Genomic DNA, 55,135 nt, shown 5'->3' with positions numbered 1-55,135 from the left:
ACCGAGTGGGACTACAGCGACCGCAGCGGCTTTCCGCAGGATCCGCAGGCGATGCGTGGAAAGGTCGAGGCGAAGTTCGCGGCGGGGCGGGCGGAGCCGAATGGCTACAGTCCATCGACGATGCTGCATTAGGGGAACATCTCGGCGGTGACCGAGGGGATGCGTTAATTGGTTTTGAGGCCTAGGTGATTACCGAGCTGTTTGATGGATTGGTTTCGCCCTGCTGGGCGAGTCTCTTATGGCAGTCGCCCGAATGGACGGTCTGCCAAAGGAGCCAAAAAACGCCTTGGTCCTGCGTATAACTGTGTTGTGGGAGCGGGCTTGGCTGCGAAGCTTCTGGGCTACTGAGCTTAGGGCCAGATGGCGGAGCTGGCTGAGGCATTGGTTTCGCCCTGCTGGGCGAGTCACTTTTTCCAGACGCGGAAAAAGTAACCAAAAACGCTTGCCCCGACATCCGGGTCTCGCTTCGCTCGACTTCCCTCATTCCATCGCTGCTCCGAGGGTCGCCGCGCAAGGGCCATCCATGGCCCTTCGCGGCTCTCGCGGCATCCATGCCGCTCGCCCCTCTACGCAGCGATTCCATTCGGCCTTCTGAAGGGGCGGCCGGTGGCGCTGACAGTTGAGTTGCCAGTCAGTCGGATGGGCGAAGCTCATCGTTCCGATTGATCAGCTGCACTACGCGGTCGCCCCATCCTGAAAGGCTCTTTCGCTCTTTCGCTCTTTCGCTCTTTCGCTCTTTCGCTCTTTCGCTCTTTCGCTGTTGGCGTTTGTGCGCGTGCCCTTCAGACGACGCAGAACGCCCCATCAGGAGGGTGAGCGGTATCGTTGCGTAAGGGAGTGAGCCGCATGGATGCGGCGAGAGGCTTAAAGGGCCATGGATGGCCCTTGTAAGCCGGCCCCTGGAGCGGCGATGGAGCGAGCGAACCCCGGCGAAGCCGGGGCCGGATGCAGGGGCTAGCGTTTTTGCTTACTTTTTTGGGGCCGGCCATCCGGGCAACTGAAAAAAGTAAGTCGTCCAGCAGGGCGAAACAATGCGTCGGCTAGCTCCGCCATCAGGCCCCTAGGCTCAGTGGTCCAAGCCCACAGCTTCGCGGCCAAGGCTGCTCCAACCGGCGACAAGCCGGAGAATGCGATAAGCCATTTTTTGCTAAGGTCTGTTGCCGCCCGTCTCGGGCTGCCCCGTACCGCCATCCCTGGCGGTCGCCACCCGATGAGATTCCATGTCCGCTGTCGTCAATGTCGTCCTTCCTGTCTTCGCCCTGATTTTCCTGGGGTACCTGTGCCGTCGCACCGGCCGCATGGGTCCGACGGGCGCCTCCGAGCTGAACCGGTTCGTGGTCTGGCTGGGATTGCCGGCGCTGCTGTTCAGCGTCGTCGCCAATTCAACCTGGGAGCAGCTCTGGCAGCCGGGCTTCATCACGGCCTTCTCGGTGGGCTGTCTTGGCGTGTTCGGCTTTACCCTCGGTTATCGCCTGTTGCAGAAACAGCCGCTGGCCGACGCCAGTCTCGATGCGCTCGGTGCGTCCTATGCCAACACCGGCTACATCGGCATTCCGCTGTGCATGCTGGTGCTGGGCGATGAAGCCCTGCAGCCGGCCATGGTCGCGTGCATCGTGGTCGTCTGCGTGCTGTTCGCCATTGCGCTGGCGTGTGTGGAAACCGGCTTGCATGCCGGGCAGGGCTTCCAGCAGACGCTGCGAAAGGTGAGCCTCGCGCTGCTGCGCAACCCGCTGGTGGTGGCGCCCATGCTGGGTGGGATATGGGCTACGAGCGGGTTGGACCTGCCGGTGCCGGTGGCGACGCTGCTGAAGTTGCTGGGTGCAGCGGCGGCACCCTGTGCGCTGGTTTCGCTGGGCTTGTTCCTGGCGCAACCGCAGCCGGGGGGCAAGGTCAGTGGCGTATGGCCGTTGGTCACGCTGAAGCTCGTGGTCCAGCCGCTGATCACTTGGTATCTGGCTTTTCAGGTTTTCGAGCTGCCGCCGCTATGGGCGTATTCGGCGCTGTTGCTCAGCGCGCTGCCTACCGGCACCGGGCCTTACATGCTCGCCGAGTTCTATGGCCGCGAGGCGTCGCGGGTGTCGCGCGTGGTGCTGCTATCCACACTCGGCTCGCTTGTCACCTTGTCGGCCTGTCTGATGCTGCTGCCCATATAAAGGTCCTGGTACGCGTGGATAAGCCTGCGGCGTTATCCACCCTACGCCTGGCCGGTCGTAGGGTGGATGGCCACCCCGTGGAAAACCGCGAAGCGTTTTCCACGCGGTCACGTCAGCCCGCCGGGCGCGTCACTTCCAGCACCACGGCTGCGATCCGGTCGCACTCGGTATAGGCGCCGTCGAGCAGCTCCTCGCCGAACACGTCGGGGTCCACTTCCCGGTATCGCCATTCAAGGCCACGACCTTCGAGGCGTTGCTCGATTTCGCGGCGGAAGGGGTCCTGATTGCCCGTCATCGCCACGCCGGTATAGAGCAGCAAGGTGCCGCATGGGGCGAGGCGCTGCAGTGCGCTGTCGAAGATGGCCAGGGACAGTCCTGCCCCCAGGGGGCCGCCACCGTGGCGGTAGGCACGTTCGTCCGGGTCGACCAGATAGGGCGGGTTGGCCAGGATCAGGTCGAATTCGCCGTCGACGTCACTGAGCAGGTCGCTGTGGCGGGCTTTGAGGTTGTCGACCCCGGCCAGCGCCGCGTTGATGCGGGTCAGGCGCAGTGCGGAAGGGTTGATGTCCACTGCCAGCACCTCTGCCTGTGGCCGTGCCAGCGCCGTCAGAATCGCGCCGGCACCCGAGCCGCAACCGATGTCTACGGCACGTCCAATGTGGCCCTGATGAGTGTTGAGGTGACACTGAATGGCGTTGGCGAACCGGTAGGTATCGGGTCCGAAGAACACGGCATCCGCCGCATCGGTGGGGTAGGCCGAATGCACGAACAACTGGCCATCCAGGCTCGACATCCGCACCCGGCTGCGCCAGCGGGAATCACAGGGGGCCAACACACCGGCCTGGTCCATGAGGCTGAAGATCGCTGGTGGCAGCAGCTCATGCTGGAAAGGCCGGCTCCAGCCAAACACCCCAGTGATGTCGTTCGCCAGTTGGTTCTCTACCCGGCTGTTGACCCGTTCATGGGTCAGCGGTGTTGGCGTGATGAAGTGATAGCCGCGCTCGCGCAGCGCCTGAGCCAGGTGCAACAGTGCGCGGTCCTGGGCAGTTTCCGTAGTCATGTCAGATTCCATGGCGCATTCGCCTCAGTTGAACAATCCGGTGAAGATGCGGGTGGCAAGCAGTCCAGCCGCACTGTGGTGACGGGTTGGGGCCAATAGCGGCAGGAGGTGCCGCATGCGTGCCTCGCGTGTCGGCAGCTGCGCCAGTTGTTGTTCCAGCAGCAAGGTTTCCTGATCGAAGTCGCTGGCCGATTGGCCTTGCTGCACCAGCGCCGGCTTTGCTGGCCGCTCGGCGGGCGTCCGCCGACGGTTGCTGAACGGCACCTGACGTTGAGCGAGCGAGGGGTGTGGCTTGCCACGGGTGGGCGGCTGCTCGGCCAGCCAGTCGCCAGCAATCCAGTCGTGGATCAGCTGCTGCTCATGTGCGCTGAAAACGCCGAACATCGGGGCCTGTTCGCCGGTAATAAGCTGCCAGAAGCGGCTGTTCTGTGGATCTTCGTGACGCCTGATCCAGCTGCGGCGTTGCAGCGTCTCGATGAATTGTGGAATCTGCTCGGGCTCGGCCAGCCACTGGTTCACGGTACGGCCGTCGAAGCGGCAATAGTCCGAATGCACGAACTGGCCAACGCCGGCCTTCTTTTCCAGCACGCGCAGCACTTCCTGCTCGGGCTCGAAACCGCTTATCACCGAAAGCGTGCTCGCACCGAGATCGTTGAGGCGATAGCCGTTCATGACCCGGCGATAGAAATCGTCGCTGTCGCCCACCTGTGGCCAGGCCGCGAGCAAGCCCTGGATGGCCTTCTTCGCATGGCCGTTGTCGGCGTTATCGACCGTCACATGCAGGGTGAAATAGTAGGGATCGATGCCCAGCTCGGTGAGCTCGTAGGAGCTGATCAGCAGATGCAGCGGAAGCTGTTCGTAGCCGAGATTGAAGCCGATCACTTCAGGCAAAAACTGCTCGGCGTGCTCGGCCAGCGCCAGCTGGATGGCGCCCTGGACGAAGTTGTCGTCATCCAGGTTCTGCCAGTCATCACAGCCCTGGCTGGCGAGCAGCTTGCGGTAGAGCACCACGTGGTTTTTTTCCGGCTGACCTTCGCCCAGCTCTTCGAGATAGGTCTGGATCAGCGAGGTGAAGCGCGCGTCGTCCCAGCGTTGCAGCAGGCCGTACAGCCAGGCCCCGTCGACCAGTTTGGTCGGCGCCACGCCGCGCAGAAAGTGCAGCGCATGGGCCTTGCTGGTGAAGTAGCGGCGTGGCCCGCCGGCGCGGCGTTCGTCGAGATAGGCCTGGTATTGCCCACCGACCTTCGCAGTGTGTGCGTCCAGCCAATCCGCGAGCCCGGCCGGACCTTCTGGCAGGTCGCAGGGGAGCGCGGAGGCGCCATTCAGCTGGCTGCACAGGTATTCGGCGGCACGTTCGCGCACGGCTTCATTGGCCGGTGCATCGAGCAGGGCGAAATACAGCTCCTTGGACGGCGCTGTCTCGGCGACAACGGGCGTGGAATCGACGGGCAGGCTTCGAGTCAGTTGCATAACTTCACACGGTGGCAGTTGGGGAATCCCCAGATGGTTTTTTGGCCTGCACCTGGCTGGATTAGTTCAGCGCGCCTGCCGAATGGCCAAGTCATCGCTGCGAGGCGATCCTGCGTGCAACTTCTTCGATCGGCCGCCTTCCTAACCAGAGGGATGCCGAGCGGTGTCCGAATGAGCAACCAGACGGAGGTCCCATGAATCAATCCGAACGCGGCAAGGAAAACCTGGAAACGATCAACGATCGCAACGATGAGCGCATCGACCAGGCAGGCACGACCACCAACGGCGAGGCTGCCGGAGGCGATCGTGACGACGTGCCAGGCGGCGCCTACGACGTGCCGCCGGACATGGCGGATAAGGTCAGCGACGAAGACGCGCTGAAGCGCGACAAGCAGGATCGCCCGGAGCGCTAGCCATAGGGCGGGCTGAGGCTCGGACGCTCCCCCGTCTCGAAAATAATTTGGCGAGCCCTTAATTCGCGTCGCGTTTCGGTCGCTTGCAGCCTTTAAGTAAACCGCCACGGCTATACCCGGGAGGACACGACCGGGTGCCGCGTGACGGAATAGAGGACTGCCAGGGCTTCGCCATGCGTCAACACAGCCGACTCACCTTTCGCCATCTCAGCCGTATCCAGGTCACCAATCGCCTCAGCGGCGACCCCATGGGCTACGTGGCCGACCTGTCGATGGGTGGACTGCGACTGGTCGCCAAGCAGCCATTGAGCATCAGCGGCTGCTACGAAATGTGCCTGCATGTCCCGACCGTAGGCGATCGAACCCGTGAAGTGATGGTGGTGGTGCTCTGCGAGTGGGTACGAAGGGATTCCGAGCGGGACAGTTTTGAAATGGGCTTCTCCCTGGACCGGCCAAGTGATGACTACACCCGCCTGATCGGCGAATTGCTCCCCAAGCGGGGTGATTAACGATTCACCACCCTGGCCGGCAGCGCGATCACCAGCAGCGAGCCGAGCAGCAGACACGCCGCGAAGAACCACAGCGCCGCACCGCTTTCTCCGGTGATATCGAGCGTGACGCCAATCACCGTATTGCTGACCAGCCCGGCGATGTTCGCCAACGAGCAGGCCAGGGCGAAGCCGGTTGCAGCCGCGGTGCCGGTGAGAAAGGTCGCCGGCAGGCTGAAGAACACCGGAACCGCGCCGATGATTGCCGCCTGGGCAATGGAAAAGAGCAGCACGGTCATGACCACGTTGTCGGTGAATGCGGTACTGGTTGCCATCGCTGCGGCGCCGATCCAGAACGGCAGGATGATGTGCCAGCGCCGCTCGCGGAAACGGTCGGAGCTGGCGCCGAGGGCCAGCATGCCGAGCACCGCGGCGATGCTGGGTACGGCGGTCAGCAGGCCGATTTCCGACACATCACTGACACCGGCATTGCGGATAAAGGTTGGCATCCAGAAGCCCAGGGCATAGGCGCTCAGCAAGATCGCGAAGTCGATGCCGCCCAGCATCCACACCTTGAGGTTGAAGAAGCCCTGGCGAAAGGTCTCGCCACTGGCAGGGCTCTGCGCCTCGTCGAGTGTGAGGTCGCGCAGCACCTGGCCCTGTTCTTTGATGTCCAGCCAGTCGGCGCGCTTCGGGCCGTCGGGCAGCATGCGCAAGGCCAGCAGCCCGAGCAGCACGCTGGGAATCCCTTCGAGCAAAAACAGCCATTGCCAGCCACGCAGCCCTTGCACCTGATCGAAGGCGCCGAGAATCCAGCCGGACAAGGGCGCGCCGATTACGCTCGACAGCGGCAGTCCGATCATGAACAGCGCGATGATCCGCCCACGGCGGTAGGTCGGAAACCACAGGGTCAGGTAGTAGAGCACGCCCGGCAGAAAGCCCGCCTCGGCGACGCCCAGCAGCAGGCGCACCACGTAGAACTGCGCCGGCGTGGTGACCAGCATGGTGCAGGCCGACAACACGCCCCAGGTGATCATGATTCGTGCGATCCAGACCCGCGCACCGACGCGCTTGAGAATCAGGTTGCTGGGTACTTCGAAGAGGATGTAGCCCACGAAAAACAGGCCTGCACCCAGGCCGAACGCCGCTTCGCTGAGCTGCAGCTGTTCTGCCATCTGCAACTTGGCGAAGCCGACGTTGATGCGGTCCAGGTAAGCCGCCAGGTAGCAGAAGCAGAGAAACGGGATCAGCCGCCAGGCTATCTTGCGATAGAGGCGCTGGCCGTCTGCTTCATCGCGCGGAGTCAGGGCGTCGGTCGCCTGGGGCATGTTGGGTCTCCCTGTGGATGGATCGGTTACGGTAAGCCGGCACGGCCCGACATGGTAGCGGACGGCCTGCCCCTGGTGCGTGTGACCCTGGTGGGAAGCGCCATTGTTCCGCCCGTTTGCCATTTCCAACCGGTGAACTGCCGGATGCTCAGCGTGCACCTCGCGAACTCCCGCGCCCTTGGCCGGTCGCACCTGTTCAACGGCGCGTTGCGCCTCGTGATGGTATTCAGCAGCAAACCAGACGGAGACAGGCATGACTTCACAGTGGATCGACATCCCCGCGAAAGACGGCAAGACCTTCAAGGGCTACCTGGCACTCCCTCCGGCCGGCCACGGCCCGGGCATCGTACTGATTCAGGAAATCTTCGGCGTGAACGAGCACATCCAGTCGGTCGCCGATCAGTATGCATCCGATGGCTACGTGGTCTTGGCCCCGGACCTGTTCTGGCGCAGCGAGCCAGGCGTCAAGCTCGGTTACGACGGCGGTGACTGGGAGCGGGCCTTTGCCCTGATGAAGGAGCTGGACTTCAACCTCACCATCGACGATCTGCGCCGCAGCGCCGACCTGCTGCGCGACCGCGATGACTGCAATGGGCGCGTGGCGTCGGTGGGCTACTGCATGGGCGGCGTGCTGTCCTACCTCCTGGCGGCCAACTCGGGCGTCGATGCCGCCGTCTGCTACTACCCCGGAAGCATCGAGAAGCGTCTGGATCAGGCTGAAAAGATCACATGTCCCACGCTGTTCCACTTTGCCGAGGAAGACGACCACATCGACAGCGACGCGGTGGCCGCCGTGCAGGAAAAGATGGCTCAGGTCGGCCAGGCGCAGATCGAGACCTACCCGGGCGTCGATCACGGCTTCAACTGCTGGGCACGGCCGGCCTACAACCAGAACGCCGCGGCGCTGTCACACGGGCGGACGTTGGTGTTCCTGGCGAACAACCTGTAGTTCGGCGTGGCTTCACGGGGCGAATGAATCGCCCGCGCTTGGCCCGGTGCGATGGCTTGGACGAATAAATTCGCCCCTACGGGGCTGTGGAGAGTTTTCGAGCGTGGTGTGGCCGGAAGGTGTTGGGCGACTTTCATTCGCCCGCGGCGTTGGCGTCAATGGTCCGCGGCGCTGATGTTAACCCAGCGTCCCGAGAATGTTCACCCCGACCCGATCTGGAATCTCGTTCTGCGACAGCACGTGCAGCCCTGGGCTGAACACCCGTGCGTAGCGCGACAGCAGCGGGCGCAGCTGCGGCATCACGGTAAGGATTGGTGGGTGGCCGTCCTTGCGCAGCTTTTCCTTCACCACCGGCATGCTGTTCTGCAGCTGGTTGAGCAGGCTCGGCTCCACCGGGATGTTGTCCAAACTGACCTGACCGGCTTGCTGAGCGATGGCCAAGGCGTTGAGTAGCGTATTTTCCAGCGCGTTTTCCAACACGAACACCGCCAGCTCGCGGCGATCTCCCGCGATCATCGAAACGATGCTGCGACGCAGGGCATAGCGCACATCGGCCGCCAGCAGCACCGGGTCCTTGGTGGTTTCGCTGCATTCGAGCAGGGTGCTGGCGATGGTTTCGATGTCGCGCAGCGGCACCTCCTCCTGCAGCAGCTGACGGTACACGCGCATCTGCTGGGTGTAGCTCAGCGCGCCTTTCAGGCTTTCAGCCAGCTTTGGCGCCTGCAGCGTCAGCCGTTGCATCAGGTGCTCGACGTCATCGTGCTTGAACAGGTCCGGCAGGTGCTCGCGCACCACTTTGTTCAGGTGGGTGGCGACCACGCTGGCGCAGTCGATCACCTGATAGCCGAGGTTCAGCGCCCGCGACTTGTCCGTCGGCTGAATCCACACCACCTGCATGCGGTACGCCGGATCGATGCCGAGGATGCCATCGATCTCGCCGTACAGCTCCGGCGAGGGGATCGCCATCAGGCGGTCGGCATGCAGCTCGGCGCCGTCGATCTTCTCGCCATTGATGTAGATGTCATATTGCGAAGCCTTGAGCCGCAAGCTGTCGCGAATCTGCACTTCCGGCAGCAGGAAGCCCAGGTGCTCGGAAAGCGTCTGGCGCACGCCGCGCACCCGCGCCGGCAGCGGCGCGCCCGAGGCTTCGTTGACCAGCCCGACCAGCTTGTAGCCCAGCGAAATCGACAAACGCTCGACCAGCGGAATGTCTTCCCAGGCCAGCGTCTGGGCCTTTTCCTTGTCCATCGCCTGGCCGAGCTGCTGGATCTCCTTGAGATCCGCTCCAGCCGCCGGCGGCTCGTGCAGCGACACCCGCCAGCCGATGAAACCGATCAGCGCGGCAAAGCCGATAAAGGCCAGGTGCGGCATGCCCGGCACCAGGCCGAGCACGAAGAGGATACCGGCCACGGTGTACAGCGAGGCCGGGTTGGCCAGCAGCTGGCGCTGCACCTGGCTGGTGATGTCGCTGGATTCGTTGATCCGCGTGACGATGATCGCCGCCGCGGTGGACAAGAGCAGCGCCGGAATCTGCGCCACGAGGCCGTCGCCGATGGTGAGCAGAGCGTACTGCTTGAAGGCTTCGCCAGCCGCCAGGTCGTGAGCGAACACGCCGATGGCGAAACCGCCGAACAGGTTGATCAGGAGGATCAGGATGCCGGCGATGGCGTCGCCGCGGACGAACTTGGACGCGCCGTCCATTGCGCCGTAGAAGTCCGCTTCCTTGGCCACTTCCTGGCGCCGCGCCTTGGCTTCTTCCTGCGTGACGAGGCCGGCGTTGAGGTCGGCATCGATGGCCATCTGCTTGCCCGGCAGGGCGTCCAGGGTGAAGCGCGCGGTCACTTCCGAAATCCGCTCACCGCCCTTGGTGATGACGATGAAGTTGATGATCATCAGGATCACGAACACCACCAGGCCGACGATGAAGTTGCCGCCGATGACCACTTCACCGAAGGCCTCGATCACCTTGCCCGCCGCGCCGGTACCGGTATGACCTTCGAGCAGCACCACGCGCGTCGAGGCGACGTTGAGCGTCAGGCGCATCAGCGTGGTGATCAGGATCACCGTCGGGAACAGCGAGAAATCCAGCGGACTTTTCGACGACACGCTGACCAGCAGCACCAGGATCGACATGGCGATGTTGAAGGTGAACAGCACGTCCAGCAGCTGCGGCGGCAGCGGCAGGATGATCATCGCGAGGATCGACAGGATGATCAGCGGAATCCCAATCCGTCCGCTGCTGAAGGTCGGCGTCAGTTTCTGAATCAGGCTCATGATCGGGCTCGGTTGAACAGTTCTTCGGGAATATGGATGTCGCTGGCCAGCCTGGGCTTCGCGCGCCGGCCTTGCTTCCAGGCCTTGAGCTGGAGGATGTAGGTCAGCACATGGGCTACGGCGGTATAGAGCGGCGCCGGAATCTGCTGGTTGACCTGGGTACTGAAGTAGATCGCCCGCGCCAGCGGCGGCAGCTCGACCACTTCCAGCCCGTTGGCCTGCGCCAGCTTGCGGATGTAAAGCGCGGTTTCATCGACGCCACGCGCGATGACGAAGGGTGTTTCGGCCTTCCTCGGGTCGTACTTGAGCGCCACGGCGTAGTGGGTCGGGTTGACGATCACCACGTCTGCATCCTTGATCACCCGGCTGATCTGGCGCTGGGCCAGTTGGCGCTGCAGCTGCTTGATCCGCGCCTTCACCTCCGGCCGGCCCTCCTGGTTCTTGTGTTCTTCTTTGCGCTCCTGCTTGGTCATGCGCATTTTTTTCAGGAAGAAGAAGCGCTGCAGCGGGATGTCGATCAGCGAGAACAGCACGAACACCAGCAGCAACGTGATCGCCAGGTCGAAGGTCAGCGAGAAGGCGCTGCCGATGGCGTTGCTGATGTCGCTGCGCTGCAGGGCGATGAGCTGGGGCGCGGCGTAATAGAGCTGGCCGACGGCCACGGCGAGCAGCGTGGCGATCTTCAGCAGCGATTTGAGCAGCTCGGTCCAGTTCTGCGCGCCCACCATCCGCCCAAGGCCGGTGATGGGGTTGAGCTTGCTGAAGGTCGGCGTGAAGTTCTTCGAGGCGAAGACCCAGCCACCCGGCACCAGGGCGAAGGCGATGACCAGGATCGGCGTGACCAGCAACGGCAGCAACACGCTGATGAACACCAGCAGGTTGTGGGTGAGGATCAGCTGCAGGTCGTCGACTGTCATTTCGCTCTTGTAGAAGTCGATGTACGAGTAGCTGAACGCCTGCTGCATGCCATCGAAGAAAAAGGCGATGCTGAACTTCAGCACCAGCAGGGTCACCAGCAGCGAGACCGTGGTGGCGACATCCTTGGAGCGGGTGACCTGGCCTTCGTCGCGACTCTTCTTGAGTTTCTGCTCGGAGGCCTCTTCGGTCTTGTCCTGGGTGCTGTTCTGCTCAGCCATCGCGACCGCTCCGCAGGATCTCGCAGATGTTGCCCAGCAGCTCCCGGGTCAGGTGCAGGTAGGCTTCCGAGAGGTTCGGCAGGGTCAGGTAGATCAGCACCAGCCCGGCGATGATCGCCATGGGAAAGCCCAGGGAAAACAGGTTCATCGCCGGCGATATGCGGTTGAGCAGGCCGAAGCAGAACTGCACCAGCGTCATGCAGAACACGATCGGCAGGGCGATCAGCAGCGCAGCGGAAATCACCCAGCTCAGCGACATGGCGATGGTCTGCAGGCCATCGAAGTGAATGCCGCTGCCGACCGGCCAGAGCACGAAGCTCTGGTAGATGATGGTGACGATCACCAGGTGCCCATCGGTGGCGAAGAACAGCAGCGCCAGCAGGATGAAATACAGCTGGTAGATGATCGAGGCCGAGGACACGCCGTTCATGGGGTCGTTGAACACCGCCATGGACAGGCCCAGCTGGGTCGAGACGATATCGCCGATCAGCGTGAACACCGTGAACACCAGCATCAGCGCCACGCCCAGCAGCAGGCCCATGGCGATCTGTTCCAGCGCCGTGAGAAGGCCCTTCAGGGACAGCGGGTCGATGGGCGCCGTTGCCGGTAGTGCGGCGGTGAGCACCACGGTCAGCGCAATGGCCAGCAGCACCCGCACGCGCACGCTGAGCGATTTGTGGCTGAACATCGGCGCCAGGCTGAACACGGCCATGATGCGGCAGAACGGCCACCAGTAACCGAGCAGCGACTGCAGGTACTGACCGACCTGCATGATGGGTTCGTTGCCCACGGCTAACCGACCAGCCGTCCGGCTTGGGTGAAGGTTTCGATGAACAGGTCGCTGAAGGTGCGCAGGATCCAGTGCCCGGCGAATACCAGCATGCCCAGGGTGATCAGCAGGCGCGGCAGGAAGCTGAGCATCTGTTCGTTGATCTGGGTGGCGGCCTGGAAAATGCTGATCAGCAGACCGCCGAGCAGGCTCGGCACCACCAGCACGCAGACCACCAGGACGATGACGTGGATGGCGTTGGAGATGATGTTGACGGCGGTGTCGGGGGTCAGCATAGGGGCACCTGGGAGGTGAGGGTGGTTGTGCCGGTTAGCGAGGCAGTAAGCCCATGTAAGAGCGAGCTTGCTCGCGAAGCTTTTAGGTTTGCGCTTCGGGAGGTACGGCCTATTTGCAGGCTTGGCTGAGGCATTGGTTTCGCCCTGCTGGGCGAGTCCCTTTTGGCAATTGCCCCAAAAGGAACCAAAAGGTCTTGCCCCTGCATCCGGGTCTCGCTGCGCTCGACTTCCCTCACTCCGGTGACGTTCCAGGGGCTCGCGGCGACGGGCCATCCATGCCGATGGCGGCCCCGACCCAACGCGGCTCTTGCGGCATCCATGCCGCTCAACCCCTTACACGCCACCTGCGCTCGGCCTTCTGAAAGGGGCGATTCGGTGACGTCTGTTGGGCAGTGCAACGAAGCGGAAGTAGGAGCTAAACGTAGGAACGCGAAGCTTACCCACCGGTTTTCGGAAAGGTTGTGTGCAGACGACTCAAGCGCCGATCTCGGTGGAAAATGCTCCGCAGTTTTCCACCCTACGAGATTTTCGTTTCTGCTCGGGACGTAAACACAGCGTTGTTGGGTCGAGACGCTTTTCCGATTTTTCCGCGAACGAACTATCAGACGACGCCGAACGCCCCTTTCAGGAGGCCGAATGAAATCCGCGCGGAGGGGAGCGAGCGGCATGGATGCCGCGAGAGGCGTAAAGGGCCAGGGATGGCCCTTGTACGCCGGCCCCCGGAGCGTGGATGGAATGAGGGAAGTCGAGCACAGCGAGACCCGGATGCAGGGGCAAGCGTTTTTGCTTACTTTTTTGGCAACTGAAAAAAGTGAGTCGCCCAGCAGGGCGAAACCAATGCGTCGGGTTGCCAGGGCAATGGGCCTAGGGCACCGAACCCAAAAAGCTTCGCGAGCAAGGACTAGGCGTTCCCCTGCGCTCCTACAGGAGGGTCCGATGAGTGGGTTCAGGCGCGCATGAACAGCATTCATCCCCATCACCTAAAACGGCTGAATACTGGTGGTCAGCGTACCCATCAACAACGCCCACCCATCCACCAACACAAACACCATCAACTTGAACGGCAACGAAATCATCATCGGCGACAGCATCATCATGCCCATCGCCATCAGCACGCTGGCGACCACCAAGTCGATTACCAGAAACGGCACGAAGATCATGAAGCCGAGCTGAAAGGCTGTTTTCAGCTCGCTGAGCACGAACGCCGGCAACAGCAGGGAGAAGTCCAGATCATCGAGATTCTCCGGCACTTCCTCGCCGGCCAGCGACACCATGGTTTCCAGCGAGGTCTTGTTGGTCTGCGCCAGCATGAACGCCGAGAGGCTGGTTTTGGACACGTCCAGCGCCTGCTCCAGGCTGATCTCGTCGTTCTGGAAGGGCTCGAAGGCCGCGCTGTGGATTTCCTGCCAGACCGGGCGCATCACCAGCAGGGTGACGATCAGCGCGATGCCGATCAGCACCTGGTTCGGTGGGCTCTGCTGCAGACCAATGGCCTGACGGAGGATGGCCAGCACGATGATGAAGCGTGTGAAGCAGGTCATCATCATCAGCATCGCCGGCAGGAAGCCCAGCAGCGTCATGATGATCAGGATCTGCAGCTTGATGCTGAATTCCTGGCCGTTCTCCGTATCGTTCAGGTTGAACAGCGTGATTTCGCCGTTAGCGGCCTGGGCTGCCAGCGGGAACAGGCTGATCAGCAACAGGCACAGCAGCGACAGCCCGCGGCGCAGTTTCATTGCGTCAGCGCATCCAGGCCGACACCGGACAGCTCGACGATACGCAGCCCGTAGCTGCCGTTCATCACCACCACCTCGGCCTTCGCGAACAGGGTGCCATTGACCTTAACGTCCAGCGGCTCGCCGGCCACTTTGTCGAGCACGATGACGCTGCTGGTGTCGCACTCCATCAGTTCCTTCAGCGAGATTTCCGCCGAGGCCACTTCGAGGGTCACGTTCACCGGGATCTTGCCGAAGAAGCTCAGGTCCTGACGGGGCGCCTGAGGCTGCGGGGCGGGCGCGACGGCCGGCTCATCGGCGGCGTCGAGGCTCAGGTCGCCCTCATTGATGAGGTTCTCGAATTCGTTGTCGGACAGTTGACCGGTCATTGGGATTTCACGCTTTCAAGTGAAGTGAGGAACAAGGCGCCGTCTTCTTCGAAGACAGTCCCCCGATAGAGCTTCTGCTGGTTAATGCGCACCTCGTAACGGTCCAGCGGGCGCACCATGAGAATGTCGTTGAGCTGCAGGCCGAGCACCTGCGACAGCGGCATCTGCACCGAGGCGACTACACAATCCAGGCGTACCGGCAGGTGCTGGATGTGATCCACCGGGTTGCCGGTCAGCCGGGCGGGCACCGGGCCGGCCAGGCGACTGGTCAGTTCATCGACCAGATCGGTGTCCAGATGAATGAAGATCGATGAACGGCTATCCGTCAGATGGCTGATGTATTCGAACTCAGCAACATATTCCCAAGTAGTTTCTTCGTAATCGTTTTCATAGCGCTCAAGTTCGCCAAACGTATCGCCGGATAATATTGAACGCGCAAAGATATAAGTCAGATCAAGGCCCAGTCGATCACGCATTCGTTGTTCGGAGGTGCTGATCGGTGGTGCTTCCTGGCTGGGCACGATAGTTCCGCCGTAGTAGCACTCGAGTGCCTCGGTGAGCAGTGCCCGGTCAATTGAAAAACCAACCTTGCCCATCGGTGAACGATAGATGCATTCCGGTGCTTTATTTGAAGGCTCTTGCACATCGACTTTGCTCAGCTCGAGGCTGATCCGGTAATTACGCAAGAAGTAATCGCCCATCAAGCGGGGGTTCTTGTTGGTGGTTTCCTTAATGAACTGAGGAATCTTGTGATGATGCCGGCCAAGCTTCTGCGGTTTCAAAACAGTCAGGCTTTGGGCGGGCACGCCATGGTGGACTTTTGAATTGCCAGACATGTTGTGAACGGTATTTCCTGGTTCTTGCGCGGAGGGCTGGGGCCAGTCGCGCGGGAATAAGCAGAAGAATGTTTGGCCAGGGCGGGATTTCGATGCCTGAGGTTACGGGCACGGCTCTAGCGTGCCGCCAGTCTAGGCTTGGGCGCGAGAAGGAATTAAATCAATAGGTATCAATTGATCTTTTTTGAGATCACTGATGAGCATTTGATTTTAATTTAGCGGAACTGATTGGGCGGTTCCGGGCGGGCTTGTTAGCGTGCGCGCAATTGTTTCGAGGACAGTCGGGGGTCGAATTCATCTCGTACGGCGAGTTGGACAGACAGGGCGACGAAAGTTCCAGAAGACTTAAATAAATTTTTCAGCGAATCCGGCGTTGTGCTCGCACAACAGGCGTAACGGCGCCAAGGTGGTCACATTGAACAGTGTCAGTCATGCAATGAACTACACCCGCGATGAGCTATTTGCTCCAGCGCCGGCGCGCAAGAAAATACTTATTGTCGGAAATTCCGCAGAGGCGGGTTGCGAGTTCCTTGAAGCGGGTCTGCGCAAGGAAGGTTGTGCGGTCTTTTCCTATGCCGGCCTGAATGATCTGGATAACGCCGCGTTGAAGGGCGCGTCGCTGGTTTTTATCCTGATCAGCGGCATGCAACAGCCAACTCTCTATACGCAGGTCGATTCACTGATTCGTCGTGGACGCGCCATCAGCGTTATTCCCGTCGTGCAATACGCAGATCAGGCAAAGGCCGCCGCCTTACTTGAACTGGGTTGTGTTGATTATTTGTTGTCGCCGTTCAGCGAAAGTCAGTTAAGCGCATTGTTGCGTCGCCAGGAATTCGCCGACGCGGCCCAGGAAAGTTTCGTCTCCTGCTCCCAGGCTGGCCGCCGTTTGCTGGCCATGGCGCAGCGTGTATCACTGACGCGGGCGCCGATCCTGATCACCGGTGAAACCGGAACCGGCAAGGAGCTGATGGCGCGTTACATCCATCGTTTCTCTGCCAGCGCCGACGCACCCTTCATTGCAGTCAACTGCGCGGCGATACCCGAGCAGATGCTCGAATCAATTCTGTTCGGCCATGAAAAGGGCGCCTTCACCGGCGCAGTGACGGCCCAGCCGGGCAAGTTCGAACTGGCCAACGGCGGCACCCTGCTGCTCGATGAAATCGGCGAGCTACCGTTGGGGCTGCAAGCCAAGCTGCTTCGCGTTCTGCAGGAGCAGCGCGTGGAGCGCCTCGGCGGGCGCAAGGAAATCGAGCTCAACGTACGCATCATCGCCGCGACCAACCGCGATCTGCAGGCGGAAGTGGCGCAGGGGCGTTTCCGCGCTGACCTGATGTTCCGCCTCGACGTGCTGCCGCTGCACATCAGCCCGCTGCGTGAGCGCAAGGAAGACGTACTGCCTCTCGCTCGCCGCTTCGTGGCCAAGTACGCGCCGCAGGAAGCCGACGAAGAACTGTTCACCAGCGATGCCTGCCGCGCCCTGCTTCAGCATGACTGGCCGGGCAATGCCCGCGAACTTGAAAACACCGTGCAGCGGGCCTTGGTGTTGCGCAATGGGCTGTTCATCCAGCCACAAGACCTCGGGCTGGCAGCACCGCCGCAAGCCGAAGCGCGTGTCGAGCGGCTGCCGCAGCCCGCGATTGAAACCGGCAAGGCTGCCCTGCGCGCCAGTGGCAAGTGGGCCGAGTACCAGCATGTGATCGACACCATCCGCAAGTTCGACGGGCACAAGACCAAGGCTGCTGCCAGCCTCGGGATGACCTCCCGAGCTTTGCGCTACCGCCTCAATGCCATGCGCGAGCAGGGCATTGAGCTGAATTTCTGATTTCTACTAGGGAGAGCCAGCGATGAGTTCAATCACTCAGGTGCAGCAGGATCTGCTGGGCCGGATGCAGCAGCTTCAGGATGTCGCCACTGGCACGGCCATCAAGCCGGCTGACCAGGCGGCGCCCGATGCGGGCGGGATGTTCATGGCGGCGATGCGTTCGGTCGATGCCCAGCAACACCAGGCCGGCGCAGCCATGGCCGCGGTGGACAGCGGCAAGAGCGATGACCTGGTGGGCGCAATGATCGACAGCCAGAAGGCCAGCGTGTCGTTCTCCGCGTTGCTGCAAGTGCGCAACAAACTGACCACGGCGTTCGATGACGTCATGAGAATGCCGCTGTGATCGAGCGTGAGAGCTAAGCCGTGTTTGAAAAACTGAAAAGCAGGATGCCAGCAGGTGGCTTCCAACTCGACCCGCGGGTAACGCTCGCCGGCATGGCGGTGATCGCTGCCGCGCTGGCGGTGGCCGTGGCCTTCTACCTGTGGCGCGACAACGGCTCGTTCCGGCCGCTGCATGGGGCCGGTGAAGCCTTTCCGGTCGCCGAGGTGATGCAGGTTCTCGATGCCGAAGCCGTGCAATACCGCATCCATCCGCAGAGCGGGCAGATTCTGGTGCGTGAGGACCAGCTGTCCCGTGCACGCATGCTGCTCGCCGCCAAGGGTGTGAAGGTCGCACTGCCGGCCGGCTACGAGCTGTTCGACAAGGAAGAGCCGCTGGGCACCAGCCAGTTCGTTCAGGACGTGCGCCTCAAGCGCAGCCTGGAAGGCGAGCTGGCGCGCACCGTGATGTCGCTCAAGGGTATCCAGCATGCCCGTGTGCACCTGGCGCAGGAGGAGAACAGCTCCTTCGTGGTCAGCAAGCGCGCGCCGACCAAGGCCTCGGTGATGGTACAGCTCGAACCCGGCTACAAGCTGAGCGCGGATCAGGTTGGCGCGATCGTCAATCTGGTGGCCGGCAGCGTGCCCAACCTCAAGGGCGAAGATGTTGGCGTGGTCGATCAATACGGCGCACTGCTGTCTCGCGGTCTGAATGTCGGTGGTGGCCCATCGCAGAGCTGGGGTGCGGTGGAGGAGTACCAGCAGAAGGCCGTGGCCAATATCGAGGAAGTGCTGGCGCCGGTGCTGGGCAGCGGTAACTACCGCATCAGCGTCGCGGCCGATATCGACTTCAGCCAGAAGGAAGAGACGCTCCAGTCCTACGGCGATACCCCGCGTCTGCGTCGTGAAGTGCTGAGCAATGAGAGCGCGCTGGATCAACTGGCGCTGGGCGTGCCCGGCTCGCTGGCCAACCGACCTGTTGCCCCGCCGAAGGAAGGCGAGGAGCCCAAGCCGGCCCCAGGCGAGACCAAGGGCGCGACCTCCCTGCGCGAAGAATCTACCCGTCAACTTGACTACGACCAGAGCGTGATCCACGTGAAACACGCCGGTTTCGCCCTGCGCCAGCAGAGTGTGGCGGTGGTGCTTAACGCCGCCGCCGCGCCGGAGGGCGGCTGGAGCGAGGAGGCCCGGGCGGAACTCGAGGCCATGGTCCGCAGCGCCGTCGGTTTCAAGGAAGCGCGTGGCGACCTGCTGACCCTCAGCGTGCTGCCCTTCGCCGCTGTTGAAACCGTCACTGAAGAAGTGCCGTGGTGGGAAAACAGCCAGGTGCATGCCCTGGCCAAGCTCGGCGTGGCTGGCCTGATCGCACTGCTGCTGCTGTTGATCGTGGTACGTCCGGCTGTTCGCAGCCTGACCCTGCGCAACGCGCCAGGCGAAGCTGATCCGGTTGCACTGGAAGGCACTCTGGCGGCTGCGCCCGGGCCGCTGCCCATCGAGGCCGAGACCCGCGCGGCATTGGCCAGCCCACGGCCCAGTGGCGACGGCATCCATGTATTCGGCGAACTCAATCCGCTCTCGGAAATTCGCCTGCCAGCGCCCGGTTCGGGGCTGGAGCTACAGATCGAGCATTTGCAGATGCTCGCCAAGAACGACCCGGAGCGCGTTTCGGAAGTCATCAAGCATTGGATAGGCCGCAATGAAAGAGACCTCAACCCAGCCAGCTGAGTCGGTGACCGGCTCGAGCAAGGAAATCAAGGCGCGCCCGGTGCAGTTGCGCTCGGTGAGCTCGCTGGATCAGGCGGCGATCCTCATGCTGAGCATGGGCGACGACATTTCCGCGGGCATCCTGCGCAACTTTTCCCGTGAGGAAATCATCAGCATCAGCCAGGCGATGGCGCGTCTGTCCAACGTCAAGCAGCCGATGGTTTCCGATGTGATCAGCCGCTTCTTCGACGATTACAAGGAGCAGAGCAGCATCAAGGGCGCCTCGCGGACTTACCTGTCCGGCATGCTTGGCAAGGCGCTGGGCGGCGACATCACCCGTTCGCTGCTCGACTCCATCTATGGCGAGGAGATCCGCGCCAAGATGGCCAAGATGGAGTGGCTCGATCCCAAGCAGTTCGCTGCGCTGATCGCCAAGGAGCATGCGCAGATGCAGGCGGTGTTCCTCGCTTTCCTGCCGCCGGGCATGGCCACCGACGTGCTCGAGTGTATGCCGGCCGAGCGTCAGGACGAGCTGCTCTACCGCATCGCCAACCTCAGCGAGGTCAACAGTGACGTCATCGCCGAGCTGGAGCAGCTCATAGATCGCAGCCTGCAGGTGCTCACGAACCAGGGTTCGCAGGTGCGTGGCGTCAAGCAGGCGGCGGACATCATGAATCGCTTCAAGGGCAACCGTGACCAGATGTTCGAGCTGTTGCGCGCCCACAACGAAGAACTGGTGGGCAAGATCGAGGATGAGATGTATGACTTCTTCATCCTCTCGCGGCAGAACCAGGACGTGCTGCAGACCCTGCTGGAAGTGATTCCGCTGGAAGAGTGGGTGGTTGCGCTCAAGGGCGCCGAGCCGGCGCTGGTCAATGCCATTCAAGGCGCGCTGCCCAAGCGTCAGGCGCAGCAGATGGAGTCGATCAACCGTCGCCAGGGCCCAGTGCCCCTGTCGCGGGTGGAGCAGGTGCGCAAGGACATCATGGCCGTGGTCCGGGACATGTCCAACGAAGGCGACCTGCAGGTTCAGCTGTTCCGCGAACAGACGGTCGAGTAAACGCCGATGAGCATCAAGATCATCAAGGGTGAAGGCCGCTCCTGGCGCCCATTCCGCTTCCCGCCTCGCGTGCGTACCGCAGCTGAGCTGGCCGACAGCGTTGCCGGCGACCCGGCGGCGCTGCAGCGCGCCGTGGCCGATGGGTTTCAGGAAGGCATCGACAAAGGCTACGAGCAGGGACTGGAGCAGGGCCGTGAAGCCGGGCATCGCGAAGGTTTCGAGCGTGGCGTCGAGGATGGTAAAGCGATCGGGCGTGAAGAAGGTCGTGTCATGGGGCGCCGCGTATTCGACGAGGCGGCGCGGCCAATGGATGAGCTGGTCATGCGCTTCGAGCAATTCCGGCAGGAATTCGAACAGGCGCGTCGTGACCAGTTGCTGGAGCTGGTGCAGAAAGTCTCCAAGCAGGTGATCCGCTGCGAACTGACCCTCCATCCGACGCAGTTGTTGACCCTGGCCGAGGAAGCCCTGTCGGCCATGCCAGGTGATCAGGAAGACGTCCGTATCCTGCTCAACCCCGAGGAATGCACCCGGATCAAGGAGCTGGCACCCGAGCGTGCGGCGGCTTGGCGTCTGGTCCCGGATGAGAAGCTGGCGCTTGGAGAATGTCGCGTAGTCACGGCTCAGGCCGAAGCCGATATCGGCTGCCAGCAGCGTCTCGATTCATGCATGGACACGCTGGCCGAACACATCAAGGCGGAAGCCTGAAATGTCCCTGCGTGAGAGCTTCCGGCTCGACGAAGCGTTGCGCTCGCTGGATACGGTACAGCTGGCGAAGGTCAGCGGCCGGCTGGTGCGCGTCTCCGGCATGCTGCTGGAGAGCCTCGGCTGCCAGCGCATGACCGGTCAGCGCTGCTTCGTCGAACAGGGCGACGGCAGCATGCTCGAAGCGCAGGTGGTGGGCTTCAACCGCGATATCACCTACCTGATGCCGTTCAAGAAGCCGGTGGGGCTGACCTCCGGCTCGCGCGTGTTTCCCGCGCCGGACGACGCCAAGCTGCATATTGATGAGTCCTGGTTGGGGCGCGTGGTCAATGGTCTCGGCGAGCCGCTGGACGAAATGGGCAAGCTCAGCGGGCGCGATCCACTGCCCACCGAGCTGCCATCGGTCAATCCACTCAAGCGCAAGCCGGTCAGCGAACCGCTGGACGTCGGCGTGCGGGCCATCAATTCCATGCTCACGCTCGGCAAGGGCCAGCGCGTCGGCCTGTTCGCCGGTTCCGGTGTGGGCAAGAGCGTGCTGCTTGGGATGATTACCCGGCAGACCAAGGCCGATGTGGTGGTGGTCGGGCTGATTGGCGAGCGAGGGCGCGAAGTGCAGGAGTTTCTGCTGCACTCGCTGGGTGAAGAAGGGCTGAAGAAGGCCGTGGTGGTGGTGGCGCCGGCCAACGAGTCGCCGCTGATGCGCCTCAAGGCCACCGAGCTGTGCCACAGCATCGCCGCTTATTTCCGCGACCAGGGCAACGATGTGTTGTTGCTGGTCGATTCCTTGACCCGCTACGCCATGGCCCAGCGCGAGATCGCCCTGGCGCTCGGTGAACCGCCGGCGACCAAGGGCTATCCGCCGTCGGTATTCGGCATGCTGCCGGAGCTGGTGGAGAGCGCCGGCAATGGTGCCAACGATAAGGGCAGCCTCAGCGCGCTCTACACAGTGCTGGCCGAGGGCGACGACCAGCAGGACCCGATCGTCGATTGCGCGCGGGCGATTCTCGACGGGCACATCGTGCTGTCGCGGCGCCTGGCCGATGCCGGGCACTACCCGGCCATCGACGTCTGCGCTTCGGTCAGCCGCTGCATGAGCCAGGTCGGCCAGCCGCCGCATCTCGGCGCGGCGCGCCAGCTCAAGGAGTTCTACAGCACCTACGAGAAGATCAAGGAATTGATCCCGCTGGGCGGCTACAGCCCGGGCGCGGACCTGAAAACCGACCGCGCCGTGAAGCTGGCACCCACCATCGAGCGCTTCCTGCGCCAGGAAGTGGGCGAGGCCGCGGAGCTGGAAACTAGTCTCACCATCCTGCAGAGCATCATCAAACAACCATGAAGCAGCAGATCGAAACGCTCACGCGCCTGGCCAGCCTGCGTGGCAACCGGGTCAAGCAGATGCTCGGTCAGGTTCAGTACCAGCAGAACCTCTGCCAGCGCTATCGCAACAACATCACGGGCCTGAGCCGCCTGTGTGGTTTCTCCGTGCCGATGAATACACCGCTGCAGCGCGACAACCAGCAGCGCTACAAGGCCACGCTGTACAAGATGGTCGAGCTGCAGCGGCGTGAGCTGGTTGTCGCTGAACAGGCGCTGGTGCGTATCCAGCAGGAGCTGCTGCAGGCCATGCGCAGCGAGAAGGTGGTCGAGCATGTGATCGACGCCAAGATGCAGCAGTGGCAGCAGCTGTTGATGGCGCAGGAGCAGAAGATTCAGGACGGTCTGGCGGCGCAGACCTGGTGGCGCAATCAGATAGCCTAGGCTGCTTTGGCTCGGTAGTGCATCGTAGGAGCCAGCTTGCGAGCGATCATGGTGGCCCGGGCGCCGCACGGCGCTAACGGCGCCACTCGTCCGTCCGATTGCAAAAAAGATTTAAGTAAACCGCCCGAGCGGTCGCTTGTTAGGCAGTAACCACTGAGTTGGAACGAAATCATGGAAATCAGCCGGCAGTTCAAGCCCGCCATTGCAATGCCCTCCGAGACCGCCGCGGCGCGTCCGGCCAGCGCTCGTCCCACCGCCCAACCTGCCGCGCGCCCGGCCGCTAGCCTGCCGCTGGAGCAGATGCATGATGCCCTGCGCGCCATGCCCGAGGTCGATCTGGACCGCGTCGCGGCCATCAAGCAAGCCCTGCAGCGCGGCGAGATCTCCACTGACGTGGGTGAGCTGGCCAGCAGCATGCTCAGCTATCACCGCGGGAACGATGCGTGAGCCAGCGCGAAAAGCTGCTGGCCGTCGTCGATGACGACCTGCAGCAGGATTACGGTGACTACCTCGCCTTGCGCGAGCTGATGCAGGAGCTTTACGGTCGTCTGCTCGAACGCGATGTGCCGGAAATCGACCGCATCAACCTGCAGATTACCGTTCGTGTCGAAGCCATTGCCTCACGCGCCCAGCGCCGCAGCAAGGTGCTGGCGGCGTTCCGTCTGGAAACCTCGGGCGTGGGCATGCGCCGCCTGCTGTCCAGCTGCACGGGTGAGCGCGGTGAATCCCTTCAGCGACATTGGGAGCAGGTCGGAGATCTTGCTGTGCAGTGCCAGCAGTTCAACGAGCACAACGGCAAGCTGCTCGCCATGCACCACGACATCCTTCAGCAACTGCTCGCCGGTGGGCAGGACGCCCGGCTTTACTCGCCGCAGGCCTACTGAGGCGCAACGTGACATCTCAGCGCCTTCCCGTGAGCAGAGCACGTCGCGCTGGCCCCATAGCGGGATAAATCATGCAGCGTGTTTTAAAGCGAAACGTTGGATGGAAAAGCTAACCCGTCTTACGTCCAGTGGCGGTCGAGGTTTCCTCTAGTCCGCTGATCGCCATCAAGCTGGCTCCTACAGGAGCGCGCTATCGCGGCGGCGGCTGTCTGTCGTGACGCACCCAACCTGCACGTATCGCCTTTCGTAGGAGCCAGCTTGCTGGCTATCAAAGTCTGCGAGCGCCATCAGGTCAAAAGGCTCGCCTCGAGCCCAAGCCTTCCACAGCTCAATCCACTGCAGGGCGCTTTTGGGCGCGACCCACGATCGTCAAGCCGCTCGCTCTGATAAGGATTAATCCTTTTCGGTTGCCGCTTTCACTCCCTCGCCTTTCACGTCGCCTTTATAGACAGATGTTCCGCCACCGACCGAGGCGGAAACGGTACTTCCCCGTTTCCTCGTCTTGTCGCGTTGCGGAAGCCTTTTTTCTGCATGGCCGGCTCTGAAACGCCCGCAATACGGGTATTCGAGAACTGGCATCCAACTTGCTCTACCTGTTTCAAGAGGGGATGGTGATGGCTATAAATTCCGATTACGTACAGCAGATGTCGACGCAGTTGGCGACCTACGAGGTTCAGTCTTCGTTGGATCGGCTTAACCGCAACGAAGCCCGCTACAAGGCGCAGCGCGATGCGTTGAGCGCGTTGCGCACGTCGATGAGTACCTTCAAGTCGGCCATGACCAAGCTCAACAGCAGCACATCGAGCATGCTGACCAACAGCGCGACCTTCAGTCAGGAGGGTTACGCCACCGCTACCGTGGGCACCACCGCAAAAGCCGGCACCTATGACTTCTTCGTTGAGCGTCTGGCGAGCAAACAGCAGGTCGCTGTACAAGGCTTGGCGGATGGCAGTCTGAGCGGCACCCTGACGCTGAACGCCCAGGCCTTCGACCTGAGCAAGTACGCCACGCTGAGCGATGCCGCCACAGCGATCAACGATGCGGGTCTTGGCGTGCAAGCGACGCTGGTACGCAGCGACGGTGCGGTCAGCCTGGTGGTGACGAGCGAGCAATCCGGCGCGGCCAATGCCTTCAGTCTTTCCATGACGGGAAATGCCGCTGCGACCACGACTGAGCTATCCACCGCGCAGGACGCCTTGATTCGTCTGGGTGGTAGCTACGGCGCTGGCGGCATCGAGCTGACCAGCGCCAGCAACACGTTCACCGATGTCATCGATGGCGTCAGCCTGACCGTGAGCAAGACCCATACGGCGACTGACACACCCTTGACTGTCACGGTGGGTCAGGACAAGGCCGGGACCCAGGCCAAGGCGCAGACCTTCATCGATGCCTTCAATGCCCTGATGACCAGTTTCGATTCGCTGACCGCCAGCGGCAGCGACAGTGACAAGCGTGGCGCCCTGGCGGGCGACTCCAGCGTGCGCTCCATCGAGAGCCGCCTCAACAGCCTGCTGCGTTCCGACTTTGGTGGCAAAAGCCTGATCGAGTTCGGTATCAGTGCAGACCGTAACGGCAAGCTGACGATCGACGCCAAGCGCTTCGAAGCCGCTGTCGCCAACGATCCTGCGGGATTCGAGGAGCTGTTCACCGGTACGGACAAGCTGCTCGACAGCATGGACAAGACCGTCGCGAGCTACACCAGCAGCACCAACGGCCTGCTGAAAAACCGCATGGACACGCTGGACATGAGCCTGCGCCGCATCGACGAGCAGTTCGAGACGCTCCAGCAGCAGTACGACACCCATTACAGCCGCTACCTCCGGCAGTTCACCACCATGATGCAGACCATGCAGAGCATGGAGCAGACCAGCGGGATGTTCTCGATGCCAACCCCATCGCAAGCTAACGGATTGTTCTCATGAACAGCTATCACCCTAACGACAGCTATGACAGCTACCGCTCGGTAGACCTCGAAGCGCGTGCAGCGTCGGCTTCGCCATACGAACTGGTGCTGTTGCTGATGGACGGCCTGCTGGACGAGCTGGCCCGTGCCCGCGGCCACATCGAACACAAGCGTTACCAGCAGAAAGGCATATCGCTGGAAAAGTGCATGAACATCCTCAACGGCCTTAATGGTGCCCTCGATGAAGAGGGCGGTGGTGAGGTGGTTCAGGGGCTGGCGCGTCTCTACGAATACTGCATCTACCGGCTTTCGGACGTCAGCGTGTCGCTGTCGCTGGAAGGGCTGGACGAAGTGATCAACCTGCTCGGGATTCTCCGCGAGGGCTGGGAGGGCGTCAGTGCCGCCCGTAAGTGACAGCGAGCGCCTGATGGCGCTGCACGGCGAATTGCAGGCTGCGTTGCAGAGCGATGACTGGACCGCTGTCGCCACGGTTGACGCGGCGATCCGTCAGTGCCTCGAGACACTGGCCGGGCGGCTTGAACTGGACGAGCCGACGCAGGCCGCTAAGAACCGCCTCAAGCAGCTTCACGGGGAAGGGCTGCAAGCTTGCGCCGACGAGTGCGAACGCCTGCGCCTGCTGTTGTTGAACCACCTCGAGTACGCCGAAGGGCGTGCCGCCTACCAGCGCATTGACATGTTCCAAGCCGGAGACAGGGGATGATGATCCAGTCGATTTCAGCAACGCGTGCCGCTGCGGCAAGTGGGGAATCCGCGCTGCCGGTGGCCGCTCGTGCGAGCCAGGGTGGGCAGCCCACAGCCGGCCGGGCTATGGCAGGCGATGCCATGCGCGGCTTTGGTGAGCGCATGCTGCTGGCGTCGACCGCGGACAAGGATCTGCCTTCGGAACTTACCGACCCATCGCTGCAAGGTGCTCTGCCCGTGTTGGTTGTTGAGCCGGGCCAGCCGATCCCGGCTGGCGGTAATGACAGTCAGGGCAGCGAAACACCCCAGGAGTTGACGCCTGAACAATGGCTGCTGGGCATGCTGGATCAGCAACTTGCAGCGATCCAGGCGCGCGACGCTGCACAAGTGGGCAACGCGCCCGCCCCGGTGCCGCAGGCGTTGCCGGACTCCGTCACGTCCGCCGCCGATGATGTGTTGATCGTATTGCCGGGTCAGGCTCAGGTTACCCAGGCCGTGGTAGAGGCCGCTCCGGCCGATCCGCTGGTCACCTTGATGAGCACCAGGAGCCAGCGCGGCCCTGTTGAAGTCAGCCAACTGGTGGCGGCCATGTCCAAGCTCGCGGGAGATATGGGCACTGCTCAACCTGCTGGCGTCGCGGCCACGCCGCTGGACCCCATGCAAAACGCCGCGCTGGATTCGGTTCTGGACGCTGTTGAGTCACTTGAACCCGGCGAGCCGCTGAACATAGCGGCCGAGCGCGCGCAAGCCGCACCGCTGCAGTCGGCTGATCGCGCGCTGAAATTGCAGGCGCCAGAAGCCAAATGGGGCGAGCAGATGTTGCACGTCCTGCGCGAGAACGTGGATCTGCAAATCCAGCAAAAGATTCAGAGCGCCACCATCCGCCTCGACCCGCCGGAGCTGGGCAGCATGGAAATCCTGCTCAGCCACGAGTCGGGACGGCTCAATGTGCATCTGTCTGCCGCGAACACCGATGTGGCGCGCCTGCTGCAGCAGACCAGCGACCGTCTGCGCCAGGAACTGGTGGGCCAGCACTTCGTCCAGGTCAACGTGCAGGTCGGCGCCGACGGCGGCGGTCAGCAGGGCCAGCCGCGTCAACGGCCTGTGCTTGCAGGGGAAGAGGCACCTCTGGCGGCCCGGCCGCAGGAGCAGGAACAGCAACGTGAAAGCGGCCGCGCCCGGGACGTCCTGGTAACGGTTTGACCCGTTTCAATTCAATCAGTCATTTGTGAGTGAGTTATGTCAACGTCCCGTATTGTCCTGCTGATGCTGTTGCTCAACGTCCTGACGGTTGCCGGTGGCGTTGGCGCCAGTTACTGGCTGCTCAAGCCCGGCCTGGAAGGCGCCAACTCGGAAGAAGTGGCAGAGGCCGAACCGGTCGAGCCATCGGAATACGTGTTCTTCCCGGTGCAGAAAGTCATCGTCAGCGTGCGCGGCGACGGCCAAGAGCACTACTTCGTGCTCGATCTGGCGCTGCAGGCGGACGCATCGGACGAGCCGCCGAAATTCGAGCAGGCCGAACCCATCGTGCGTAATTCGGTGGTGGGCTACCTGTCGTCCCTCCCGTTCGATGAATTGCGTGGGCTGAAGATCGGTGAGTTGCAGGAGCGTCTGGAAACGGCCCTGTTCGCCGATTTTGCCGCCAAGAATGCAGCAGTGCCCTTCAAGCACGTGCTGGTCAACAAGCTGATCGTGCAGTAAAGGCCGCGCCATGAGTGCCACTTGCCCCATCGTCTACTACGGCGCCACGCCGGCCGGCCCCTCGGTGTTCGCACCGGCGGTCGAACAGCGCTGGCTGATGCAGTACCTGCCGCTGGTCAAGCGCATCGTCCGGCAGCTGTCCCTGCAGGCCAACCAGGTGCTCGACCGTGAGGACATGGAACAGATCGGCATGATGGGGCTGCTTGAAGGCTTGCGTCGTTACGGCGAGCCGGACGAAGGCTTCGGTAAGTTTGCGTCCCTGCGTATTCGCGGCGCGATTCTCGATGAGCTCCGTCGTCAGGACTGGCGCCCTCGCCAGGTCCGGCAGCAGGCACACAAGGTGCGGGATGCGATTCGCGACCTGTCACGTCAGCTGGGCCATGAACCCAGCGATGAGGAAATCAAGGCCCACACCGGCCTCGATGAAAAGGAATACCAGGCATTTCTCTGTGCTGATTCATCAGAGGCCATCGAAAGCCTTGATGAGCTGTTGCAGAGCGGTCACGAATATTTTCCGGATACCACCGAGTTGTTCGAGGAACGTCTGATCAAGGAGCGAGTGCTGGCCCAGGCCCTGGCACGGCTGGATGAGCGTGAGCGGCTGGTACTGACGCTGTACTACCAGCACGAACTGAGCCTGAAGGAAATTGCCCTGGTGCTGGAAGTCAGCGATGCCCGGGTCTGTCAGCTGAGCAAACAGGCGATCGGCAAGGCCTGTCGCTTTTTAACCGAGAGAAGTCAGTAGTCATGCAGAAAGTATTAGGCGCCTTCATCATTATCGGCTGCGTCCTTGGCGGCTACGCCATGGCGCATGGCGACATGCGCATGCTCTGGCAGCCGGCCGAGGTGGTCATCATCCTCGGTGCCGCGCTTGGCAGTCTGGTCGTGGGCAATCCCAAGGAAGTGCTTATCGAGATGCTGCATCAGATCAAGGACGTTTTTGCCTACAAGCGCCGCGGTGAAGAATTTCAGCGACAATTGCTGATGCTGCTCTATGAACTGCTGGAAATGGTCGACGTAGGCGGTCTCAAGGTGCTCGATTCGCACATCGAGGAGCCGGAGCAGAGCGATCTATTCGTTCGCTACCCGCTGATCCTTCAGGAAAAGAACCTGATGGCCTTTATTGCTGACAACTTCCGTCTGATGGCGATGGGCAAGATCACCGCGCACGAGCTGGAAGGCTTCCTCGAGCAGGAGCTCGAAGCCATGGAGCACGCGCTGCTGCAGCCGGCGCGTTCCCTGCACAAAATCGGTGAAGCCATGCCCGGCTTCGGCATTCTTGCGGCGATCATGGGCATCATCATCACAATGGGCAGCATCGGTGGCAGCGTCGCAGAAATCGGTGCACACGTGGCCGCAGCGCTGGTGGGAACCTTCCTCGGCATCTTCTTCTGTTACTGCCTGATGGACCCGCTCTCCAATGCCATGAGCCAGCGGATCAAGACCGAGCTCTCCGCGCTCGAATGCGTTCGTACTACCCTTGTCGCTCACGTGGCCGGCAAGCCCACATTGCTGGCGGTCGACGCTGGCCGCAAGCTGATTGAGCAGGATGTGAAGCCTGCTTTCCGCCAGCTGGAAAAATGGGTGACCCAGTATGAGGAAGAAAGGGACGCCGCATGAGGAGCCGGGACAAGAACAAAGGCGGCGGCGACCACGAGATCATCATCAAGCGTCGTGGCAAAAAGGGTCACGGCGACGAGCATGGTGGTGCCTGGAAGGTGGCCTTTGCCGACTTCACCCTGGCGATGATGGCGCTGTTCATGGTGCTGTGGATCATCCAGCCGCAGATGAATCAGACCAACCCGTCCTTTGGCGAGATGGAAAGCAACCCGCTGGTCGACGGTGGTGCCGGTATCTTCGACGGCACCAGCACCTCGCCGCTGGAACTCGACGGGGTGCCGGTGCGGCCCCCGCGGGCCGATGAAGCCGACCATAAGGATGTGAAAAGCGATCGGGATGGCAGCCGTAGCTATGGCTCGACCGAAGAGCTGAAAAAACTTGCCGAGCTGATGCGTGAGGTCGCCAGCGAAGTCGATGCCCTGGCTAACCTGGAGGTCGACGTGGTCCCGCAGGGGCTGCGCATCCTCATCAAGGACGACCAGCAGCGCTTCATGTTCCAACGCGGTAGTGCGACGCTCAATCCGCATTTCCAGAAGCTACTGGGTGTGTTGGCGGGCGTGCTGGCGAAGGTGGATAACAAACTGATCATCAGCGGCCATACCGACGCCACGCCGTATCGGCAGAACAACGGCTACAACAACTGGAACCTGTCCGGTGATCGCGCCTTGCGCGCGCGCAATGCACTGGTTGACTCAGGTCTGGGCGAAGGCTCGGTGCTGCAGGTAACGGCCCAGGCGGACGTCATGCCGTTGCACCCCGAGGACCCACAGAGCGGCGCTAACCGCCGCGTGGAGATCCTCTTGCTCACCGCCTCAGCCGAAGCGCTGTACAAGGAACTGTTCGGCGACAGCTACGGCAAGGTGCGCTTCTCTGAAAGCGGGGCGAGCTATAGCGGAGCGGCCGCTAACTAAGGATCTGGTGGCCAGCTTGGTAGGTGTGACATCTGAGCGCAAGCGATGATGTCGCGCTTCCAGGGCGTCGAGAGCCCACCGCTTGCGCAGAAGTCAGCTTGCTCCCTTAAGGGAGCCGCGCAGAAGGGAGGAAGCGGCTGCAACAGGTAAGGCGTTGTCTTGAATGGGATAGGAAGCCAGCCTGGCTGATTCATGCGACATATGCCCGAAAGGGCGCCCGGTAATTCCGGCATGGCGCCTAGCTGCGGTCAAGGTGGTTGTCGGCGCAATAAACCTGGCGAGTCTCGACACCGTATAAGCAGGCCCCAACCCGCTCCAGGGTGATGCGCGCACCCTTGTGGGAGCCGTAAAACATGTTGAACATCAGTTCTTCGTCCAACTGGCTCTGCGGCCCGAGGCCATGCACCTGACCATCTTCCACAACGAGGGTCGCCCGTCCCATTAAATCTGTTTCCAGCCGACCGGAAGTCTCTACGATGGCTGGTGCGTTGTGGGTCATCGAATAGAAACGACCCTTTCTGAAAACCAAACTCTGGCTGACTTTTATCGATGATCCGTCACTGAGAAGCACATGGCCGCTAGAGCTGTAGCGACCGTCGTATCGCAATGATGCATCTGTAGATGTACCCATCGCTACAAAGGCCCAAAGCAGCAAAGCAGCAGGTGCCATGACCAGTAGCACGCTTTTGCCAATTGCGCCTGTTTCGTTCTGGTTGTTCATTGCAGACATTCTTCCAAGTGGTCGCTGGGTATAGTCTGGATTTGCGATTTATGGACTTTGAGCCAATTGACCTGGCCATCATTCTGCAAACAACGGACTTCGTAGAACCCTGGAGACATATTGACAATCAGGCGGGCCGGTTCAGCACTCATATCGGCCATGGTATCGACCAGATGCCGTGTTTCATTAATGAGCGTGTCGAGCAGCCGCTGGCTTTCTTCCACATAGAGCACATCAAGCACACCGACATCTACCGTATGAGTAAACGACGGCATTGATGGGCTGACCAACCTAAAACCAAGCGCTGCCAGGCCTAGCAACATCATCATGCCTGATCCGGCCAGCCCCAACGTTTGCCAAGACGGTCGGCGACGCGCTGAGATTGGCTGCTCCTTCATCGTCAAGACGCTGGGGCGGAGCTCGAATAGCAAAGGCTCGGCTAGTTCTGGCGCAGAAGCATCCGTTGCGTTGTTTGTAGGCTCGGCCTGTTCACCTATCAGGTACTGCGGGTTAAACAAATAACCGCGACGCGGGAGTGTCTGGATGATCTGATTGCGACTATCGAATAGAGCCTGGCGCAGCATGTAGATTTGCTGGTTCAGACTACCCTGGCCTACGACCCTGCCCTCCCATGCGTGGGCCATAAGCTCTTCGCGAGAAACGACTTTGCCCGGTATTTCTAGCAGGCGCTCCAGCACGCGGCTGCCGGAGAAGCCGAGATCGAGCGTTTCCTCGTTTCCGTCTTGGCGAATGGCAAGCTGGTACAGCTTGCGATCGAAGCGTGCCGTGCAACTCTCTCGACCCGTGTCCAGCATGCGACAGGAAGGGAGTTCAGTGTCAGGAGTCTGAAGTTGTGTCATGAGCGCCAGAAGTTGTATTGCGACAGAGGTAATCAGCAGACCATCTGGTAAAACTGAGCGGCGGCATATTGGCGCCGTTTTTTTGTTGATACAAGCCGGTCAGATCAAGAAACCGCTGAACGGACGTCCCTAAGTCGTGCTTCTGATTTCACTTTGTCCCACATATAGCTCTTGCTGCGGCCCGAAGCCGTCTGGCATCGCAATATCTAGTGAAGGGGCCGATCGGACGGGAAGGGTACCGTTTGTCGGTTAAGTCATTTCCCCAAGTTGAGAAACGCAAAAGCCCCGACGGGTCGGGGCTTTTAAGTCGCTAATGGCGAACGGCTGTGGAGTGAGTCGCCGCTTAGCCCAGCAGACCCATGACCATGCCAGGCATCTGACCAGCTTGCTTGAGCATGGAGATGCCCGACTGCATGAGCATGGAGTTCTTGCTCATGTTGGCGCTTTCAATGGCGAAGTCGGCATCCATGATCCGGCCTTTGGCCATTTCGGTGTTGTCTTTCATGTTAGCCAGGTTGTTGTTGACGTGGTTCAGGCGATTGATGCTCGAACCGAACTGCGCGCGCACCTCACCGAGCGAATTGAGCACAGTGTCTAGCTTGGTGATGGTGCCGTTAGCGTTATTGACCGCAGTGTCGGGTGTTCCAGCGGTAATGGCTGCGATGTCATCCCCGACCAGCGTCGCGTCAGCGCCGTTGCCCGTGAAGATGTCCGATGCCAGACCTAGATTCGTCGCGAGCGTTCCGAGTTTGGTCGAGACATTAACGACCATTGTTTCGCTGGCGCTGGAACCGATCTGGAAGGTTACGCCAGCGGTCAGACCGAACTTGCCTGTGGCGCCGGTATTGGTTGCGCCATCACTAAACAAGCCTTCACCGGCGTACTTGGTGTTCTTAAAGATATTCAGCAATTCCTTGCCGAGCTCATCGTATTCGGACTGGATCGACTTGAGGTCAGCGACGCCGTTAGTGCCGTTGGCGGCCTGAGTCGCCAGGTCTTTCATGCGCTGGGTAATGTCGGTCATTTCGCTGAAGGCGCCTTCAGCAGTTTGCAGCATTGAAGTGGCATCGCCAGTGTTGCGCATCGCGACACCCATGCCGCGACTCTGGGCGTTCAGCCGGGTCGCGATCTGCAAACCAGCAGCATCATCGGCTGCCGAGTTGATCCGCAGGCCGGTGCCCAGGCGCTGCTGGTTGGTAGCTAACGAACTGTTCGACTTATTTAGAGCAGTGTTGGTGGTCAGGGCAGAGTAGTTGGTGTGAATGGACAGTGCCATGGTCTAAATCCTTCTGATTAGCAAGCGTTCAGCTCGTAAAAGCGCGGTGTGGCGAGCCATTCGAAGGCTCGCCACGAGGGCGGATGGCTTAGCCCAGCAGGCCCATAACCATGCCTGGCATCTGGCCGGCTTGCTTGAGCATGGAAATTCCCGACTGCATCAGCATGGAGTTCTTGCTCATGTTGGCGCTTTCGATGGCGAAGTCGGCGTCCATGATTCGGCCCTTGGCCATTTCAGTGTTGTCCTTCATGTTCGCTAGGTTGTTGCTGGTGTGGTTCAGACGGTTAATGTTGGCGCCGAACTTGGCACGCATCGTACCGACGTTGTTCAGCGCGGTTTCCACGGTGGTTATCGTGGTGCCGGCGTTTGCCGCCGTGTCCATGGTGCCTGCTTGAACGGTAGCGGTCAGCTCAGTGCGCAGCAGGCCCATCGCAGCCGATACGTCCATCGTCAGCTTCTCGGCGGCGGAGGCGCCGATCTGGAAGTTGACCGCTGCGGAGAATTTGCCACCCGCTGCGAACAGCGCTTCACCGGCGTACTTGGTGTTGCTGACGATGTTGACCAGTTCTTTGCCCAGCTCGTCGTACTCGGATTTTAGCGAGGTACGGTCGGAGGTGCCGTTGGTGTCGTTCGCGGCCTGGGTCGACAGATCCTTCATGCGCTGCAGGATGTCGGTGACTTCGCTGAACGCGCCTTCTGCGGTCTGCAGCATGGAGGTGGCATCGCCCACGTTACGCATGGCGACGCTCATACCGCGGCTTTGAGCGTTCAGGCGGGTCGCGATCTGCAGGCCGGCGGCGTCATCGGCGGCGGAGTTGATGCGCAGGCCGGTGCCCAGGCGCTGCTGGTTGGTAGCCAGGGAGCTGTTCGACTTGTTCAGGGCCGTGTTGGTGGTCAGCGCGGAGTAGTTAGTGTGAATGGACAGTGCCATGAAAATGATCCTTTTTGCGTTGGGCTGTTAGGAGCTGGCTTGACTGCCTGCTAAAAGGGAAGGGCGACAGCACTGCGCAAAGGTTTAAATCCTGGCGTCAAATTTTTTCTCAGGTGTATGTGGCGCCGGGCGTGGTGTCGGTTTGGTCGGTAGGTCTGTTGGATTAGCCCCATCGCCACCGCGTCGTTTCGCCCGGATTGCGGGTATGCACCCACTGCCGCGGCAGGCTGCGGCGGAGACTAAAACGTACTGGTCACCACACCCTGCTCAAGCACCTTCGCGTCGATCACCTTGCCGCTGCCCACGTTGCGCACGCGGATGACGTCGCCGGGCTGGCCGTCGGCCAGGGCTTCGCCGGAGGTGGAGGCTTCTATGCCCTCGTTGTTGGCGACGATTTTCACCGGCTGGCCGCGTTTGACCGCCATGGCTTGTTCAAGCAGGACCGGGGTGATGGTCTGGCCGGCGCGGATGCGGCGTTTGGCCGCCAGGCCGACCACATCTTCGATGCGGTTGTAGTAGCCGCGCCGGGCCTTGGCGATGTTGATGCGCAGCAGCTTGAGGTCCTTGGCCGTGAGGGTCTGGCCGCGGTCGATGATGCCTTCGGCGTGGACGGCTGGAAGGAAGACATGGGCCTGACCCGTGGCGTCCGTCGACCAGCCGGGTGTGTCGACGCAGCGAAGCTGCAGGTTCTGCCGCTCCATGGCCGATGGCGCCTCGCCAGTCGCCCGGACCTGGAGTGCTTCGGAGCAGCGCGGCAGATTGGCCGCGCTGGCCGGCACGCTGATGTCGTAGCGCAGTTGCATGCCTTGCCAGCCCTGACGCGTGGCCTGCTGTTCAAGCATCAGCCGCAGGTGGTTTTCCACGGCCTGCTGAACCTGCGTTGTGGCGTCCGCCTGCGCCTGGGGCATGACACCCATCAGGAGAAAGGTGACGAGCCACCATGCGGAAGGCGCTTTTCCGCTTCCGCATGGCCGCTTCTCGCCAAGCGGAAAAAGATGCTCGCTGCGCTCTGCTCTGTTCTCTTTTTTTGCCATGAAAATCAATGGGTTATCCGTATCTGTAGGTTCGGCACGCTTTCTGCAAAACGACTGCAAAGCGGCGGGCTGGGTTCTGCCTGCACAGGCTGCAAAGGGTATCGGCAAATGAGTATACGGATTGATGAAGCGCTGGGCGTTCACGAGCGCGCCCTCGGTCTGCGCATGCAGCGCAGCGAAATTCTCGCGGCGAACCTGGCCAACGAAGACACCCCAGGCTTTCAGGCACGGGACATCGATTTCAGCAAGGAAATGCAGCGGCTCGATAGCGGCACCTCGCCACGCACCAGCATGGCCGGGACCGATCCGCGTTTGCTGTTCCGTGTGCCCGGGCAGGCCTCGCAGGACGGCAACACCGTCGAGCTGTCGACCGAGCAGGCGCAGTTCTCGCGCAACTCCATGGATTTTCAGACCAGCCTGACCTTCGTAACGATGAAATTTCGTGGCTTGAAGCAAGCCATCGAGGGCCGTTAAGCCATGTCATTCGATTCTATCTACCGCATCGCCGGCTCGGCGATGAATGCCCAGACCGTGCGTCTGAATACCGTGGCGAGCAACCTGGCCAACACCGACTCGGCTGCCAACAACGCTGCCGACGTGTACCAGGCGCGCAAGCCGATGTTCGCCGCTGTATACGAGAACAACTCCCTGACCCGTGGCGTCGGCCTTGGCGGTGCTCATGTGCAGGTGTTGGATGTGGTGACCTCCGGCGCGGAACCCAAGCGCCGTTACGAGCCGGGCAACCCTCTGGCGGATGGCGATGGCTACGTCTTTTACCCCGACATCAACGAGATCGAAGAGATGACCGACATGATGTCGGCCACCCGCAGCTTCGAGACCGGCGTCGAGGTGCTCAACCGCGTCAAAAGCATGCAGCAAAGCCTGTTGCGGTTGGGAGAATCCTGATGGCGGTGACCAATAATCTCCAGGGCAGCGGTCTCTCCGGCAGCAATGCCAGCGACTTGCCAAAGCAGGCCGTGAACGTCAGCGATGCCACGCAGATGGAGAATAACTTCATCAGCCTGATGGTCGCGCAGATCAAGTATCAGGACCCGACCAAGCCGGTCGACAGCACCGAATTTCTCAACCAGTTCTCGGCCATGTCTCAGGTAAAGAGCATGGAGAACCTGGCGACGCTGGCGCAGAACAACCTGGTGCTGACCGACAACCTGCAAACCCTGACCGCCGCTGGCCTGGTTGGCCAACAGGTGAGTGTGGCGGTGGAGTCGTTGGATCTCAGTGGACAGGCCGTCAGTGGCGGCTTCGATCTGAGCCATGCATCGCCCCGCACCGCCGTGGTGCTGACTGATTCCAACGGCACCCAGACCCGCATCGAGCTGGGCGCGCAGTCCGCTGGCAAGGTGCCCTTCGTGATCGATCCGGCCAAGCACGGCCTGCGCGACGGCAAATACAGCGTCAGCATCGAATCGGAAAACGGCGAGTTCCCACAGGTGGAAGTCGCCGGTCAGGTCTCCAACGTGCGCGTCAGTGCCGAAGGCCCGGTGCTCCAGGTCAATGGCGTCGGTTCGGTGCCGTTCTACAACATCCTTGAATTTGCCCAGGTCGACGCCGGGCTGCTCGGCGGCTGAGCCCCAGGGCTCGCCAGTCTTCATTTCCCTTTAAGTATCGAGATCAGCCCATGAGCTTCAACATTGCCCTGACCGGCCTGTCCGCCGTCAATGAACAACTCAATACCATCGGCAACAACATCGCCAACGCCGGCACCGTGGGCTTCAAGTCCTCGCGCGCGAACTTCGGCAGCCTCTATGCCGAGAGCCAGGCGATGGGTGTCGAAGTCACTGGCAGCAGCCAGAGCATCAGTCAGGGTGGTGCGCTGGCCACCACCAACCGCAGCATGGACCTGGCCATTTCCGGAGGCGGCTTCTTCGTCACCCGCGCCAGCAACGGCGACGTGTCCTACACCCGAGCGGGCGTGTTCGGCACCGATAAGGACAGCTACCTGACCAACAACGTTGGCCAGCGCTTGCAAGGCTATCCGGCCGATGCCACGGGCAACCTGCAGACCGGCACCGTCGGCGATCTGCAACTCAAGGCTGGCGGACTGCCCGCCAAGGCGACCGACGCACTGAGCTTCGTCGCCAACCTCGACGCCAATAAAGACGTACCAGCGGTGGCGTTCGATCCGCTGGTCGCCGACAGCTACAACTCTACCTACACCACCAAGCTGTACGACTCCCAGGGCAAGGAGCACACCCTGACCCAGTATTTCGTCAAGACGGCGGACAACAGCTGGAACGCCCACTACTACATCGACGGCACAGCCAGCGGTACGCAGGCGCTGACCTTCGACGGCGCGGGTACGCTTTCCGCGCCCATTGGCAAGGTCGCGATCAATGCTGCCCTGGCAGGTGGCGTCGACCCGCTGGCCATCGAACTGGACTACAGCGGCACCAGCCAGTACGGCTCCGAGTTCAGCGTGACCAGCAACCGCGCCACCGGCTATTCGGCTGGCGAGCAGACCGGCATGAGCGTCGAGAAGGACGGCAAGGTCTACGCCAGCTACTCCAACGGTGAGCGACTGCTCCAGGGGCAAGTGGTGCTGGCCACTTTCGTCAATGCCGAGGGTTTGAAGAACATCAGCGGCACCGCCTGGACCGAAACCGCCGCATCCGGCGCGGCCATCCTCGGTGCGCCGGGCGTCGGTCAGTACGGCAACCTGGCCAGCGGCGCGCTGGAAAGCTCCAACGTCGACCTTACCCAGCAGCTGGTGGGCTTGATGGAAGGCCAGCGTAACTACCAGGCCAACACCAAGGTCATTTCCACCAACAAGGAGCTGACCCAGACCTTGTTCAACGCGCTCTGAGGCTGATCCATGGATCGTTTGGGATACACGGCAATGACCGCCGCCAGCCGCACGATGATGTCGCTGCAGGTGCGCTCCAACAACCTCGCCAACGTCAATACTCCGGGCTTTCGTGCAGACCTCGAACGCGCTCAGGCCGTCGCGGTAGAAGGTTACGGCTACGACAGCCGGCACATGGCGGTGGTCGAGAACAACGGCGTCAGTCTGGCCGCCGGCCCGATGGTCGCCACTGGCCGGGCGCTGGATTTTGCCGTCAAGGGCACCGGCCTGATCGTCCTGCAGGACGGCGAAGGCGAGGCCTATACACGCCAGGGCAGCATGCAGATCGATGCAGAAGGGCGCCTGACCCTCAACGGTCGCGCTGTGATGGGCGAGGGCGGGCCGATCGAGCTTCCCGAGCACGACCGCGTCGAGATAGGCAACGATGGCACCGTCTCGATCATGGCGCCGGGCGACTGGATGATGGCCGAGGTCGACCGTATTCGTCTGGTCGACGTACCGGCTGCGGACCTGATGAAGAACGAGGCCGGCCTCTTGGTTACGCGCAACGGCCAGCCCGCTGCGCCCAGCGAGAACGTGCGTCTGGCCAGCGGCTTTCTCGAGTCGAGCAACGTCTCGGCGATCGACGAGCTGGCTTCGACCATGAGCCTCAACCGCCTGTTCGAAACCCAGGTAAAGATGATGAAAGCCGCCGAGGACCTCTCCGACGCCGGCAACCGAATGATCCGCGGCAGCTGATCGGGAGATAACGCATGAATTCCGCACTTTGGGTCAGCAAGACCGGCCTGGCTGCACAAGACACCGCCATGGCGACCGTCGCCAACAACCTGGCCAACGTCAACACCAACGGCTTCAAGAGCGACCGCGCAGTCTTCGAGGATCTGTTCTACAGCATCGAAAAGCAGCCGGGTGCTCAGGCCGACGAGATCAACACCGTGCCGTCGGGCATCCAGCTGGGCAGCGGCGTTCGTGTTGCTGGCACGCAGAAGGTGTTCACCGAGGGCAGCATCCAGACCACCGGCCAGCCGATGGACCTGGCGATCGTCGGCCGCGGTTTCTTCCAAGTCGAGGCGCCCAACGGTGACATCCTCTACACCGAGAACGGCCAGTTCCAGCTCAACGCCGAAGGGGTGATGGTTAACGCTCAAGGCCTGCCGCTCGCGCCGGCCATCGAAGTACCGCAGGGCAGCACCGGGTTCACCGTCGGCGCAGACGGCATCGTTACCGCCGTCCTGCCAGGCGACACCCTGCCGTCCGAGCTGGGTCAGATCACGCTGGTCAACTTCACCAACCCCGGCGGCCTGGAAGCCCTGGGCGGCAACCTCTATCGCGAAAGCGTTGCCAGCGGCGAAGCGGTGGAAGGTGTACCGGGCGAAGAAGGCCTCGGACAGCTCAAGCAGGGCGTACTGGAAGGGTCCAACGTGCAAGTGGTCGAGGCCATGGTGGCGATGATCGCCATTCAGCGTGCGTACGAGGCCAACGCCAAGGTGCTCGATGCCGCCAGCGGCATGCAGCAGTTCCTCAACCAGACCGTTTGAGAATCATGATGCGTACGCCCATTCTGCTCGCCGCGCTGCTGCTTCTCGGTGGCTGCGCCAGCTTCAACGAAATGCTGCCGGAAGAGTCCTCGACCGAGTACGAGCCGCTGGAGTTGGATTACAGCCTCCCGCCGACCACTGGCGGCGGTCTGTTTCGCTCCGGCTTTACCGGTTCGCTGATCAGCGACAGGCGTGCCGTGCGGGTGGGCGACATCCTCACAGTGGTGCTCGATGAATCGACTCAGTCGAGCAAGAGCGCCGGAACCAGTTTCGGCAAGGAATCGAGCATCGGCATCGATGTGCCCACGGTACTCGGCAAGGCCTATCCGGACGTTGCCACCTCGGCCGGTGCCGAACGCGACTTCAAAGGCTCGGCCAAGAGCTCGCAGCAGAACACCTTGCGCGGCTCCATTGCCGTCAGCGTCCACCGTGTATTGCCCAACGGCACCCTGCTGGTCAAGGGCGAAAAGGCCCTGCGGCTGAATCAGGGCGATGAATACATCCGCCTGACCGGGCTGGTGCGTATCGACGACATCAACCGCTACAACCAGGTGTCCTCGCAGAGCGTCGCCAACGCAAAGATTTCCTATGCAGGGCGCGGCGTGCTCAACGACAGCAACTCGGCCGGCTGGCTGACGCGCTTCTTCACCTCGCCGCTGTTCCCTCTTTAAGTGGTAACCCTTCAGATGATTAGCTCGATACGATCCCTCAAACTGTTCCTCGCCGCCGTCGCGTTGTGGCAGCTGCCAGCGCAGGCCGTGCCGTTGATGGATCTGGTGGATGTCGAAGGCATCCGCGGCAACCAGCTGATCGGCTACGGTCTGGTCGTCGGCCTCGACGGCACGGGTGACAAGAACGGGGTCAAGTTCACCAGCCAATCGGTGGCGAACATGATCAAGCAGTTCGGCGTAAACCTGCCCCCTAACGTCGACCCGAAATTGAAGAACGTCGCTGCGGTGACCATCACGGCGACGGTGCCGCCGTCCTATAGTGCTGGCCAGACGGTAGACGTCACGGTCGCTTCCCTGGGGGACGCCAAAAGCCTGCGCGGCGGTCAGCTGCTGATGACGCCGCTGCAGGGCGTCGACGGTGAAATCTACGCGCTGGCTCAAGGCGCGGTCATCGTCGGTGGTGTCACTGCCGAAGGCGCCGACGGCTCGAAGGTCGCCATCAACGTCTCCAATAGCGGCTTGATACCCAACGGTGCGACAGTCGAGCGGATGATCCCCAGCGACTTCACCGAACGCCCGGAGGTAATGCTCAACGTCCGCCAGCCAAGCTTTCAGACCGTCACCCGCGTGGTCGATGCCGTAGATGCTTACTTTGGTCCCGGCACCGCCACGGCGCTCAATGCCACCAAGGTGTCGATCCGTGCGCCGCTCACCAGCACTCAGCGCATGAGCTTCATGGCCATGCTCGAACGGCTGGAAGTTGAAGAGGGCCGCACCCGGCCGAAAGTGGTCTTCAACAGCCGCACCGGCACTGTGGTGGTCGGCGAGGGTGTACGGGTTAAAGCCGCAGCGGTCGCACACGGCAGCCTGACGGTAACCATCAGCGAGAATCCGCAGGTCAGCCAGCCCAACGCGTTTGCTGGTGGCGAAACCGTTGTCACGCCGCAATCTGACGTGGCGGTCAGCCAGGAAAGCAACGCCATGTTCAAGTGGCCCGAAGGCGCAAGCCTGGAAAGCATCATCAGCACCATCAACAGTCTCGGCGCCACGCCCGACGATGTGATGAGCATTCTGCAGTCGCTTGAGCGTGCTGGTGCGCTGAACGCTGAATTGATCGTGATGTAACAAGCGCCTGCTTCTGATGAAGCAGGCCTGACGCGCAGCAGATTTGAATAGGTTTTTGTCGGATGAGCATCGTATCCCTGCCCCAGCATCTCAACACCTTGCGCAGCCGAGCCGAAGGTCCGACTGCGGCGCGGCGCCAGCAGCTGGAAGTCGTCGCCGAGCAGTTCGAGGCGATGTTCCTCCAGCAGATCCTCAAGCAGATGCGCAAGGCCGGCGACGTGCTCGGTGCTGGCAACCCCATGCGCAGCCGCGAACTGGACACCATGCGCGACTTCTATGATGAAGTCCTCGCTGACACTCTGGCTGGCAAACGCCAGACAGGGATCGCCGACATGCTCGTGCAGCAGTTGGGCGGTGAAGCTGGCGGCGCACCGGCGCCAACATCATTGGCCGGCCACGCTGGCAGTGGTTTGCAAAGCGGCGGCCTGCATGCGCTGCGTGGCACCTGGCAGCGCGGCGTCGATGTGCTCGACAGCGCCTGGGAAAGCGGCAAGGCTGGCTTCAAGTCGCTGGTAGACAGCGTGATCAAGCACGAGTCCAGCGGCAACATCGCCGCCGTCTCGCCCAAGGGCGCGCGCGGCCTGATGCAGCTGATGCCCGGCACCGCACGGGACATGGCAGCCGAGCTCGGTTTGCCCTTCAGTGAAGCGCGGCTGACCACCGATGCGGAGTACAACAAGCGCCTCGGCAGTGCCTACCTGAACAAGATGCTCGACCGCTACGACGGCCATCAGGCCCTGGCGCTGGCTGCTTATAACGCCGGCCCCGGCCGGGTAGACGAGTGGCTGAAGAGCCATGGCGATCCGCGCAAGGGCGAGATCGGCACCGGCGCCTGGGTGCAGAAAATCCCCTTTGCGGAGACTCGCAACTACACCCGCAACATCCTCAATGATCTGAGCGCCGCCTCGCCACAGCAGGCCGAACCGCGTGCTCAGCTGCAGGCCGTTCCACCGGTTGCGCCATCGTCGCTTAATTCCGTCAGCGATTCGGTCGCTCTTTCTACTGGGCGCAGTGTTACCGCGGGCGCCCGCCTTTCCGTGGCGTTCGCGCAACCGATCCGGATCGAGTCGAAGGAAGTCGTGTCGTGAGTATTCTTGGTCAAATTGGCTACAGCGGCGTTCGCGCCTCGCAGATCGCCCTGTCGGCGACCGGGCAGAACATCGCCAACGTCAACACGCCTGGCTTCAGCCGCCTGCGGCCTGACCTGCAATCGCTGGGTGGGCAGACGTCGGTCAGCATCGGCGGTGGGGTGCAGGTCGGCAGCATTCGACGCCTGTCCAATGACTTCCAGAATCAGCAGCTCTGGCGCGCCAGGACTGACCAGAACTACTTCGATACCAGCCAGCAGTACCTCACCGCGCTCGAAGGCCTGATCGACAGCGAAGGTTCGAGCGTCAGTGTGGGCCTGGACAACTTCTTCGCCGCCCTCAGCGAAGCCAGTTCGACCCCCGAATCCATAGCCCTGCGCCAGCAGATCATCGGCGAGTCGAAGCAGTTGGCGCAGCGCTTCAACGGGCTGAACAGCAACATCGGCACCCAGCTTAACGCCCTGCAGGGCCAGCGCGTGGCCATGACCAGCGAAATCAACGGGCTGTCCGGCAACATCGCCGAGTTGAACGCACAGATCCGCGAGATGGAATCCTCGGGCCGTGATACCGCGACCCTGCGCGATTACCGCGACAACTTGGTCAAGGACCTTAGCCAATACGCCGGCATCCGCGTGCAGGAAGCCGCTGATGGTACCCTGGACGTCTCGCTGGCCAACGGTCAGCCGCTGGTCGCCGGTGCGACGGCGGGGCAGTTGAAGATCGACACCAACCTGGCCGGTGAGCAGGAGATGACTCTGGTCTTCGCCAAGACCACCTTTCCGCTCAACCAGCAGGGTATCGGCGGCTCGCTCGGCGGCCTCTACGACATGGAATACGGCGCGCTGCGCCCGGCCCAGCAGGATTTGCACGACATGGCCTCGGCCGTGGCGACCATGGTCAACGACGCCCTTGCCGGTGGCTTCGATTTGAACGGTAATCCCGGCCAGCCCCTGTTCAGCTACAACGCCGGCAGCACCAGCGGGATGCTGGCGATCAACACGCTGGGCGCCTCGGAACTGGCGTTTTCCGGCACGGCAGGCGAGGTGGGTAACAACAAGACCCTGCTCACCCTGCTTGAACTCAAATCAGCGGGTGTCACGGTCGCCGGCAACACCGTACCGCTCAACGACGCCTACGCCGGCCTGGTTGGCCGCGTTGCCAGTGCCAGCCGGCAGAACCAGGCGGATCTGCGCGCCGCGACCACGGTAGCCGAGCAGGCTCAGGCCCAGCGCGACAGCGTCAGTGCGGTCAACCTGGACGAGGAGGCCGTCAACCTCATGGCCTACGAGCAGGCCTACCAAGCCAACATGAAAGTCATCAGCACATCCAACGATCTGTTCAACGCCGTACTGGCGATGTTTTGAGCCGCCGGTTCGACTGACGAGAAAGACACCATGCGCATCTCCAACGCCCAGATCACCGCCATGATGCACGGCTCGATGAACACCAGCTCCGAGAAGCTCGGCAAGCTGATGCAGCAGATGGCCGCCGGCGAGCGCATGCTGATGCCCTCGGATGACCCAATCTCCGCCGTGCGCGTGCTGCGCATCCAGCGCGAGGAAGCGACACTGACCCAGTACCGCACCAACATCGCCAACGTGTCCGGCAACCTGTCCAAGCAGGAGGCCAACCTCAAGGCGGCGTCGGACACCATGCTCAACGTGCGCGACCTGCTGTTGTGGGCCGCCAACGGCAGCAACACCAGTGAAGACCTGGCGGCCATTGCCAATGAGATGGGCAATCTGGAACGGACCATCCTCAGCTTCGCCAACGTGCGCGACGAAGAAGGCCGTTACCTGTTCTCCGGCACCCTCAGCGACCGGCCGGCCATCGCCTTCGATGCCGCCACCCAGAGCTACGGGCTGACGGGCAACGATCAATACCGCCAGGCGGCAGTCGCCAATGGCGTACTGGTCGAGGAGAATGTCACCGCCGCGCAGGTCTTCGGTGGCGGCGTCGGCATGCTCAACGACCTCAACTCGCTGGGCAAAATGCTTGCCGACCCGGCGCTGGACGCCAATGATCCTGCGGTACAGGCATCAATCACCGCTACGCTCAACAGCCTCGACAAGACTCACGGCGACCTGCTCGGTGCGGTCTCGGAGTTGGGCGGGCGGCAGAACACCCTGACCCTGCTGTCGAGCAGCAACGAGGATGTCTCGCTGGTGAACCAGAAAATCGACGGCGAGCTGTCGCAACTCGATTACGCCACGGCCAGCATCGACCTGAACAACTATCAGCTGTCGCTGCAGGCGACTCAGAAAACCTATTTGAAGATCAACGGGCTGTCGCTGTTCGGCATGCTCTGACCGAGGTAGCGTGAATGAAGATTGGCAAGCAGCTCCCCGCTGTTTCCGCAATCAACCCACAGGAGCGTCGTGAGGCGCTGCTGCGGGATGCGCCTGCGTCGCTGCGTGCCGGTGCGCCGGTTGACACGCCGCACACCGAGACGGCCCCCAGCAAGAACACCAGCTTCAGCCTGCAGCTCAATCAGCAACTGTCCTTGATGCAGTCGGCTGACAGCTACCTGGGCGACCTGCAGACGCGTCTGTCGCAGCTCAAGCTCAACCTCAGTCGCCAGATCAGCTCGCCGCAGCCCAACGGCGAGGAAAGCATTCGCCAGACCGTGCAGCAGGTGGGTGAGTTGCTCAAAGAGCGCAGCAAACGCTCCGGCAATTCTCTGGACGCCAACCTCAAACTGCGACTGACCGAGCCGGTCCGCAGCCGCTTCAGCCTGCAAGGGCTGGAGTCGCTGGAAAAGATTCGCCAATCAGGCCGCGAGACACTGCTGTTCAGCGGCGGTCGCCAACTGGCCGAGCCGGTGGCCGTGGTGCTCGACGACGAGATGAGCGACGAGCAAATCCTGCGCCGTTTCAATGGCAGTCTGGGCCAGGCAGGGATTCGGGCCGAACTGGATCAGAACGGCGAGCTGAAATTCTCCGCCCGCGAAGGCGATTGGCAGAAGCTCAAGGATCAGCTGGCGGTGCAGGGCGAGGGCAAGCTGTTCGACAAGGGCCGATATGTTCGGGTCCAGAGCGAGGACGAGCAGCTGCTGAGCTTCCCCGAAGAGCTGCAGCTCGATTCCTTCCGTGAACTGCGCCGCCTGCTTGACTCGGTGGTGGCCGGGCTCGACAAGGTCACCTCTCTGCGCGAGCAGCTGAGCAATCGCCAGCAGGAGATCCGCGAGTTCCTTGCCCGCCAGGCCCACGCCGATGAGAAACAGTGGGCCATGGACTTCTCCCGCTCGGTGTTCAACCTGATGCAGCGCAGCCCCTCCAGCTACGCGGCGGTCACCCAGACCGTCGTGGCCCAGGCGACCATCAGCCGCTTCGCGGTGGTCAGTCTGCTCTCCTGATCGATCCTGCGCCGGGCCTGCTTAAGGCCCGCTGCGATCGATGAATTTCACATCCGACGGTCGCCCCATCGGCAGCGTTTGCACGGTATCGCCCAGCTTGCCGCTGTCAGGGTCACGCATCAGTACCACCAGGGCATCGCTCTTCTGGTTGGCGATGATCATGAACTGGCCGCTCGGGTCGATGGCGAACTCGCGGGGCTCGCGGCCCTCGCTGTCGCGCTGCTGGATCTCGCGCAGATTGGCGTTTTCCTCGATGGCGTATACCAGGATGCGGTTCGTCTCCGCGCGATCGCTGACGTAGAGAAAGCGACCATCCGGGGATGGATGGATCGCGCCCGGTGAATGCTGGCTGGCATCGCCGCCCGCCGCCAGGTCCACCAGCTGGCGCTGCACCAGGGTGCCGTCGACATGATCGAAGCGCGCCACCTGGGCGCTCAGTTCCAGGGTGGCGTAGGCCTGCAGACCGTCCGGGCTGAACACCAGATGACGTGGGCCGCTGCCGGCCGGCAGGCTGATGAAGGCGGGATCGGCCGGAGTCAATGGACGCTCGGCGTTGGACGGGTCGTAGCGATAGACGAATATCTTGTCGGCGCCCAGGTCGCTGACGAACAGGGTCTTCCCGTTAGGTGATAAGACTGCCGAGTGCACATGGGACGATTGCTGGCGCTCCGGGTGCACTTCGCTGGCTTTGTGGGTCGCGATCTGGGTGACCGGCAGAAGGGTCCCGTCCCTGGCCAGCGGGACCACCGCGAGGCTTCCGCCCGGGTTGGCGTGCGACCCGTAGTTGGAGACGAACAGATAGCGCCCGTCGCGGCTCTGGCTCAGGTGCGTGGGTTCATCACCGAGGGTGATCTGCTGCTCCAGGACCGATAACTTGCCGCTGGTTGGCGACATGATGAAGGCGCTGACCCGGCCTACCGGATCGGGATGGCCCGGTCCGTTCTCGTTCACTGCATAGAGCCGGTTACGGTTCAGGTCCGGCAGCAACCAGGACGGGTTGGGGGTCCGCACCACCTGCAGCGGTTGCGGTTCGATCTGGCCATTTTCGGCATCGAACTGCATGCGATAAATGCCGTTGCTGTTGTCTTCGCTGGTGTAGCTACCGATCAGAACTTGATACATGGGTGCTGCTGCTCCCGAGGTGCTGAAGGCCAGTGACCCGATCAGGGCGCAGTGGCGCAGGGCGTTGATGAGGTGGCGCATGGCGCATCTCCAGACAGACGTGAGCATGTGACCGCGTTCAGGCGGCAATGCTCCGGTCGAAGATCGTGGCGCCGCCACTCAGCCCCGGACGCGCACGCTCAGCCTGCGCGGGCCCTGCGGCTTGCAGCGGCGCAGGCCATGCAACGAAATCACCACGGGTACGGCGAGGGCCAGCCAGCTTAGCCAGTCGCCGGCGCCTTCGGAGACCAGGCCGGCGATCAGCCCGATCGCCGATACCACGGCGATGACCACCGGCCACAACCAGATGCGCATCATGCCCGACCCTCCGTCGCGCCGCGCTTGAGCCACAGGTACAGGCCGCTGCCGAGCACCACGATGGTGAGAATGTCCAACAGCCCCCAGAGGATCTTCAGCGGCAGCCCGCCGTAATCGCCGAAGTGCAGCGGTTCGGACAGTTGCAGCGCGGTGACGTACCAGGGCCGCGCGCCGGCTTCCAGGACCTCGCCATTGGCCGGATCGACCAGCAGCGCCTGGGTCAGGCGCGACGTCAGCGGCGTGTCGCCGCGCAGGATTACCGCGACGTGCTCCGGCGTGGCGCGCAGGGTGCCGGGGTAGGCAATCATCGAAACGGCCATGTCGGGTGCCGCGGCCAGCACCCGGTCGACGGCGGTCTGCAGCGAGCCGTCCGCGGCCGGGGCATCACTGGCATTGTCCGCGAGCAGCACACGGGTCTTGCCGGCCTGCAGCGCGGCGACCTGTTCGGCCTGCCAGGCCTGGAAGATCAGGTCCGCCCAGGTGTTGATCACGCCGGTGAAGCCCACCGCCAGCGCCCACACCAGGGTGACGATACCGAGCAGGTTGTGCAGGTCCAACCAGCGGGTACGGGCCGTGCGCTCCTGGCGCACCTCGCCGAAGCGCAGCTTGCGCATGAAGGGGGCGTAGAGCACCACGCCGGAGACGATCGCCACCATCAGCAGCAGGCCCATGAAACCGAGAAACAGCTTGCCCGCCAGCCCCGCGTAGAGGTCCACGTGCAGGCGGTACATGACGCTCATGAAGCCTTCGTCGAAGTTCGGCGCGCCCAGCACCTCGGCCGTGCGGGCGTCGGACAGGATCAGGGTCGACTCGCTCTCGTCGGTGTCGACGCGGGTGTCGAGCTTGACGTACCAGACGTCCGGCTCGTCTTCCTCGGCGAAGAAATACAGCGGGACCAGCCCCGGATAGGCCTCGACCGCCTTTGCCGCGACCTGATCGACCGGAGCGCGTGGCGCGCCCTCGGGCATCGCCGGCGCCTCGATCTCGTTGCCGGTGAGGTGATCGATCTCATGCGAGAAGACCAGCGGCAGGCCGGTCAGGCACAGCATCAGGATGAACAGCGTAGAGACGAGGCTGGACCACTTGTGAACCCAGCCCCAGCGACGCAGCGTGACTGCCTGCATCAGAAGTCGACCGTGGCGCTGACCGTGAGGGTGCACGGAGCGCCGAGGACGAGGTAGTTCTCGTTAGCGTAGCCGCCAGTGGATGCCCAATAGTCGCGTCCGGTGACGTTGTCCAGGCGAGCGCGCAAAGTAACGTCGCGCTCCTGGAGTTTCATGCCGTAGCGAGCGCCAACATCCAGACGGGTCCAGGAGGGAATTTCCCGACTGTTGTCGAGATCGGTGTATTGGCTGCTGGTGTAAACGACGCGGCTGGTCAGGGTCAGCCCATCAAGACCCGGTACGTCCCATTCACCGCCAAGATTGGCCTGTGTCTTGGGGACTCCAATTGCGTGATTGCCGTTATACGCGCCGTTGTCCGTATCTTTCATCTTCGTATCGATCAACGTGACGCCGCCCAGTAGGCGGACGCCGAGCGCTGGCTCGCCAAAGACCGACAGCTCGACACCCTGGTTCTGTTGATCGCCGCCTTCGCGGAAGACGCCGTCGGATACAGCGCCTACGGCACGCTCGGTACGGAAGGCTGCCAGGCTGCCGCCGATGCCCATGCCGTCATACTTCACACCGACTTCGGTCTGCTTGGCGACGTGGGGCTCCAGCCGTACACCGGGGTTCGAAACGCCAAAGAACGGAGCGCTATCCCCCCTTGCCAGTCCCTCGATGTGGTTGGCGTAAACCGAAACGTCGTCGCTCAACTTATAGAGCACGCCCGCTACCGGCGTGGTTTCATACGTTTTGATGTCCGAGTCCGAACTGCGAGCGCCGGTGAAACTGTCGTAGTCGGTGGTATGGATGCCCTGACGGCGGACGCCCAGTGTGACCAGTAAACGGTCATCCATGAAGCCGAGCGTATCGGCGATCGCCAAGCTCTGGGTGCGGGTGCGACCGATTACCCGAGGGTCGGAAAAGGGGCTGCTGATGTTTCCGGGCAAAAGATCCGGCATGGGGGCATCGAACGGATTGTCCAGTCCGCCTGAGATAAGGTTTGAATAATCCGACCCCCCAAAAGCGTTGCGCTCTTCAGCGCGGAATGTCGCCGCAGACATAACCCATTGGTGCGACACACTCCCCGTCAATGCGTAGCCCCGCAAGCCAAGCTCGCCTGTAGAAATGTCTTCCTTGCGGCGATTGTCGAAGCGGTACGCCGTCGTGCTATCCGCGCCAACATATGTCGGGTTGGCCAGTCGGTTCTCTTCTTCGCCACGACGTGCACCAACGGCGACCCATCCGGTGATTGAATCGGAAAAGTCGTATTCACCCCTGACGGTGCCGAACGTTTGCTTTTCCTTCGAGAATGTCCAAGGTTGGGCGAAGTTGTCTTCGGCGTCGGGTGCGCTTGGAAGTGGTATGCCGCTGGCAATGTAGGCACTGGGACGTGGCGCATCAATGAAGTGGTATTGGTGGCCGATATCCGCAGACAAACGGTAGTTGTCGCCTTGGTAGTCCAAGCCTATGGCAAACATGTCCAACGTACGGCTTTCGTTGTCGACCGGAGTTTCGCCGTCATGTTTGGCGGCATTGAGGCGCACGCCAAAGCGCTCGTCTTCCCCAAAGCGGCGCCCCAGATCGACGGCTGCCGAACCTTGACCGCCGCTTTCGGCGCCCAATGTCAGGCGGGTCAACGGTTCGTTGGGCGCGCGTTTGGGCACGAGGTTGATCATGCCACCCACACCTGAGCCGCCAGGTGCTGCGCCATTGAGGAAAGCACTGGCGCCGCGGAAGACTTCGGCGCGTTCGATGAACTCAGCGGCTACATATTGGCGCGGTAACAAGCCGTACAAGCCGTTGTAGGAGATGTCGTCCGAGAACAGACGGAACCCCCGGACCATGTACAGCTCCTGCATGTTGCCGTAACCCCGCGCCACGCGTACCGAAGGATCGTTTTGCACGATGTCCGACACGCTACGCGCCTGCTGATCCTGGATCAGCTTGGAGGTATAGGACGTCGAGGTAAACGGCGTCTCCATATAGTCCCGATTACCCAGGATGCCTACCCGGCCGCCACGCGCGACTTGCTCGCCCGCGTAGGGTTCGGTCAGGCCCTCGGCCGAGGCGTCGGCGCTGGCGGTGATCTCGACCGATTGCAGTTCCACCGGCTCGGTGGTCGCCGCCTGGGGCTGGCGCTCGGTTTGTTGCTGCGCCATCAGCGGCGTGCCAGTGAAGCTGGCCGCAAGGCAAACAGGCAGCAGAGCGGTTTTGCGTGCAAAGCGAAGAGTGGGCATGGGAGACCTGACCGGCATGTGAGGCAGTGGGTGGGATCGGGAGCAGAGACCGACGAAGCGGTGTGCTATCTGAAGGCCATTATCATATTTCAATGCGAATAATTCGCAACCTAAGTTGCAACAACATGTGCTGAACGGTCGCGCTAGTGCCGTTTGTCGTCATACCCAGAAATAATCAAATGCGGTTGTCGATCCTGTGAAACGCCGGACGACCAGTTCATGCGAAACCCACATGACAGGAGAAGCCGCCATGCCAAACGCCACCCACCCGGACGAAGCCCGCATCCGTCAGCTGCACGACGAATTCGAAGTTGCCCTCAAGGCCAAGGATCTGGACCGGATCATGACCCAGTACGCGCCGGACGTTGTCGCCTTCGACGCCGTCGGTGCGCTGCAATTCGTCGGCGTACCGGACTACCACGCGCACTGGAAGCGCTGTTTCGAGTTCTGTCAGGGCGAGGGCTTCTTCGAGACCCACGAGTTGCATGTCGAGGTCGGCGGCGACCTGGCGTACAGCCGCATGCTCTCGCATTGCGGCGGCCCCAACGAAAAGGGCGAGATGCAGACCGCCTGGATGCGTGGCAGCCGGGTCTGGCGCCGGCAAGGCGATCAATGGCGGGTCGTGCATGAACATTTCTCCATGCCCTTCGACATGGAGACCGGACAGGTTTGCATGTCCGACTCGACACCGCCGTTGCAGGAGCAGGCCGGGTAGGGCGCTGAGCGTTCGTCGCTTGGTGGGGCAGGGAGCGCCGGTCGCTGCTAGCGTTGCTGGGTTACCGGCAGACGGAGCCCCGCCATGAAATACCTGTGCCTGATCTATTACGACGAGCAGCTTGTGGACGCGATGACCGACGAGCAGTGGCAGGCACTGGTCGCGCGCTGCCTGGCCTGCGGCGAGCGCCTGCGTGCCAGTGGGCATATGCTCGCCGGCGAGCCGCTGCAATCGGTGCGAACCGCCCGCACGGTCAGGGTGCGCGAGGGCACCGCATCGGTCGTCGATGGGCCCTTCGCCGAAACGCGCGAGCAACTGGCCGGCTTTTACCTGATCGAAGCGGCCGATCAGGCCGAAGCCGAGGCCATCGCCGCGACGATTCCGCCGGCCAGCTTCGGCAGCATCGAAGTGCGGCCGTTGCGGCAGTTGCCACAGCGTTAGCATGCCCGGTTACGCCAGCCCGCTGGCCGGGCGGATCGAAGCCATCTATCGACAGGAGTCGCGTCGTGTCCTGGCGACGCTGATTCGCCTGCTCGGCGATTTCGATCGGGCCGAAGAGGCGCTGCACGACGCCTTCGCCGCGGCTGTGCAGCAGTGGCCGCGGGAGGGCGTGCCCGACAATCCGCGCGCCTGGCTGGTGTCCGCCGGGCGCTTCAAGGCCATCGATGCGCTGCGCCGTCGTGCACGTTTCGATGCCTCGCTGCGGTTGCTGGCCGAGCAACTGGAGCGCTCGCCAGACACCGCGGAGGTGGACGAGATGGAAGACGACCGTCTGCGGCTGATCTTCACCTGCTGCCATCCGGCGCTGCAGCCGGACGCCCGCGTGGCACTGACCTTGCGCGAAGTCTGCGACCTGACCACCGAGCAGATCGCACGGGCCTTCCTGGCCGCGCCGGCGACCGTGGCGCAGCGCATCGTCCGCGCCAAGGCGAAGATTCGCGAGGCGAAGTTGCCCTACCACGTACCGTCACGCGACGAGCTGCCGGCGCGGCTGGACAGCGTCCTGCGGGTGATCTACCTGGTCTTCAATGAAGGCTATTCGGCCTCGAGCGGCCCCGAACTGACCCGCGCCGACCTCAGCGCCGAAGCGATTCGCCTGGGCAGGCTGCTGCTCGAATTGCTGCCGGACCCGGAGGTGGCGGGACTGCTTGCGCTGATGCTGCTGCACGACAGCCGGCGGGCTGCGCGCCTCGATGCGGCCGGCGATCTGGTGCGGCTGGACGAGCAGGATCGCAGCCGCTGGGACAGGGCTGAAATCGCCGAAGGCATCGCCCTGGTGCAGCGCGCGCTCGGATCGAGGCGATTCGGCGCCTACACGCTGCAGGCCGCCATCGTAGCCGTTCACGCGCAAGCCCCCAGCGCCGAACAGACCGACTGGGCGCAGATCGTGCGCCTCTATGACCTGCTGCTGCATGCCACCCCGTCGCCGGTGGTCGAGCTCAACCGCGCCGTTGCCTTGGCCATGCGCGATGGGCCCGCCGCCGGATTGGCGGTCACGGATGGGCTGCTGGCGCGCGGCGAGCTGCCTGAATACCACCTGCTGCACGCCGCCCACGCCGATTTCTGCCGCCGCCTCGGACGGGTGGACGAGGCAAGGGCTGCGTATCAGCTCGCTATATCCCTGGCGCAGCTGGAGCCGGAGCGGAGGTTTATGCAACGGCGGCTGGATGAAATGGGCGGGACGGGTTGACGGGAACATTCTCCGTGGCACATGACTCAGCCTTGCCAGGCCTCCGGGTTCACCAGGTTCACTGGCCGCTCACCCGCCAAGGCGGTGAGCATGTTGTCCACCGCGCAGCGCGCCATCGCCTCGCGCGTCTCATGGGTGGCGGAGCCCATATGCGGTGTCGCCACCACGTTATCCATCTGCAACAACGGTGAATCCGCGCTCAGGGGTTCATGCTCGAACACGTCCAACCCTGCCCCACGAATCCGGCTGTGGCGCAGGGCTTCGATCAGCGCCGCTTCATCCACCACCTTGCCCCGGGAGATGTTGATGAAGATGCTCTCGGGGCGCATCTGGGTGAACGCCTGAGTACCGATGAGTCCGTTGGTGTCGGTCGTCAGCGGCAGCGTCAGGCAGATGAAATCTGCCTGCTGCAAAAGCATTTCGAGGCTGCAGTAACGTGCAGCGAAACGCTGCTCGACCAACGGTTTGGGTGAATGGCTGTGGTAGATCACCGGCATGCCAAAGCCGAAGTGCCCGCGCTGTGCCAGGGCTTCACCGATGCGGCCCATGCCGATGATGCCCAGCGTCTTGCCGTGGACGTCCGTACCGAAATGGGCAGGGCCAATGCTTTGTTGCCACTGACCGGTGCGGACCATGTTCGCCAGCTCCACCACCCGCCGGGCTGTCGCAAGGATCAGCGCAAACCCGGTGTCAGCGGTGGTTTCGGTCAGGACGTCCGGTGTGTTGCTGAGCAAGATCTGGCGGCTGGTCAGGTACTCGATGTCGTAGTTGTCGACTCCAACCGAAACGCTGGCAATGGCTTGCAGCTTCGGCGCCAAATCCAGCAACGCAGCATCCAGTCTAAGGCTTGCGCCCAATAGACCATGGGCGGTTGGCAGGGCATCACGCAGTTGCGCCAGGCCCTGCGCATCGAGGCGTTCGATGAGCGTGACCTCGGCCTGCGCTTGCAGACGAGCCATCAGTGGAGCGGACAGGGCCTTGTACAACACAATGTGCTTTTTCATGAGTGGGTCTCGATTCAGGGGCGCGCAGTGGCCGGATAGGGCTTCGCGGTTGCAGGTCGGGTCCGGTCGCTGGCGCCGGGCTTGAGCGCCAGGGTCAGCAACACCGACAGGAGTAGCGCACCACTCATCAACAGGAAAGACATGCCGGGCGAGCCGGTGGAACCATTGAGGTAGCCCACCAAGTACGAGCCGCCAAACGAACCCAGCGCGCCCATGCTGTTGATCAGCGCCATGGCGCCACCGGCAACGTTCGCCGGGAGGATTTCCGGCACGATGGCGAAAAACGGTCCGTACGGTGCGTACATGCAGGCGCCAGCGATTACCAGCAGGCTGTAAGACCACCAGAAATGCTCGGCGCCCAGCAGGTATGAAGCATAGAACGCGATGGAAGCGATCAGCAGCGGCGGCCAGACGAAGCGTTTGCGTTTTTGCACCTTGTCCGACGCCCAGGACACCAGCAGCATAGCGATCACCGCCGCCAGATAGGGCAGCGCTGACAGCCAGCCGGCCTCGACCATGTCCATCTCCTGACCGGCCTTGAGGATCGAGGGCAGCCACAGCACGAAGCCATACACGCCGATGCTCCAGCAGAAGAACTGCAACGCCAGGATGATCACCTTCGGCGAGCGGAACGCCTCGGCATAGTTCTTCACCGCCTTGATGCCGACCTGCTCGGCAGCCAATGCGCTTTCCAGGTCTTGTTTTTCCTGGTCGTTGAGCCACTTGGCCTGGGCCGGGCGATCGTCGGCCAGACGCCACCAGATGAAAGCCCAGAACACGGCGGGCAGCCCTTCGATGATGAACATCCAGCGCCAGTCGAACTGCTCCACCAGATAACCCGACACCACCGACATCCAAAGCATGGTCACCGGATTACCGAGAATCAAAAAGGTGTTGGCGCGCGAGCGTTCGGCGCGGGTGAACCAATGACACAGATACACCAGCATGGCTGGCATCACCGCGGCTTCGACCACCCCTAGCATGAAGCGGATCACGATCAGCCAGTAGGCGTTGGAAACCATGCCCGTCAGGGTCGCCAACGAGCCCCAGAGGATCAGGCTGACGAAGATCAGCTTCTTCACGCTGCGTTTCTGCGCGTAGATCGCGCCCGGTACCTGGA

General features: G+C 62.3%; 59 protein-coding genes (2 of these 59 running past the window's edge). 38 read left to right on the top strand and 21 right to left on the bottom strand.

The genetic code is table 11. The features are described from left to right. Positions 1-132: the 3' portion of a transcriptional regulator gene (locus AC4LFW_RS17685; RefSeq protein ID WP_491820766.1), read on the top strand. The gene continues 393 nt to the left of window position 1, outside the view; the window shows 132 of its 525 coding nt (coding positions 394-525); the start codon falls outside the window, past its left edge; it ends in the stop codon at positions 130-132. Positions 133-1,220: 1,088 nt separating this feature from the next. Then, the gene (locus AC4LFW_RS17680) at positions 1,221-2,153 is read left to right on the top strand and encodes an AEC family transporter (RefSeq protein WP_491820764.1); all 933 of its coding nucleotides are present in this window, start codon (positions 1,221-1,223) and stop codon (positions 2,151-2,153) included. A gap of 112 nt (positions 2,154-2,265) precedes the next feature. Here the strand turns inward: AC4LFW_RS17680 and AC4LFW_RS17675 are convergent, their stop codons facing one another. Then, entirely contained in the window at positions 2,266-3,213 is a 948-nt protein-coding gene (locus AC4LFW_RS17675; RefSeq protein ID WP_491820762.1) for a methyltransferase, read from the bottom strand. Between the two features lie 24 nt (positions 3,214-3,237). Next, positions 3,238-4,683 (bottom strand): iron-containing redox enzyme family protein, encoded by a 1,446-nt coding sequence (locus AC4LFW_RS17670; protein WP_491820760.1) that lies wholly within the window; start codon positions 4,681-4,683, stop codon positions 3,238-3,240. Positions 4,684-4,877: 194 nt separating this feature from the next. Between AC4LFW_RS17670 and AC4LFW_RS17665 the strand changes: the two genes are divergently transcribed. Together AC4LFW_RS17665 and AC4LFW_RS17660 are read left to right on the top strand one after the other, a co-directional pair. Further along, complete coding sequence (locus AC4LFW_RS17665) at positions 4,878-5,096, top strand: hypothetical protein (RefSeq protein ID WP_491820758.1); 219 nt, start codon at positions 4,878-4,880, stop codon at positions 5,094-5,096. 173 nt (positions 5,097-5,269) lie between these two features. After that, entirely contained in the window at positions 5,270-5,605 is a 336-nt protein-coding gene (locus AC4LFW_RS17660) for a PilZ domain-containing protein (RefSeq protein WP_491820756.1), read from the top strand. On the opposite strand, the gene AC4LFW_RS17655 is transcribed toward AC4LFW_RS17660, so the two are convergent. Then, positions 5,602-6,912, bottom strand: coding sequence for an MFS transporter (locus tag AC4LFW_RS17655; RefSeq protein ID WP_491820754.1), 1,311 nt, complete (start codon positions 6,910-6,912; stop codon positions 5,602-5,604). The genes AC4LFW_RS17660 and AC4LFW_RS17655 overlap by 4 nt on opposite strands. A 253-nt stretch (positions 6,913-7,165) precedes the next feature. Between AC4LFW_RS17655 and AC4LFW_RS17650 the strand changes: the two genes are divergently transcribed. Next, the gene (locus tag AC4LFW_RS17650) at positions 7,166-7,861 is read left to right on the top strand and encodes a dienelactone hydrolase family protein (RefSeq protein WP_491820752.1); all 696 of its coding nucleotides are present in this window, start codon (positions 7,166-7,168) and stop codon (positions 7,859-7,861) included. A 177-nt stretch (positions 7,862-8,038) separates the two neighbouring features. Here the strand turns inward: AC4LFW_RS17650 and flhA are convergent, their stop codons facing one another. The 7 genes from flhA to AC4LFW_RS17615 form a co-directional block, all read right to left on the bottom strand. Next, entirely contained in the window at positions 8,039-10,135 is a 2,097-nt protein-coding gene (flhA, locus tag AC4LFW_RS17645) for a flagellar biosynthesis protein FlhA (protein ID WP_491820751.1), read from the bottom strand. Further along, complete coding sequence (gene flhB, locus AC4LFW_RS17640) at positions 10,132-11,271, bottom strand: flagellar type III secretion system protein FlhB (RefSeq protein ID WP_491820749.1); 1,140 nt, start codon at positions 11,269-11,271, stop codon at positions 10,132-10,134. Before flhB ends, flhA begins: the two co-directional genes overlap by 4 nt. Then, entirely contained in the window at positions 11,264-12,043 is a 780-nt protein-coding gene (fliR, locus tag AC4LFW_RS17635) for a flagellar biosynthetic protein FliR (RefSeq protein ID WP_491822170.1), read from the bottom strand. The genes flhB and fliR overlap by 8 nt, the downstream gene beginning before the upstream one ends. A gap of 20 nt (positions 12,044-12,063) precedes the next feature. Continuing rightward, positions 12,064-12,336 (bottom strand): flagellar biosynthetic protein FliQ, encoded by a 273-nt coding sequence (locus tag AC4LFW_RS17630; RefSeq protein ID WP_045160116.1) that lies wholly within the window; start codon positions 12,334-12,336, stop codon positions 12,064-12,066. A gap of 980 nt (positions 12,337-13,316) precedes the next feature. After that, complete coding sequence (gene fliP, locus AC4LFW_RS17625) at positions 13,317-14,072, bottom strand: flagellar type III secretion system pore protein FliP (RefSeq protein ID WP_491820747.1); 756 nt, start codon at positions 14,070-14,072, stop codon at positions 13,317-13,319. Continuing rightward, complete coding sequence (gene fliN / locus AC4LFW_RS17620) at positions 14,069-14,440, bottom strand: flagellar motor switch protein FliN (protein ID WP_491820745.1); 372 nt, start codon at positions 14,438-14,440, stop codon at positions 14,069-14,071. Before fliN ends, fliP begins: the two co-directional genes overlap by 4 nt. After that, a complete protein-coding gene (locus tag AC4LFW_RS17615) occupies positions 14,437-15,276 on the bottom strand; it encodes a FliM/FliN family flagellar motor switch protein (RefSeq protein ID WP_491820744.1) in 840 nt (279 codons plus the stop codon). The genes fliN and AC4LFW_RS17615 overlap by 4 nt, the downstream gene beginning before the upstream one ends. A 436-nt stretch (positions 15,277-15,712) precedes the next feature. On the opposite strand from AC4LFW_RS17615, the gene AC4LFW_RS17610 reads away from it, so the two are divergent. The 17 genes from AC4LFW_RS17610 (at position 15,713) to AC4LFW_RS17530 (ending at position 30,361) form a co-directional block, all read left to right on the top strand. Beyond that, positions 15,713-17,098: a sigma 54-interacting transcriptional regulator gene (locus AC4LFW_RS17610; protein WP_491822168.1), complete on the top strand. Its 1,386-nt coding sequence runs from the start codon at positions 15,713-15,715 to the stop codon at positions 17,096-17,098. Positions 17,099-17,120: 22 nt separating this feature from the next. Next, positions 17,121-17,441, top strand: coding sequence for a flagellar hook-basal body complex protein FliE (fliE, locus tag AC4LFW_RS17605; RefSeq protein WP_491820743.1), 321 nt, complete (start codon positions 17,121-17,123; stop codon positions 17,439-17,441). Positions 17,442-17,461: 20 nt separating this feature from the next. Next, positions 17,462-19,141: a flagellar basal-body MS-ring/collar protein FliF gene (fliF, locus tag AC4LFW_RS17600; protein WP_491820742.1), complete on the top strand. Its 1,680-nt coding sequence runs from the start codon at positions 17,462-17,464 to the stop codon at positions 19,139-19,141. Further along, positions 19,113-20,180 (top strand): FliG C-terminal domain-containing protein, encoded by a 1,068-nt coding sequence (locus tag AC4LFW_RS17595; RefSeq protein ID WP_342407548.1) that lies wholly within the window; start codon positions 19,113-19,115, stop codon positions 20,178-20,180. The genes fliF and AC4LFW_RS17595 overlap by 29 nt, the downstream gene beginning before the upstream one ends. 6 nt (positions 20,181-20,186) lie before the next feature. Further along, complete coding sequence (gene fliH, locus AC4LFW_RS17590; protein WP_491820741.1) at positions 20,187-20,885, top strand: flagellar assembly protein FliH; 699 nt, start codon at positions 20,187-20,189, stop codon at positions 20,883-20,885. Between the two features lies 1 nt (position 20,886). Next, positions 20,887-22,218: a flagellar protein export ATPase FliI gene (fliI, locus tag AC4LFW_RS17585; protein WP_491820739.1), complete on the top strand. Its 1,332-nt coding sequence runs from the start codon at positions 20,887-20,889 to the stop codon at positions 22,216-22,218. After that, positions 22,215-22,640, top strand: a complete 426-nt coding sequence (locus tag AC4LFW_RS17580; protein WP_491820738.1) for a flagellar FliJ family protein — start codon at positions 22,215-22,217, stop codon at positions 22,638-22,640. The genes fliI and AC4LFW_RS17580 overlap by 4 nt, the downstream gene beginning before the upstream one ends. 171 nt (positions 22,641-22,811) lie before the next feature. Further along, positions 22,812-23,087 (top strand): flagellar biosynthesis anti-sigma factor FlgM, encoded by a 276-nt coding sequence (gene flgM / locus AC4LFW_RS17575; protein ID WP_491820736.1) that lies wholly within the window; start codon positions 22,812-22,814, stop codon positions 23,085-23,087. After that, positions 23,084-23,524, top strand: a complete 441-nt coding sequence (flgN, locus tag AC4LFW_RS17570; protein WP_491820734.1) for a flagellar export chaperone FlgN — start codon at positions 23,084-23,086, stop codon at positions 23,522-23,524. The genes flgM and flgN overlap by 4 nt, the downstream gene beginning before the upstream one ends. Before the next feature lie 614 nt (positions 23,525-24,138). Beyond that, entirely contained in the window at positions 24,139-25,446 is a 1,308-nt protein-coding gene (fliD, locus tag AC4LFW_RS17565) for a flagellar filament capping protein FliD (RefSeq protein ID WP_491820732.1), read from the top strand. Beyond that, complete coding sequence (gene fliS, locus AC4LFW_RS17560; protein ID WP_491820731.1) at positions 25,443-25,841, top strand: flagellar export chaperone FliS; 399 nt, start codon at positions 25,443-25,445, stop codon at positions 25,839-25,841. The genes fliD and fliS overlap by 4 nt, the downstream gene beginning before the upstream one ends. Then, positions 25,825-26,148 carry a hypothetical protein gene (locus AC4LFW_RS17555; RefSeq protein ID WP_491820729.1) on the top strand — a complete coding sequence of 108 codons (324 nt, stop codon included), beginning with the start codon at positions 25,825-25,827 and terminating at the stop codon, positions 26,146-26,148. Before fliS ends, AC4LFW_RS17555 begins: the two co-directional genes overlap by 17 nt. Then, on the top strand, positions 26,145-27,332 hold the full coding sequence (locus tag AC4LFW_RS17550; protein WP_491820728.1) for a flagellar hook-length control protein FliK: 1,188 nt from the start codon (positions 26,145-26,147) through the stop codon (positions 27,330-27,332). Before AC4LFW_RS17555 ends, AC4LFW_RS17550 begins: the two co-directional genes overlap by 4 nt. A 36-nt stretch (positions 27,333-27,368) precedes the next feature. After that, positions 27,369-27,830 (top strand): flagellar basal body-associated FliL family protein, encoded by a 462-nt coding sequence (locus AC4LFW_RS17545; RefSeq protein WP_491820726.1) that lies wholly within the window; start codon positions 27,369-27,371, stop codon positions 27,828-27,830. Between the two features lie 10 nt (positions 27,831-27,840). Beyond that, positions 27,841-28,575 carry a FliA/WhiG family RNA polymerase sigma factor gene (locus AC4LFW_RS17540; RefSeq protein WP_491820724.1) on the top strand — a complete coding sequence of 245 codons (735 nt, stop codon included), beginning with the start codon at positions 27,841-27,843 and terminating at the stop codon, positions 28,573-28,575. Between the two features lie 2 nt (positions 28,576-28,577). Further along, positions 28,578-29,450: a flagellar motor stator protein MotA gene (gene motA, locus AC4LFW_RS17535; protein ID WP_491820722.1), complete on the top strand. Its 873-nt coding sequence runs from the start codon at positions 28,578-28,580 to the stop codon at positions 29,448-29,450. Continuing rightward, entirely contained in the window at positions 29,447-30,361 is a 915-nt protein-coding gene (locus tag AC4LFW_RS17530; protein WP_491820720.1) for an OmpA family protein, read from the top strand. The genes motA and AC4LFW_RS17530 overlap by 4 nt, the downstream gene beginning before the upstream one ends. A gap of 238 nt (positions 30,362-30,599) precedes the next feature. Here AC4LFW_RS17530 and AC4LFW_RS17525 read toward each other — a convergent pair whose 3' ends face one another. The 5 genes from AC4LFW_RS17525 to flgA all read right to left on the bottom strand — a co-directional run bounded on the left by AC4LFW_RS17525 (position 30,600) and on the right by flgA (position 35,057). Then, positions 30,600-31,082 carry a hypothetical protein gene (locus AC4LFW_RS17525; protein WP_491820719.1) on the bottom strand — a complete coding sequence of 161 codons (483 nt, stop codon included), beginning with the start codon at positions 31,080-31,082 and terminating at the stop codon, positions 30,600-30,602. After that, on the bottom strand, positions 31,079-31,942 hold the full coding sequence (locus AC4LFW_RS17520; RefSeq protein WP_491820717.1) for a winged helix-turn-helix domain-containing protein: 864 nt from the start codon (positions 31,940-31,942) through the stop codon (positions 31,079-31,081). Before AC4LFW_RS17520 ends, AC4LFW_RS17525 begins: the two co-directional genes overlap by 4 nt. Positions 31,943-32,285: 343 nt before the next feature. Beyond that, entirely contained in the window at positions 32,286-33,218 is a 933-nt protein-coding gene (locus AC4LFW_RS17515) for a flagellin N-terminal helical domain-containing protein (RefSeq protein WP_491820716.1), read from the bottom strand. Between the two features lie 88 nt (positions 33,219-33,306). Then, on the bottom strand, positions 33,307-34,149 hold the full coding sequence (lafA, locus tag AC4LFW_RS17510) for a lateral flagellin LafA (protein ID WP_491820714.1): 843 nt from the start codon (positions 34,147-34,149) through the stop codon (positions 33,307-33,309). 239 nt (positions 34,150-34,388) lie between these two features. Further along, positions 34,389-35,057, bottom strand: coding sequence for a flagellar basal body P-ring formation chaperone FlgA (gene flgA, locus AC4LFW_RS17505; RefSeq protein WP_491820712.1), 669 nt, complete (start codon positions 35,055-35,057; stop codon positions 34,389-34,391). Between the two features lie 19 nt (positions 35,058-35,076). On the opposite strand from flgA, the gene AC4LFW_RS17500 reads away from it, so the two are divergent. The 13 genes from AC4LFW_RS17500 to AC4LFW_RS17440 all read left to right on the top strand — a co-directional run bounded on the left by AC4LFW_RS17500 (position 35,077) and on the right by AC4LFW_RS17440 (position 45,784). Next, on the top strand, positions 35,077-35,295 hold the full coding sequence (locus AC4LFW_RS17500) for a hypothetical protein (RefSeq protein ID WP_491820710.1): 219 nt from the start codon (positions 35,077-35,079) through the stop codon (positions 35,293-35,295). Further along, positions 35,292-35,657: a flagellar basal body rod protein FlgB gene (gene flgB, locus AC4LFW_RS17495; RefSeq protein WP_491820708.1), complete on the top strand. Its 366-nt coding sequence runs from the start codon at positions 35,292-35,294 to the stop codon at positions 35,655-35,657. The genes AC4LFW_RS17500 and flgB overlap by 4 nt, the downstream gene beginning before the upstream one ends. 3 nt (positions 35,658-35,660) lie before the next feature. Continuing rightward, a complete protein-coding gene (gene flgC / locus AC4LFW_RS17490) occupies positions 35,661-36,089 on the top strand; it encodes a flagellar basal body rod protein FlgC (protein ID WP_407294247.1) in 429 nt (142 codons plus the stop codon). Beyond that, the gene (locus AC4LFW_RS17485) at positions 36,089-36,772 is read left to right on the top strand and encodes a flagellar hook capping FlgD N-terminal domain-containing protein (RefSeq protein WP_491820705.1); all 684 of its coding nucleotides are present in this window, start codon (positions 36,089-36,091) and stop codon (positions 36,770-36,772) included. Before flgC ends, AC4LFW_RS17485 begins: the two co-directional genes overlap by 1 nt. Positions 36,773-36,822: 50 nt before the next feature. After that, positions 36,823-38,007: a flagellar hook protein FlgE gene (flgE, locus tag AC4LFW_RS17480; RefSeq protein WP_491820703.1), complete on the top strand. Its 1,185-nt coding sequence runs from the start codon at positions 36,823-36,825 to the stop codon at positions 38,005-38,007. 9 nt (positions 38,008-38,016) lie between these two features. After that, positions 38,017-38,745 carry a flagellar basal-body rod protein FlgF gene (gene flgF, locus AC4LFW_RS17475; protein ID WP_491820701.1) on the top strand — a complete coding sequence of 243 codons (729 nt, stop codon included), beginning with the start codon at positions 38,017-38,019 and terminating at the stop codon, positions 38,743-38,745. A 14-nt stretch (positions 38,746-38,759) separates the two neighbouring features. Beyond that, complete coding sequence (gene flgG, locus AC4LFW_RS17470; RefSeq protein WP_491820699.1) at positions 38,760-39,545, top strand: flagellar basal-body rod protein FlgG; 786 nt, start codon at positions 38,760-38,762, stop codon at positions 39,543-39,545. Positions 39,546-39,553: 8 nt separating this feature from the next. Then, complete coding sequence (flgH, locus tag AC4LFW_RS17465; RefSeq protein WP_491820697.1) at positions 39,554-40,216, top strand: flagellar basal body L-ring protein FlgH; 663 nt, start codon at positions 39,554-39,556, stop codon at positions 40,214-40,216. Positions 40,217-40,231: 15 nt separating this feature from the next. Then, positions 40,232-41,341, top strand: a complete 1,110-nt coding sequence (locus AC4LFW_RS17460; RefSeq protein ID WP_491820695.1) for a flagellar basal body P-ring protein FlgI — start codon at positions 40,232-40,234, stop codon at positions 41,339-41,341. Positions 41,342-41,403: 62 nt separating this feature from the next. Continuing rightward, positions 41,404-42,429: a lytic transglycosylase domain-containing protein gene (locus AC4LFW_RS17455; protein ID WP_491820693.1), complete on the top strand. Its 1,026-nt coding sequence runs from the start codon at positions 41,404-41,406 to the stop codon at positions 42,427-42,429. Next, positions 42,426-43,793 carry a flagellar hook-associated protein FlgK gene (gene flgK, locus AC4LFW_RS17450; protein WP_491820691.1) on the top strand — a complete coding sequence of 456 codons (1,368 nt, stop codon included), beginning with the start codon at positions 42,426-42,428 and terminating at the stop codon, positions 43,791-43,793. Before AC4LFW_RS17455 ends, flgK begins: the two co-directional genes overlap by 4 nt. Before the next feature lie 30 nt (positions 43,794-43,823). Beyond that, entirely contained in the window at positions 43,824-44,738 is a 915-nt protein-coding gene (flgL, locus tag AC4LFW_RS17445; RefSeq protein WP_491820689.1) for a flagellar hook-associated protein FlgL, read from the top strand. A gap of 14 nt (positions 44,739-44,752) precedes the next feature. Continuing rightward, on the top strand, positions 44,753-45,784 hold the full coding sequence (locus tag AC4LFW_RS17440; RefSeq protein WP_491820687.1) for a hypothetical protein: 1,032 nt from the start codon (positions 44,753-44,755) through the stop codon (positions 45,782-45,784). A gap of 21 nt (positions 45,785-45,805) precedes the next feature. Here the strand turns inward: AC4LFW_RS17440 and AC4LFW_RS17435 are convergent, their stop codons facing one another. The 4 genes from AC4LFW_RS17435 to AC4LFW_RS17420 form a co-directional block, all read right to left on the bottom strand. Beyond that, positions 45,806-46,987 carry a lactonase family protein gene (locus AC4LFW_RS17435; RefSeq protein ID WP_491820685.1) on the bottom strand — a complete coding sequence of 394 codons (1,182 nt, stop codon included), beginning with the start codon at positions 46,985-46,987 and terminating at the stop codon, positions 45,806-45,808. Between the two features lie 78 nt (positions 46,988-47,065). Continuing rightward, positions 47,066-47,263, bottom strand: coding sequence for a hypothetical protein (locus AC4LFW_RS17430; protein ID WP_491820684.1), 198 nt, complete (start codon positions 47,261-47,263; stop codon positions 47,066-47,068). Beyond that, positions 47,260-48,387, bottom strand: coding sequence for a PepSY-associated TM helix domain-containing protein (locus AC4LFW_RS17425; protein WP_491820682.1), 1,128 nt, complete (start codon positions 48,385-48,387; stop codon positions 47,260-47,262). The genes AC4LFW_RS17430 and AC4LFW_RS17425 overlap by 4 nt, the downstream gene beginning before the upstream one ends. Further along, positions 48,387-50,606: a TonB-dependent receptor gene (locus AC4LFW_RS17420; RefSeq protein WP_491820680.1), complete on the bottom strand. Its 2,220-nt coding sequence runs from the start codon at positions 50,604-50,606 to the stop codon at positions 48,387-48,389. The genes AC4LFW_RS17425 and AC4LFW_RS17420 overlap by 1 nt, the downstream gene beginning before the upstream one ends. A 250-nt stretch (positions 50,607-50,856) precedes the next feature. On the opposite strand from AC4LFW_RS17420, the gene AC4LFW_RS17415 reads away from it, so the two are divergent. The 3 genes from AC4LFW_RS17415 (at position 50,857) to AC4LFW_RS17405 (ending at position 53,011) form a co-directional block, all read left to right on the top strand. After that, entirely contained in the window at positions 50,857-51,321 is a 465-nt protein-coding gene (locus AC4LFW_RS17415) for a YybH family protein (RefSeq protein WP_491820678.1), read from the top strand. 84 nt (positions 51,322-51,405) lie between these two features. Then, positions 51,406-51,762, top strand: a complete 357-nt coding sequence (locus tag AC4LFW_RS17410; RefSeq protein WP_491820676.1) for a YciI family protein — start codon at positions 51,406-51,408, stop codon at positions 51,760-51,762. Between the two features lie 22 nt (positions 51,763-51,784). Then, a complete protein-coding gene (locus tag AC4LFW_RS17405; RefSeq protein ID WP_491822166.1) occupies positions 51,785-53,011 on the top strand; it encodes an RNA polymerase sigma factor in 1,227 nt (408 codons plus the stop codon). A 26-nt stretch (positions 53,012-53,037) separates the two neighbouring features. Here AC4LFW_RS17405 and AC4LFW_RS17400 read toward each other — a convergent pair whose 3' ends face one another. Beyond that, complete coding sequence (locus AC4LFW_RS17400; RefSeq protein WP_491820674.1) at positions 53,038-54,015, bottom strand: NAD(P)-dependent oxidoreductase; 978 nt, start codon at positions 54,013-54,015, stop codon at positions 53,038-53,040. A gap of 14 nt (positions 54,016-54,029) precedes the next feature. Then, positions 54,030-55,135, bottom strand: the 3' portion of a protein-coding gene (locus AC4LFW_RS17395; protein WP_491820672.1) for an MFS transporter. 193 nt of this gene lie beyond the right edge of the window; 1,106 of the gene's 1,299 nt are visible here — the last part of the coding sequence; its start codon lies beyond the right edge, outside the window; the stop codon is at positions 54,030-54,032.

This window comes from Stutzerimonas sp. C6.4V, assembly GCF_058536345.1.
The sequence above is the reverse complement of the archived record's forward strand: the minus strand, read 5'-3'. Positions and strand labels throughout refer to the sequence as shown.

Excerpts from the sequence above, each read along its gene's own strand:
- AC4LFW_RS17540 (WP_491820724.1), top strand. The coding sequence starts at position 27,841 with ATGAGTGCCACTTGCCCCATCGTCTACTACGGCGCCACGCCGGCCGGC.
- AC4LFW_RS17525 (WP_491820719.1), bottom strand. The coding sequence starts at position 31,082 with ATGAACAACCAGAACGAAACAGGCGCAATTGGCAAAAGCGTGCTACTG.
- AC4LFW_RS17675 (WP_491820762.1), bottom strand. The coding sequence starts at position 3,213 with ATGACTACGGAAACTGCCCAGGACCGCGCACTGTTGCACCTGGCTCAG.
- AC4LFW_RS17580 (WP_491820738.1), top strand. The coding sequence starts at position 22,215 with ATGAAGCAGCAGATCGAAACGCTCACGCGCCTGGCCAGCCTGCGTGGC.
- motA (WP_491820722.1), top strand. The coding sequence starts at position 28,578 with ATGCAGAAAGTATTAGGCGCCTTCATCATTATCGGCTGCGTCCTTGGC.
- AC4LFW_RS17655 (WP_491820754.1), bottom strand. The coding sequence starts at position 6,912 with ATGCCCCAGGCGACCGACGCCCTGACTCCGCGCGATGAAGCAGACGGC.
- AC4LFW_RS17595 (WP_342407548.1), top strand. The coding sequence starts at position 19,113 with ATGAAAGAGACCTCAACCCAGCCAGCTGAGTCGGTGACCGGCTCGAGC.
- fliS (WP_491820731.1), top strand. The coding sequence starts at position 25,443 with ATGAACAGCTATCACCCTAACGACAGCTATGACAGCTACCGCTCGGTA.
- AC4LFW_RS17550 (WP_491820728.1), top strand. The coding sequence starts at position 26,145 with ATGATGATCCAGTCGATTTCAGCAACGCGTGCCGCTGCGGCAAGTGGG.
- AC4LFW_RS17485 (WP_491820705.1), top strand. The coding sequence starts at position 36,089 with ATGGCGGTGACCAATAATCTCCAGGGCAGCGGTCTCTCCGGCAGCAAT.
- fliD (WP_491820732.1), top strand. The coding sequence starts at position 24,139 with ATGGCTATAAATTCCGATTACGTACAGCAGATGTCGACGCAGTTGGCG.
- AC4LFW_RS17665 (WP_491820758.1), top strand. The coding sequence starts at position 4,878 with ATGAATCAATCCGAACGCGGCAAGGAAAACCTGGAAACGATCAACGAT.
- AC4LFW_RS17680 (WP_491820764.1), top strand. The coding sequence starts at position 1,221 with ATGTCCGCTGTCGTCAATGTCGTCCTTCCTGTCTTCGCCCTGATTTTC.
- fliI (WP_491820739.1), top strand. The coding sequence starts at position 20,887 with ATGTCCCTGCGTGAGAGCTTCCGGCTCGACGAAGCGTTGCGCTCGCTG.
- AC4LFW_RS17520 (WP_491820717.1), bottom strand. The coding sequence starts at position 31,942 with ATGACACAACTTCAGACTCCTGACACTGAACTCCCTTCCTGTCGCATG.
- AC4LFW_RS17460 (WP_491820695.1), top strand. The coding sequence starts at position 40,232 with ATGATTAGCTCGATACGATCCCTCAAACTGTTCCTCGCCGCCGTCGCG.
- fliP (WP_491820747.1), bottom strand. The coding sequence starts at position 14,072 with ATGAAACTGCGCCGCGGGCTGTCGCTGCTGTGCCTGTTGCTGATCAGC.
- AC4LFW_RS17545 (WP_491820726.1), top strand. The coding sequence starts at position 27,369 with ATGTCAACGTCCCGTATTGTCCTGCTGATGCTGTTGCTCAACGTCCTG.
- AC4LFW_RS17410 (WP_491820676.1), top strand. The coding sequence starts at position 51,406 with ATGAAATACCTGTGCCTGATCTATTACGACGAGCAGCTTGTGGACGCG.
- flgL (WP_491820689.1), top strand. The coding sequence starts at position 43,824 with ATGCGCATCTCCAACGCCCAGATCACCGCCATGATGCACGGCTCGATG.
- fliN (WP_491820745.1), bottom strand. The coding sequence starts at position 14,440 with ATGACCGGTCAACTGTCCGACAACGAATTCGAGAACCTCATCAATGAG.
- AC4LFW_RS17610 (WP_491822168.1), top strand. The coding sequence starts at position 15,713 with ATGAACTACACCCGCGATGAGCTATTTGCTCCAGCGCCGGCGCGCAAG.
- flgG (WP_491820699.1), top strand. The coding sequence starts at position 38,760 with ATGAATTCCGCACTTTGGGTCAGCAAGACCGGCCTGGCTGCACAAGAC.
- lafA (WP_491820714.1), bottom strand. The coding sequence starts at position 34,149 with ATGGCACTGTCCATTCACACTAACTACTCCGCGCTGACCACCAACACG.
- AC4LFW_RS17650 (WP_491820752.1), top strand. The coding sequence starts at position 7,166 with ATGACTTCACAGTGGATCGACATCCCCGCGAAAGACGGCAAGACCTTC.
- AC4LFW_RS17400 (WP_491820674.1), bottom strand. The coding sequence starts at position 54,015 with ATGAAAAAGCACATTGTGTTGTACAAGGCCCTGTCCGCTCCACTGATG.
- flhB (WP_491820749.1), bottom strand. The coding sequence starts at position 11,271 with ATGGCTGAGCAGAACAGCACCCAGGACAAGACCGAAGAGGCCTCCGAG.
- AC4LFW_RS17420 (WP_491820680.1), bottom strand. The coding sequence starts at position 50,606 with ATGCCCACTCTTCGCTTTGCACGCAAAACCGCTCTGCTGCCTGTTTGC.
- flgC (WP_407294247.1), top strand. The coding sequence starts at position 35,661 with ATGTCATTCGATTCTATCTACCGCATCGCCGGCTCGGCGATGAATGCC.
- fliH (WP_491820741.1), top strand. The coding sequence starts at position 20,187 with ATGAGCATCAAGATCATCAAGGGTGAAGGCCGCTCCTGGCGCCCATTC.
- flgH (WP_491820697.1), top strand. The coding sequence starts at position 39,554 with ATGCGTACGCCCATTCTGCTCGCCGCGCTGCTGCTTCTCGGTGGCTGC.
- fliR (WP_491822170.1), bottom strand. The coding sequence starts at position 12,043 with ATGCAGGTCGGTCAGTACCTGCAGTCGCTGCTCGGTTACTGGTGGCCG.
- flhA (WP_491820751.1), bottom strand. The coding sequence starts at position 10,135 with ATGAGCCTGATTCAGAAACTGACGCCGACCTTCAGCAGCGGACGGATT.
- flgF (WP_491820701.1), top strand. The coding sequence starts at position 38,017 with ATGGATCGTTTGGGATACACGGCAATGACCGCCGCCAGCCGCACGATG.
- flgB (WP_491820708.1), top strand. The coding sequence starts at position 35,292 with ATGAGTATACGGATTGATGAAGCGCTGGGCGTTCACGAGCGCGCCCTC.
- AC4LFW_RS17455 (WP_491820693.1), top strand. The coding sequence starts at position 41,404 with ATGAGCATCGTATCCCTGCCCCAGCATCTCAACACCTTGCGCAGCCGA.
- AC4LFW_RS17515 (WP_491820716.1), bottom strand. The coding sequence starts at position 33,218 with ATGGCACTGTCCATTCACACCAACTACTCTGCCCTGACCACCAACACT.
- AC4LFW_RS17430 (WP_491820684.1), bottom strand. The coding sequence starts at position 47,263 with ATGATGCGCATCTGGTTGTGGCCGGTGGTCATCGCCGTGGTATCGGCG.
- AC4LFW_RS17530 (WP_491820720.1), top strand. The coding sequence starts at position 29,447 with ATGAGGAGCCGGGACAAGAACAAAGGCGGCGGCGACCACGAGATCATC.
- AC4LFW_RS17630 (WP_045160116.1), bottom strand. The coding sequence starts at position 12,336 with ATGCTGACCCCCGACACCGCCGTCAACATCATCTCCAACGCCATCCAC.
- flgA (WP_491820712.1), bottom strand. The coding sequence starts at position 35,057 with ATGCCCCAGGCGCAGGCGGACGCCACAACGCAGGTTCAGCAGGCCGTG.
- AC4LFW_RS17440 (WP_491820687.1), top strand. The coding sequence starts at position 44,753 with ATGAAGATTGGCAAGCAGCTCCCCGCTGTTTCCGCAATCAACCCACAG.
- AC4LFW_RS17670 (WP_491820760.1), bottom strand. The coding sequence starts at position 4,683 with ATGCAACTGACTCGAAGCCTGCCCGTCGATTCCACGCCCGTTGTCGCC.
- fliE (WP_491820743.1), top strand. The coding sequence starts at position 17,121 with ATGAGTTCAATCACTCAGGTGCAGCAGGATCTGCTGGGCCGGATGCAG.
- AC4LFW_RS17615 (WP_491820744.1), bottom strand. The coding sequence starts at position 15,276 with ATGTCTGGCAATTCAAAAGTCCACCATGGCGTGCCCGCCCAAAGCCTG.
- flgE (WP_491820703.1), top strand. The coding sequence starts at position 36,823 with ATGAGCTTCAACATTGCCCTGACCGGCCTGTCCGCCGTCAATGAACAA.
- flgM (WP_491820736.1), top strand. The coding sequence starts at position 22,812 with ATGGAAATCAGCCGGCAGTTCAAGCCCGCCATTGCAATGCCCTCCGAG.
- AC4LFW_RS17660 (WP_491820756.1), top strand. The coding sequence starts at position 5,270 with ATGCGTCAACACAGCCGACTCACCTTTCGCCATCTCAGCCGTATCCAG.
- AC4LFW_RS17415 (WP_491820678.1), top strand. The coding sequence starts at position 50,857 with ATGCCAAACGCCACCCACCCGGACGAAGCCCGCATCCGTCAGCTGCAC.
- AC4LFW_RS17435 (WP_491820685.1), bottom strand. The coding sequence starts at position 46,987 with ATGCGCCACCTCATCAACGCCCTGCGCCACTGCGCCCTGATCGGGTCA.
- AC4LFW_RS17425 (WP_491820682.1), bottom strand. The coding sequence starts at position 48,387 with ATGCAGGCAGTCACGCTGCGTCGCTGGGGCTGGGTTCACAAGTGGTCC.